Source organism: Mycobacterium sp. E1747 (assembly GCF_001667775.1).
Lineage (GTDB): Bacteria > Actinomycetota > Actinomycetes > Mycobacteriales > Mycobacteriaceae > Mycobacterium.
Map to the genome: position 1 here is coordinate 1 of NZ_LZJI01000213.1, position 50086 is coordinate 50086.

50 protein-coding genes, 1 pseudogene and 1 riboswitch are annotated in these 50086 nt (G+C 69.6%); of the genes and pseudogenes, 18 read left to right on the top strand and 33 right to left on the bottom strand.

Translation table 11 applies throughout. From position 1 onward, the window contains the following. The first annotated feature begins 362 nt into the window (after window positions 1–362). Complete coding sequence (locus A5695_RS22775) at window positions 363–1562, top strand: IS110 family transposase (protein ID WP_068087629.1); 1200 nt, start codon at window positions 363–365, stop codon at window positions 1560–1562. A 95-nt stretch (window positions 1563–1657) separates the two neighbouring features. On the opposite strand, the gene A5695_RS22780 is transcribed toward A5695_RS22775, so the two are convergent. From A5695_RS22780 to A5695_RS22795, 4 genes are read right to left on the bottom strand one after another with little or no spacing between them, the layout of a single operon-like run. Continuing rightward, window positions 1658–3130 carry a M28 family peptidase gene (locus tag A5695_RS22780; protein WP_068087632.1) on the bottom strand — a complete coding sequence of 491 codons (1473 nt, stop codon included), beginning with the start codon at window positions 3128–3130 and terminating at the stop codon, window positions 1658–1660. Next, the gene (locus A5695_RS22785) at window positions 3127–4629 is read right to left on the bottom strand and encodes a M28 family metallopeptidase (RefSeq protein WP_068087635.1); all 1503 of its coding nucleotides are present in this window, start codon (window positions 4627–4629) and stop codon (window positions 3127–3129) included. The genes A5695_RS22780 and A5695_RS22785 overlap by 4 nt, the downstream gene beginning before the upstream one ends. 53 nt (window positions 4630–4682) lie before the next feature. After that, window positions 4683–5108 (bottom strand): DUF2752 domain-containing protein, encoded by a 426-nt coding sequence (locus A5695_RS22790; RefSeq protein ID WP_068087638.1) that lies wholly within the window; start codon window positions 5106–5108, stop codon window positions 4683–4685. A 15-nt stretch (window positions 5109–5123) separates the two neighbouring features. Continuing rightward, window positions 5124–5459 carry a CD225/dispanin family protein gene (locus tag A5695_RS22795; RefSeq protein ID WP_067264203.1) on the bottom strand — a complete coding sequence of 112 codons (336 nt, stop codon included), beginning with the start codon at window positions 5457–5459 and terminating at the stop codon, window positions 5124–5126. A 392-nt stretch (window positions 5460–5851) separates the two neighbouring features. On the opposite strand from A5695_RS22795, the gene A5695_RS22800 reads away from it, so the two are divergent. Both A5695_RS22800 and A5695_RS22805 read left to right on the top strand, forming a co-directional pair. Then, on the top strand, window positions 5852–6376 hold the full coding sequence (locus A5695_RS22800; protein ID WP_068087641.1) for a serine/threonine protein kinase: 525 nt from the start codon (window positions 5852–5854) through the stop codon (window positions 6374–6376). Window positions 6377–6440: 64 nt separating this feature from the next. Continuing rightward, window positions 6441–6962 carry a serine/threonine protein kinase gene (locus A5695_RS22805; RefSeq protein ID WP_068087644.1) on the top strand — a complete coding sequence of 174 codons (522 nt, stop codon included), beginning with the start codon at window positions 6441–6443 and terminating at the stop codon, window positions 6960–6962. A gap of 4 nt (window positions 6963–6966) precedes the next feature. On the opposite strand, the gene A5695_RS22810 is transcribed toward A5695_RS22805, so the two are convergent. Genes A5695_RS22810 through thiO form a run of 4 tightly spaced genes read right to left on the bottom strand, consistent with a single transcriptional unit; the run spans window position 6967 to window position 9680 of the window. Then, complete coding sequence (locus A5695_RS22810) at window positions 6967–7725, bottom strand: SGNH/GDSL hydrolase family protein (protein WP_068087647.1); 759 nt, start codon at window positions 7723–7725, stop codon at window positions 6967–6969. Further along, window positions 7722–8480 carry a thiazole synthase gene (locus tag A5695_RS22815; protein WP_068087650.1) on the bottom strand — a complete coding sequence of 253 codons (759 nt, stop codon included), beginning with the start codon at window positions 8478–8480 and terminating at the stop codon, window positions 7722–7724. Before A5695_RS22815 ends, A5695_RS22810 begins: the two co-directional genes overlap by 4 nt. Then, window positions 8473–8670 carry a sulfur carrier protein ThiS gene (thiS, locus tag A5695_RS22820; protein ID WP_068087653.1) on the bottom strand — a complete coding sequence of 66 codons (198 nt, stop codon included), beginning with the start codon at window positions 8668–8670 and terminating at the stop codon, window positions 8473–8475. The genes A5695_RS22815 and thiS overlap by 8 nt, the downstream gene beginning before the upstream one ends. Next, on the bottom strand, window positions 8667–9680 hold the full coding sequence (thiO, locus tag A5695_RS22825; RefSeq protein ID WP_068087752.1) for a glycine oxidase ThiO: 1014 nt from the start codon (window positions 9678–9680) through the stop codon (window positions 8667–8669). Before thiO ends, thiS begins: the two co-directional genes overlap by 4 nt. Before the next feature lies 1 nt (window position 9681). Beyond that, window positions 9682–9790, bottom strand: a riboswitch (TPP riboswitch). Between the two features lie 36 nt (window positions 9791–9826). On the opposite strand from thiO, the gene thiE reads away from it, so the two are divergent. Further along, window positions 9827–10498, top strand: a complete 672-nt coding sequence (thiE, locus tag A5695_RS22830; protein WP_068087656.1) for a thiamine phosphate synthase — start codon at window positions 9827–9829, stop codon at window positions 10496–10498. Here thiE and A5695_RS22835 read toward each other — a convergent pair. Continuing rightward, on the bottom strand, window positions 10470–11096 hold the full coding sequence (locus A5695_RS22835) for an NUDIX hydrolase (protein WP_068087659.1): 627 nt from the start codon (window positions 11094–11096) through the stop codon (window positions 10470–10472). The genes thiE and A5695_RS22835 overlap by 29 nt on opposite strands. A 134-nt stretch (window positions 11097–11230) precedes the next feature. Here A5695_RS22835 and glnX point away from each other — a divergent pair, with 134 nt between their 5' ends. The 3 genes from glnX to A5695_RS22850 are packed head-to-tail and all read left to right on the top strand — an operon-like array spanning window position 11231 to window position 15785. After that, window positions 11231–12550: a protein kinase G-activating protein GlnX gene (gene glnX, locus A5695_RS22840; protein ID WP_068087661.1), complete on the top strand. Its 1320-nt coding sequence runs from the start codon at window positions 11231–11233 to the stop codon at window positions 12548–12550. Continuing rightward, the gene (locus A5695_RS22845) at window positions 12550–13521 is read left to right on the top strand and encodes a glutamate ABC transporter substrate-binding protein (RefSeq protein WP_156749812.1); all 972 of its coding nucleotides are present in this window, start codon (window positions 12550–12552) and stop codon (window positions 13519–13521) included. The genes glnX and A5695_RS22845 overlap by 1 nt, the downstream gene beginning before the upstream one ends. Continuing rightward, the gene (locus A5695_RS22850) at window positions 13521–15785 is read left to right on the top strand and encodes a serine/threonine-protein kinase PknG (RefSeq protein ID WP_068087664.1); all 2265 of its coding nucleotides are present in this window, start codon (window positions 13521–13523) and stop codon (window positions 15783–15785) included. The genes A5695_RS22845 and A5695_RS22850 overlap by 1 nt, the downstream gene beginning before the upstream one ends. A gap of 433 nt (window positions 15786–16218) precedes the next feature. Here the strand turns inward: A5695_RS22850 and A5695_RS22855 are convergent, their stop codons facing one another. The 4 genes from A5695_RS22855 to fgd all read right to left on the bottom strand — a co-directional run bounded on the left by A5695_RS22855 (window position 16219) and on the right by fgd (window position 21615). Beyond that, window positions 16219–17079 (bottom strand): hypothetical protein, encoded by an 861-nt coding sequence (locus A5695_RS22855; protein ID WP_068087667.1) that lies wholly within the window; start codon window positions 17077–17079, stop codon window positions 16219–16221. A gap of 304 nt (window positions 17080–17383) precedes the next feature. After that, entirely contained in the window at window positions 17384–18541 is a 1158-nt protein-coding gene (locus tag A5695_RS22865) for an acetate kinase (RefSeq protein WP_068087673.1), read from the bottom strand. Continuing rightward, a complete protein-coding gene (gene pta, locus A5695_RS22870) occupies window positions 18534–20612 on the bottom strand; it encodes a phosphate acetyltransferase (protein WP_068087676.1) in 2079 nt (692 codons plus the stop codon). Before pta ends, A5695_RS22865 begins: the two co-directional genes overlap by 8 nt. After that, window positions 20605–21615 (bottom strand): glucose-6-phosphate dehydrogenase (coenzyme-F420), encoded by a 1011-nt coding sequence (gene fgd / locus A5695_RS22875; protein ID WP_068087681.1) that lies wholly within the window; start codon window positions 21613–21615, stop codon window positions 20605–20607. The genes pta and fgd overlap by 8 nt, the downstream gene beginning before the upstream one ends. 34 nt (window positions 21616–21649) lie before the next feature. Between fgd and A5695_RS22880 the strand changes: the two genes are divergently transcribed. Next, a complete protein-coding gene (locus tag A5695_RS22880; RefSeq protein ID WP_068087683.1) occupies window positions 21650–22390 on the top strand; it encodes an MBL fold metallo-hydrolase in 741 nt (246 codons plus the stop codon). 19 nt (window positions 22391–22409) lie between these two features. On the opposite strand, the gene A5695_RS22885 is transcribed toward A5695_RS22880, so the two are convergent. The 3 genes from A5695_RS22885 to A5695_RS22895 are packed head-to-tail and all read right to left on the bottom strand — an operon-like array spanning window position 22410 to window position 24153. Next, entirely contained in the window at window positions 22410–22916 is a 507-nt protein-coding gene (locus A5695_RS22885; RefSeq protein WP_068087684.1) for a GNAT family N-acetyltransferase, read from the bottom strand. Window positions 22917–22923: 7 nt separating this feature from the next. Beyond that, window positions 22924–23787, bottom strand: a complete 864-nt coding sequence (locus A5695_RS22890; RefSeq protein WP_068087689.1) for an SAM-dependent methyltransferase — start codon at window positions 23785–23787, stop codon at window positions 22924–22926. Between the two features lie 3 nt (window positions 23788–23790). Then, window positions 23791–24153, bottom strand: a complete 363-nt coding sequence (locus A5695_RS22895) for a DUF3054 domain-containing protein (RefSeq protein ID WP_068087692.1) — start codon at window positions 24151–24153, stop codon at window positions 23791–23793. 68 nt (window positions 24154–24221) lie between these two features. Here A5695_RS22895 and A5695_RS22900 point away from each other — a divergent pair, with 68 nt between their 5' ends. From A5695_RS22900 to A5695_RS22910, 3 genes are read left to right on the top strand one after another with little or no spacing between them, the layout of a single operon-like run. Then, on the top strand, window positions 24222–25406 hold the full coding sequence (locus tag A5695_RS22900) for an acyl-CoA dehydrogenase (RefSeq protein ID WP_068087695.1): 1185 nt from the start codon (window positions 24222–24224) through the stop codon (window positions 25404–25406). A gap of 44 nt (window positions 25407–25450) precedes the next feature. Then, complete coding sequence (locus A5695_RS22905; RefSeq protein ID WP_068087760.1) at window positions 25451–26071, top strand: hypothetical protein; 621 nt, start codon at window positions 25451–25453, stop codon at window positions 26069–26071. A 39-nt stretch (window positions 26072–26110) separates the two neighbouring features. Further along, entirely contained in the window at window positions 26111–27490 is a 1380-nt protein-coding gene (locus tag A5695_RS22910) for an NAD(P)/FAD-dependent oxidoreductase (RefSeq protein ID WP_068087697.1), read from the top strand. On the opposite strand, the gene A5695_RS22915 is transcribed toward A5695_RS22910, so the two are convergent. From A5695_RS22915 to A5695_RS22940, 6 genes are all read right to left on the bottom strand, one after another. Continuing rightward, window positions 27487–28722 (bottom strand): O-succinylhomoserine sulfhydrylase, encoded by a 1236-nt coding sequence (locus tag A5695_RS22915; protein ID WP_068087699.1) that lies wholly within the window; start codon window positions 28720–28722, stop codon window positions 27487–27489. The two genes, A5695_RS22910 and A5695_RS22915, sit on opposite strands and share 4 nt — an antisense overlap. Beyond that, a complete protein-coding gene (locus tag A5695_RS22920; protein ID WP_068087705.1) occupies window positions 28719–29150 on the bottom strand; it encodes a rhodanese-like domain-containing protein in 432 nt (143 codons plus the stop codon). Before A5695_RS22920 ends, A5695_RS22915 begins: the two co-directional genes overlap by 4 nt. Continuing rightward, on the bottom strand, window positions 29147–30352 hold the full coding sequence (gene purT, locus A5695_RS22925) for a formate-dependent phosphoribosylglycinamide formyltransferase (protein ID WP_068087707.1): 1206 nt from the start codon (window positions 30350–30352) through the stop codon (window positions 29147–29149). The genes A5695_RS22920 and purT overlap by 4 nt, the downstream gene beginning before the upstream one ends. A gap of 29 nt (window positions 30353–30381) precedes the next feature. Continuing rightward, window positions 30382–31020 (bottom strand): PaaI family thioesterase, encoded by a 639-nt coding sequence (locus tag A5695_RS22930; RefSeq protein ID WP_068087715.1) that lies wholly within the window; start codon window positions 31018–31020, stop codon window positions 30382–30384. Beyond that, a complete protein-coding gene (locus A5695_RS22935) occupies window positions 31017–32315 on the bottom strand; it encodes an adenylosuccinate synthase (protein ID WP_068087718.1) in 1299 nt (432 codons plus the stop codon). The genes A5695_RS22930 and A5695_RS22935 overlap by 4 nt, the downstream gene beginning before the upstream one ends. Before the next feature lie 254 nt (window positions 32316–32569). Continuing rightward, window positions 32570–33448 (bottom strand): histidine phosphatase family protein, encoded by an 879-nt coding sequence (locus A5695_RS22940; protein ID WP_068087762.1) that lies wholly within the window; start codon window positions 33446–33448, stop codon window positions 32570–32572. Between the two features lie 289 nt (window positions 33449–33737). On the opposite strand from A5695_RS22940, the gene A5695_RS22945 reads away from it, so the two are divergent. Genes A5695_RS22945 through A5695_RS22955 form a run of 3 tightly spaced genes read left to right on the top strand, consistent with a single transcriptional unit; the run spans window position 33738 to window position 36087 of the window. Continuing rightward, window positions 33738–34367, top strand: coding sequence for a peptidase M50 (locus A5695_RS22945; RefSeq protein ID WP_068087720.1), 630 nt, complete (start codon window positions 33738–33740; stop codon window positions 34365–34367). Window positions 34368–34376: 9 nt separating this feature from the next. Beyond that, complete coding sequence (locus tag A5695_RS22950; protein WP_068087724.1) at window positions 34377–35150, top strand: site-2 protease family protein; 774 nt, start codon at window positions 34377–34379, stop codon at window positions 35148–35150. A 40-nt stretch (window positions 35151–35190) separates the two neighbouring features. Further along, window positions 35191–36087 (top strand): cation diffusion facilitator family transporter, encoded by an 897-nt coding sequence (locus tag A5695_RS22955; protein WP_068087726.1) that lies wholly within the window; start codon window positions 35191–35193, stop codon window positions 36085–36087. Window positions 36088–36098: 11 nt separating this feature from the next. On the opposite strand, the gene A5695_RS22960 is transcribed toward A5695_RS22955, so the two are convergent. After that, on the bottom strand, window positions 36099–36512 hold the full coding sequence (locus tag A5695_RS22960) for a DUF3151 domain-containing protein (RefSeq protein ID WP_068087767.1): 414 nt from the start codon (window positions 36510–36512) through the stop codon (window positions 36099–36101). A 123-nt stretch (window positions 36513–36635) separates the two neighbouring features. Between A5695_RS22960 and A5695_RS22965 the strand changes: the two genes are divergently transcribed. Next, window positions 36636–37466: a hypothetical protein gene (locus A5695_RS22965; protein WP_068087729.1), complete on the top strand. Its 831-nt coding sequence runs from the start codon at window positions 36636–36638 to the stop codon at window positions 37464–37466. Window positions 37467–37544: 78 nt separating this feature from the next. Here the strand turns inward: A5695_RS22965 and fbaA are convergent, their stop codons facing one another. Beyond that, window positions 37545–38579 carry a class II fructose-bisphosphate aldolase gene (gene fbaA, locus A5695_RS22970; protein WP_068087731.1) on the bottom strand — a complete coding sequence of 345 codons (1035 nt, stop codon included), beginning with the start codon at window positions 38577–38579 and terminating at the stop codon, window positions 37545–37547. 58 nt (window positions 38580–38637) lie between these two features. On the opposite strand from fbaA, the gene A5695_RS22975 reads away from it, so the two are divergent. Further along, a complete protein-coding gene (locus A5695_RS22975; RefSeq protein WP_068087733.1) occupies window positions 38638–39321 on the top strand; it encodes a DedA family protein in 684 nt (227 codons plus the stop codon). A 21-nt stretch (window positions 39322–39342) separates the two neighbouring features. Here A5695_RS22975 and A5695_RS30130 read toward each other — a convergent pair whose 3' ends face one another. Then, a complete protein-coding gene (locus A5695_RS30130; RefSeq protein ID WP_068087736.1) occupies window positions 39343–40695 on the bottom strand; it encodes a 3-oxoacid CoA-transferase in 1353 nt (450 codons plus the stop codon). Further along, the gene (locus tag A5695_RS22985; protein WP_068087738.1) at window positions 40692–41822 is read right to left on the bottom strand and encodes a glycoside hydrolase family 76 protein; all 1131 of its coding nucleotides are present in this window, start codon (window positions 41820–41822) and stop codon (window positions 40692–40694) included. The genes A5695_RS30130 and A5695_RS22985 overlap by 4 nt, the downstream gene beginning before the upstream one ends. Before the next feature lie 28 nt (window positions 41823–41850). Between A5695_RS22985 and A5695_RS22990 the strand changes: the two genes are divergently transcribed. Both A5695_RS22990 and eutC read left to right on the top strand, forming a co-directional pair. Continuing rightward, complete coding sequence (locus tag A5695_RS22990; protein WP_068087740.1) at window positions 41851–43257, top strand: ethanolamine ammonia-lyase subunit EutB; 1407 nt, start codon at window positions 41851–41853, stop codon at window positions 43255–43257. Continuing rightward, window positions 43257–44024: an ethanolamine ammonia-lyase subunit EutC gene (gene eutC / locus A5695_RS22995; protein ID WP_068087743.1), complete on the top strand. Its 768-nt coding sequence runs from the start codon at window positions 43257–43259 to the stop codon at window positions 44022–44024. The genes A5695_RS22990 and eutC overlap by 1 nt, the downstream gene beginning before the upstream one ends. 43 nt (window positions 44025–44067) lie before the next feature. Here the strand turns inward: eutC and A5695_RS27990 are convergent. From A5695_RS27990 to A5695_RS23030, 7 genes and pseudogenes are all read right to left on the bottom strand, one after another. Then, a pseudogene (locus A5695_RS27990) lies at window positions 44068–44957 on the bottom strand (XdhC family protein). A gap of 266 nt (window positions 44958–45223) precedes the next feature. After that, the gene (locus A5695_RS23005; protein ID WP_068087774.1) at window positions 45224–45874 is read right to left on the bottom strand and encodes an RNA methyltransferase; all 651 of its coding nucleotides are present in this window, start codon (window positions 45872–45874) and stop codon (window positions 45224–45226) included. Beyond that, window positions 45871–46752 carry a hypothetical protein gene (locus A5695_RS23010; protein WP_068087770.1) on the bottom strand — a complete coding sequence of 294 codons (882 nt, stop codon included), beginning with the start codon at window positions 46750–46752 and terminating at the stop codon, window positions 45871–45873. The genes A5695_RS23005 and A5695_RS23010 overlap by 4 nt, the downstream gene beginning before the upstream one ends. Window positions 46753–46782: 30 nt before the next feature. Then, the gene (pyrE, locus tag A5695_RS23015; protein WP_068087780.1) at window positions 46783–47316 is read right to left on the bottom strand and encodes an orotate phosphoribosyltransferase; all 534 of its coding nucleotides are present in this window, start codon (window positions 47314–47316) and stop codon (window positions 46783–46785) included. Between the two features lie 58 nt (window positions 47317–47374). Beyond that, a complete protein-coding gene (locus A5695_RS23020; protein ID WP_068087783.1) occupies window positions 47375–48148 on the bottom strand; it encodes an SDR family oxidoreductase in 774 nt (257 codons plus the stop codon). A 54-nt stretch (window positions 48149–48202) separates the two neighbouring features. Continuing rightward, window positions 48203–49066 carry a trehalose monomycolate transport factor TtfA gene (ttfA, locus tag A5695_RS23025; protein WP_068087748.1) on the bottom strand — a complete coding sequence of 288 codons (864 nt, stop codon included), beginning with the start codon at window positions 49064–49066 and terminating at the stop codon, window positions 48203–48205. A gap of 197 nt (window positions 49067–49263) precedes the next feature. Then, on the bottom strand, window positions 49264–50086 hold an 823-nt coding region (locus A5695_RS23030; protein WP_156749814.1), incomplete at its 5' end, for an AAA family ATPase.

Below are 50086 nucleotides of genomic sequence, written 5' to 3' on the forward strand. Positions count from 1 at the left end.
CCCCGCCTCACGCATCCGACCCAGCAGCGCCGACGATTCCGGCGTGCACCGCGAGGCCAAGGAATACTCGAACATGTATTCGATCATACCGAGACCCGCTGACATTGATTCTGTTAAAGCGGCCGGGCTAGATGGTCGTGGCAGCCGCTGCCGGTGGTGACTCTCGCACCGACTGACGCCCTGCTGGGTCGTCTTCCAATTGATCTGTCCCACCGGTGCGCGGACGCCGAAGAAAGAGCCCCGACTGAGCGGACATGACTTCATCAGGAGCCTGGCAGTTCCCTCATCAATGTCTTGTCTGCCCGCCCGGCCGGGGTGTCCACCGTTGCCAGTAGGAACCAGCACAAGGAGACCCCACCATCGTGACAGCTTCACGGCTTGTCGTCATCGGCGCCGACACTCATCTCGACACGCTTCACCTCGCGGCCCTGGACTCGACGGGAAAACCGTTGGGCGACGCCCAGTTTCCGACCCGTCCGGTCGGCTATTACGTCGCGGTCAAATGGGCCCAAAGCTTCGGCGCGGTGCACATCGCCGGAGTCGAAGGCACCAGCTCCTATGGCGCCGGGTTGACTCGCGCCTTGCAAGACGCCGGGATCGAGGTAGCCGAAGTGATCCGCGCCGACCGGGCAGCGCGGCGCCGCCAGGGAAAGTCTGATCCGCTGGATGCCTATGCTGCAGCCCGCGCCGCCCTGGCCGGCTACGGCTTAGCCGTGCCCAAAGACGAACACACCCATGCCCTGCGGGCGCTGCTCATCGCGCGTCGCGGCGCGGTCAAAGCCCGTACCGCCGCGAGCAACCAGATCAAAGCGATGCTGATCACCGCGCCTGCCGAGTTGCAGGAACGCTACCGCCGCCACACCCCCACCCTGCTGACCCGCGCCCTGGCGCGATGCCGGCCCACCACCCAAGACGACCCCACCGCCGTGGCCGTACTGAGCGGGTGCAAAGCCCTCGCCCAACGCATCGAGTTCCTCGACCGCCAAATCAAAGACCTCACCGCCGAACTCGACACCCTCGTCACCGCCATCAACCCCGGCCTGCGCGCGGCCTTCGGCGTAGGACCTGACACTGCGGCCCAACTCATGATCACCGCCGGCACCAACCCCCACCGGCTGCGCAACCAAGCTGCCTTCGCCATGCTGTGCGGCGCGGCACCCATCCCGGCCTCCTCGGGCAAAACCACCCGTCACCGGCTGTCTCGCGGCGGAGACCGGGCCGCCAACAACGCCTTGCACCGCATTGCGCTCGTGCGCATGTCCAACGACCCACGCACCCGCGCCTACGTCACCCGCCAACTGGCCAACGGCCGCTCCAAAAAAGACATCCTGCGCCTACTCAAACGCGCCATCGCCCGCGAAATGTTCAGACTGCTCACCCAGCAGTGCGACATCGACAGCTACAGCGACCTACGCCCCACCCGACAAACCAAAAACATCACCCTGACCGCCCTCGCCAACCATTTCGGCGTCTGGCCCACCGTCATCTCCCGACTCGAACACGGACTCCAACGCGACGACGCGCTCGCACACAACTACCGCCAATGGCTCAACACCGCCTAACCCTTGACACCAATAGGAGCATCACGCTGCCTCGTCAGAAATGCGCGCGTACGCCCAGTGGATGGGGTTGACGTTGGCAGAGCGCCGAGCAGCGCTTACGGCAGGCGAGTCCGATGCCGCTTGGCGTGCGGCGGCACGCCGTTGACGCCACCGATCGACTCCGCGTAGCTGCCCACGGCGTATCCGACGCCAGAACCCAAGATGCCCAACGCGTCTCGGTTGATGGCGTCGACGGTCTCACGGGGACCTTGATAGTTGGGGTCGAACGGGGCGCCCGCTTGCCCACCCCACAGCCGGGCCTGCACCGTGGTCTTTTGTTGCGACGCCCCGGCCGTCATGCCCCCGACCGGCACTCCCGCGACCATGAAGGGGTGGTAGTCGGCGAGCGTGTTCAGCGGCATGTCCGCGGGCCGCTTGCCCGCCAGGTTGAGATAGCCGGCGAGGGTGCGCTCGATGCCGGCCGACCCGTCGGGGACGTCCGCGTACGTCACCCCCGGTGACGGCGGACCGGACTGATCGCCGTCTTCAGTGAAGAAGCCGGCGTTGGGCGAACCCAGCGTGGTGAAGTTGAGGTACATCGCGACGTCGTTGAGCTGATCGCTGTTCATGCCGAACACGTAATCCATGACGCCGTTGAGCCCGTCCTCGTCGGCCCCCCAGAACGCGAACCGCACCGCGTTGTTCACCGGCGCCAGTGGGCCCAGCTGCAGCGCCGTCTCCAGCACCGCGGCCACCCCGGTTCCGTCGTCGTTGATGCCCGGCCCGCCGCGGGGGCTGTCGAGGTGGGCGCCCACCACGATCACGTCGTGTGGCGAACCGGTCTTGGTCTGCGCCAGCACGTTTCGCGACGTGATCTTGACGTTGTGGGCATCCAGCACCAGGCGGATGGGCGCGGTTGAGCCGGCGAGCGCGGTCACGGTGGAGGGGTTGGCGACCGCGACCGGCACGGTCAGCTGCTTGAAGTAACCGGGAGTGAACAGGGTGGGCGGGGCGCCCTGGCCCGCGGGCGCACTGAGCACGACGAGCGCCGCCGCACCCCTGGCCACCGCGCTGTTCTGCTTGTCGACCACCGAACAACGCGTGTCGTCGACGACGGCGATCGAACCCTTGGGCAGCGCGGAAGGATAATCGCCCGCCGCGCAGCCCGACGGTTGGGTGGGCCGGACCGGCTGCCCGGTCAGGCCGCCGGGCGGTGTCTGGACCAGCAGCGAGGCCTGGTCGACGGTGTAGGCGCGGCCGGCGACCGTCATCGACGGCCTGCCCGGGGAGACGGTGTAGAGCCGGTCGAACTGGGGAGTCAGCACCTCGAATCCCTTGTCGCGCAGGGCTTTAGCCACGTAGTCGACGCTGGCGTCGTAACCCGGTGTGCCGTCGGCCCGGTTTCCCTTGTTCGCGTTGGCGATGTTCTGCAGCGCGTGTAGGTGGGTGAGCATCGCCTCGGCGGTCACCTTGCCGGCCAGGCTGTGGGCCAGATCCGGTGCGGCGGTGGGGGATCCCGGCCGCGCCGACGTGCAGGACGCCAGCAGCATGGTCGCCAGCAGGATTGCCGCGCTCAGCTGGCGGGTCATGGCTTGGTTAGCACGTGTCGCGTGCGGTCCTCCATCGTGGGCACACCGTTGTGGCCGCCGAGGTCCTGCGCGTACAGGCCCACCGCGTAGGCGACGCCGCCGCCGTTGATGCCCAGTGCCATCCGGTCGATGTGGTCGAGGGTGTCCGTCTTCTGGTGATAGTTGGGGTCGAACGGTTGGTCCGCGTTCCCGCCCCACAGCTTGGCCTGATCCGCGGACATCTTCGCCTCGGCGCCGGAGAACAGGCCGCCGGAGGGAACGCCCGCCAGGGTGAACCCGTCGTAGTCGGAACGGCCGTCGAACGAGGTGTCCTGCGCGGTCTTTCCGGCGGATTTCAGGTAGGCGACCAGCGTGCGCTCGATGCCGGCCGACCCCTCCGGCACCACCGGCTGGCCACGAACGTCCGCCGGCAGCGACTGGTCCCCGTCATAGGTGAAGTACCCGGGGTTCGGCGACGCGAGCATGTCGAAGTTCAGGTACAGCGCAATGCTTTTGAGCGCGGTCAGGTCCAGCGACTCGACGTAGTTGCGCGATCCGATCAGCCCGAGTTCCTCCGCGCCCCAGAACCCGAACCGCACCGCGTTGCGCACCGGTGGCGAATTACCCAGCCGCAGAGCGGTTTCCAATATCGCGGCCACGCCCGAACCGTTGTCGTTGATTCCCGGGCCTTCGGGCACGCTGTCCAGGTGGGCGCCGGCCATCACGACGTTGGTGGTCGAGCCCGTCTTGGTCTGGGCGATCACGTTGCGGGCCTTGAAGCTCTGGACGCTCGCGTTCAGCTTGATGGTGACGGGCCCCGGCTGGGTACGCAATTGCACGCCGACCGACTTGGTCACGCTCACGACCGGGATCTTGACGTTGGTGTCCGGCCCCAACGTGCCACCCATCTGTTGCTCGTCGACGTTGTCGGCGACGATCATCGCGACCGCCCCGCGCTGCGCCGCGGCGTCTTCCTTCTGGGCGAAGGGGCAACCGCCGCGGTCCACCAGGACCACGGCGCCCTGCGCGGGCAGGCTGCCGTAATCCGCAGGAGCGCAGCCGGGGCCGGTGCTGGCGGGAACGGCCACCAACGGCCCGCTCACGCCGCCCGGCGGGGTGCCGAGGCTGAAGTCCAGGGCGTGCGCCTCCACCGGCTTACCGCCCACGGTCACCTCCGGCTTGTCTCCGTGGAACACGCGCGCCGAGAATTCGGGCGTTTGCACGTCGAAACCCCTGCCGCGCAATGTGTTTACCACGTAGTCGACGCTGGCTTCGTAACCCGGGGTGCCGACCGCCCGGGTGCCGTTGTTGGCGTTGGCAATGTCCTGGAGCTTTGCCAGGTGCGCCATCATCGCGTCGCTCGTCACGTTGTCGTGCAAGGCGCTGGCGAACCGGGCCGCCGCGGCGGGGTCGCCCGTCGCCTGTTGCGAGTCGGCCGACTTGTGCCAGCAGCCGGCCGAGAATGCGGACAGGGCGACCACGACGAGCGCCGCGGGGACCGTCGTGAATTTGTTCACCATCGCGCCCCAGGTTAGACCGCGGCGCGACCGGCCATGATCAGGACACGGCAGTATCAGACGTACAGGGCGCTGAACGGCGCAAAGGGGATGTTGCGCACCGCAAACCACGCCCCGACCAACACCATGGCCACCACGGCGGACCAACGAGTGTGTTGCCAGCTGCGGATCCGCCTGCCCGCGAGCCGCCCGTAGGTCCAGGCGAGGTACGCCCACACCAAGAGCACGACAGCCGCCAGGCCCAATGCGTTGTACCTGGCGGCCGCCGTGATGTTGCCGTGCATCAGGGAATACAGCATGCGCAAGCTGCCGCATCCCGGACAGTCGATACCCAACAGCGCCTTGGTGGGGCACACCGGCAGCGGACCGTTGGGAGTGGTCGGGTCACCCGCCCAGATGGCGGCGCACATCAGCGTCGTGGACGCGGCCACCAGCAGTGGCGCACCCAGACTCGACGACGCCGACCCTTGACGGGTCACCATGATCGCGAACCGGGCTTAGAACATCGCGGCAAGCGCCGCATTGGTGTTCGTGTTCAGCGCGCCGACCGCCATCAGGATGCCGTAGATGATGCCCACGACGACACCGATGACCGCCGACCAGATCACCCATTTCTTGGCGCTCTCGGCGGACGCCTGCGCCTCGGCATAGCGGCCCTGCGCCCAGAGCCCGTTGACCTGGCTGGATTTGACGATCGCCACGATCCCGAAGGGGAGACAGCAGAACAGGGTCACCAGGATGGACCACACCAAATAATTATTCGGCGCTTGCCCGGCGGGCTGCTGCGGCGGGTAACCAGGCGGCGGAGGGGGCGGTGCCGGTGGCTGTGTCATGGATTCTCCAGTCCCGAGAAGTTAGCTGGCGTGAAGCGGTGCTAACCATACCCGAGCACAGTCGCGGCGGCACTAGCAATTTGAAAATCCCCTTTTGGCCCACTGACGCGCGTCGTGGCGGTCGCACGGCGTTCAGCCTGCGTTCTCCGGCCTACTCCTGCGGCCCGGCAGCGCTGACGGCAAGTCGTGATCCGAAACGTTATGAAAGGCAGCCATTTTCAGATAGGCCAGGAAGCAGGCCTCTACGCTGCGTCGCCGAAAAGGATGCCCAGACAGACAATTGCCAGCGGAATGTGTTGCTTTGTCACGACATAGCCCTACGATCCCTACTTAGCGGAAGCATGTTTTTCCGGTGAGTGGCGCCGGTACGACAACCGCCGAGGAGTCATGGGATGCCCTATCTCAGCAACGCGTTGCGAACCGTCGCGGCCGCGGCGCTCGCGGGCGGCTCCGCCTTAGCCGGCACGGCCACCTCTGCCGCGGATCCCGCGAACACCGGTAACGCGTCGGACATCAATACGCTTGCGGCATCGCTGTCAAAGGGCTACGGACCGAACAATTGCACGGCCCAGAGCCTCGCCACCGGCGAACTGGCGTCGCTGGCCTGCGGGCAGAGCCCCGACCCGGGGGGCCCCGTCCAGGCCAAGTACATCCTGTTCAACAACGGCGAGAACTTGGTCGGCTCGTTCAAGGCCAGCATCAAGGACGACGTGCTGAGCACGTGCGGCGACAGCGGCCAGTCGCCCACCAGTTGGCATCAGGGCAGCAACGGCAATGCCGGTCAGGTGGCCTGCGGGACTTATCAGAACGCCGCCGAGATCATCTGGACCACCGATGCCAAGAACACCTTGAGCTATATCCGTGGGCCGAACAACGACGCCGCGGCGTTGTATCAGTGGTGGCGGGCCAACGGCTGACATCTCGTTGGGGGGCAAGGGATTTCTGCATCACCCATCCAACAACCGCAGGGAGGCAACGAAAATGTCACATCTCACCATCGCGCTGCGAGCCGCATCGGCCGCGGCTTTCACCGGATGTCTGGCTTTCGCGGGTAGCGCCATCGCGGTGGCGGAACCCAACACGGGCAGCGCCGCCGATATGAACACGCTGGCCGCCAACCTGTCGAAGGGCTACGGCCTCAACAACTGCAAGCCGCAGGAGCTGACCGAATCCGGCGAACTGGCCGAGCTCCTGTGCGGACAGAGCCCCGACCCCAGCGGACCGGGCTCGGGCGTTTACGCCCTCTTCTCCAACGGCACGAATCTGAGCGCCGCGTTCAGTTCCACCATCAAGGACGTGTCCCTGGCCGCTTGCGGTGATGCCGGGCAGTCACCGGGAACGTGGAAGCAGAACGGCCAGACGGGCGGCCAGATCGCCTGCGGCACCTACAAAAACTACGCGACGTTGACCTGGACCACCGACGCCAAGAACGTGTTGGGCCACCTCACCGCGGCCAACTCCGACGTCAACGCCCTTTATCAGTGGTGGCGCACGAACGGCTGACCTCTCAGCCCAGCGCGGACACCAGTTCGGCCACGGCGCGCATCCCGGCCGCGTTCGGGTGCAACGGCGCCACGCGGCCCGGCAGCGGCACACCGGGTCTCGTGGTCCACGGGTCGCCCGACCACGCGTGATGCTCGCGGCTGGCCGCGGCGGCCCCGACGATCTCGCAGCCGGTCGCCATCGCCGCGTCGGCCGTGAGTCGCTCCAGCGTCGCGGCCACGTGGCGGCCGAGATCGGCATCGGCTTGCGAAAGCGGGGCGGCCGGCGTGCCCGCCGGCGGCAGGACGGTCAGGTAGTCGACGAAGACGACCCGGGCCCGCGGTGCGCGCTCGCGCACCGCGTGGCCGACAGCGCACAACGATTCGAACACCGTGTCGAGCGCCTCGATCCGGGCGTCGCGGTCCAGTAGTTCGGCAATGCGCCCACCCAGCAGTGGCAGCCGGCGGGCAGGGCGCGGCACCGATGCGGCCATCAGCAGCGGGATGTAGCCGACGTCGTTGCCGCCGATGGTGATGGTCACCAGACTTTCAGAGCCGTTCAGGGCGGCGATCTGCGGTGGTGCACCGCGCTGGCGATCGGCGAGCACGTGGGCGGTGGTCGCACCGGAAAAGGTGACGTCTACCAGATCCAGGCCGCATCGCCGCGCGATGAGGTGCGGGTAGTTGCGCGCCGACCGGCCCGAGCCCCAGGGAGCCCCCGCGACGCGGGGCCGGATGCCCGGTCCCGCGGCCATCGAACTGCCCAGCGCCACATAACGTTTCATCGCTGGGGGCTGGACGCCTGCGCCCAGAAACGCTTGGGAATCCGCCCCGCACGGCGGGCCAGATAGCCGGCGGTGACCGCGGCGGCCATCGCGGCCGCCATCGTCGTCGGATCGGCGGCCCGGGTCACCGCGGTGGCCAAAAGCACCGCGTCGCAACCCAACTCCATCGCCAGCGCGGCGTCGCTCGCGGTGCCGATACCGGCGTCGAGCACCACCGGAACGCCGGCCCGGGCGACGATCATCTCGATGTTGTGCGGGTTGGTGATGCCCAGGCCGGTGCCGATGGGCGATCCCAGCGGCATGACCGCGGCACAGCCGGCGTCCTCGAGCCGCCGGGCCAACACCGGGTCGTCGTTCGTGTAGGGCAGCACGACGAAGCCCTCGTCGACCAACTGCTCCGCCGCCCGGACCAATTCGACCGCGTCGGGCAACAGCGTGCGCTCGTCGGCGATCACCTCCAGCTTGACCCAATTGGTGTTCAGCGCCTCGCGGGCCAGCTGCGCGGTGAGCACCGCCTCCGCCGCGCCGCGGCACCCCGCGGTGTTGGGCAGCGGCGTGATGCCGAGCCGGTTGAGCAGGTCGAGCAGGCCGGTCCCGCCCTCGGCGTCGACCCGCCGCATCGCGACAGTGGTCAGCTCGGTGCCCGACGCGACCAGCGCCTCTTCCAGCGCGGCCAGGCTGGTCGCTCCCCCGGTGCCCATGATGAGCCGCGAGGCGAAGCTGCGATCGCCGATGGTGAGTTTGGTTTCAGCCACCCTGCACCGCCGTCAGCACCTCGAGCCGAGCGCCGCCGGAAAGCGTTGCGCTCCAGCGTGATCGGGGCAGCACCGCGTCGTCGATCGCCACCGCGACGCCCCGGTCCGGGTAACCGAGCGACTCCAGCAGCGCGGCCACCGTGGTCCGCTCGTCGATCTCGACCTTCCGCTCGTTGACCACGACGATCATGACCGCGCTCCGACCGGGGCGAGTTGCGAAACGATCTGTTCCGCGGTCCACGGCGCCAGCAGGAAACCCGACCGACCGTGGCCGCCGGCCACCAGTGTTCGCTCGTCCAGGCGGTGCACCAGGGGCAGGTTGTCGGGCGTCATCGGGCGCAGCCCGGCGGCGGACTCGGCCAACTCGTATTCGCCCAGCGCCGGCAACACCGCGCAGGCGTCGTCGAGCAGGTCGCGCACCCCCGACACCACCGGGGCGGTGTCGCGGCCGTGTTCGTACTGGGTGGCGCCGACCACCACCCCGTCGGCGCGCGGAACGAGGTAGACCTGGCGCCCGTGGACGCGGGCGCGAATGACGCGCTGCGGCACCGGCATACACCCCCGCCGCCAGCGCAGCCGCAGCACCTCGCCCTTGACCGGGCGCACCGGCAGGCCCGGCCACAGCGCGGGGGCGTCGATGCCGTTGGCGATCACCACCGCGTCGCCGTCGACCGACAGGTCGCGCGCCGGCGGCGCCCAGCGCACCCCGAGCCGCTCGCACTCCGCCGCCAGGGCGTCCAGCACCGCGCGGTTGTCCACGGCCAGCTCGGTGGGCGCCCGAAAGCCGTGCCGGATGCCTTGCGCCAGCAGCGGTTCGGTGTCCCGGGCGGCCGACTCCCAGACCACCGGGTGACCCTGTGCGGACAACCAGTCGGCGACGGTGCGCAGATCCGCGACGTCGGCCCGGTCGACCGCCACCACCAGCGACTCCCGCGCGGTCACCACCTGCGGCGGCAGCCCGTCGAGGAAGCCGCCCTCGCGCCACAGCCGCAGCGACTCGAGGCCGAGCCGCAACAGCCGTTCCTCGCCGGGCCAGCCTTCGCTGTGCGGCGCCAGCATGCCCCCGGCGACCCACGACGCGCCCTTCTCGGCGGTGCGGTGCACCCGCACCGACCACCCTTCCTGCGCCGCGCGGCGCGCCACTGCCAGGCCGATGATGCCGCCACCGATGACGGCCAGCGAGCCGAGCTCCGATGACATCCCGTCCATTCCGGGGCCTCCCTTCGCCGGCATGACCCGGATCAGGTGTGACGGTAAGGGCGGCGCGCCCACTCTCAGACCCCGTTCCCGGGACTCCCGTGTCTGCACGTTCTTCGGCCTCCACGCTAGCGCGCTAGCGTCGCGGTGTGCATCAGCGAGTTACCCGCCTGGCGGCCGCGCGCCTATATCTGTGCACCGACGCGCGGCGCGAGCGCGGTGATTTGGCCCAGTTCGCCGACGCCGCCCTGGCCGGCGGGGTCGACATCATCCAGCTGCGCGACAAGGGATCGCCCGGTGAGCAACGGTTCGGGCCGTTGGAGGCGCGCGACGAGCTCGCCGCGTGCGAGGTCCTGGCCGACGCGGCCCGCCGCCACGGCGCCCTGTTCGCGGTCAACGACCGGGCCGACATCGCCCGCGCGGCCGGCGCCGACGTGCTGCACCTGGGGCAGGGCGACCTGCCGCTGCACGTGGCCCGGGAATTCGTCGGCCCGGACACGCTGCTTGGCCTGTCCAGCCACGACCCCGACCAGGCCGCGGAGGCCGCCGAGGGAGAGGCCGACTACTTCTGCGTCGGCCCGTGCTGGCCCACTCCGACCAAGCCGGGCCGCGAGGCCCCCGGCCTGGGGCTGGTGCGGGCGGCGGCCGAGCTCGGCGGGGACAAGCCGTGGTTCGCGATCGGCGGTATCGACGAGCAGCGGCTGCCTGCGGTGCTCTCCGCCGGCGCCCGGCGCATCGTGGTGGTGCGGGCGATCACCGCCGCCTCCGACCCGCGTGCGGCGGCGCGGCGGCTCAGCTCAGCGCTTGCAGCAGCGAGTTGATGCGGGGATGAAGCGGCGCCTCATCGGCCTCCCCCGGCATACACCACACGAAGACGCCGTCGTCGATCTCGATCGTGCGCGGCAGGTGCCGCCGTCGTTCGTCGCCCCGGCCCAGCGGCAGCAGCGCCGTGGCGGTGCGCAGTCGTTGCCAGCTCGCCGCGAAGCCCGGATGCAGCGGCAGCTCGACCACCTCGTCCTCGGCGACCCAGCGCATCTCGGCGCTCTCCCGGTTGGGCACGGTGTGCAGCTGCTCGGCCGCGTCGGCGACGACCGTGGTGTAGGTCCAGCGCGCGCCGCCGAGCCCGGCGACCTCGGCGGTGACCACCGTCGACCGCACGGTCAGCAGCTCGCCCAGCAGGCCGGCCTCCTCGTGCGCCTCGCGGACCGCGGTCTCCTCCGGCGTCTCGTGGCTGTCGCGCGCCCCGCCCGGCAGGCCCCAGGTGCCGCCCTGGTGGCTCCAGACCGCGCGGTGCTGCAGCAGCACCGCCGGGGTGCCGTCCGGCCGCGGGGCGCGAAGCAGCAGACCCGCCGCGCCGAAACGACCCCAATAGTGGGCGCCGCTGTCGGAAACCACCCAGCCGTCACCGTCGCCCTGCACGCGTTCAGGATATGCACGTGATCGGCTGGTCAATTGGTCTGCCTCCACCCATCCGCCGCAACATTCTCTTAGAATTCGCTTATAGAGTTTCGTGCAGCGTTCCAGTGGCCGCGAAAGATGAGGGCTGATTCGACGTGACGGTTGAGCTGGCGCACCCGTCGACGGAACCGCAGGGTTCGCGGTCGCCGGCGGAACCAGCCCACCCGCGCTGGTGGTTCATCTCCACCACGCCGGGTCGCATTCTGAGCATCGGAATCGTGCTGGCCGTGCTCGGCGGCATCTGCGCCTTCGCCACCTCCACCACGATCAACCATCGGCAGCAGGTGCTGACCACGGTGCTCAACCACACCGAGCCGCTGTCGTTCGCCGCCGGACGGCTCTACACCACCCTCTCGGTGGCCGACGCCGCGGCGGCCACCGCGTTCATCGCGGAAGCCGAGCCACCGCCCGTGCGGCAGCGCTACGAGCAGGCCATCACCGACGCGGCGGTGGCGGTCACCCGGGCGTCCAGCGGGCTCACCGACGAACCGCTGGTGCAGCTGCTGGGCCGGATCAACGCCGAGCTGGCCGTCTACACCGGCCTGATCGAAATCGCCCGGACCAACAACCGCGAGGGCAACCCGGTCGGGTCGTCGTACCTGTCGGAGGCATCGGGGCTGATGCAGTCGACGATCCTGCCCGACGCGGCACGGCTGTATCAGGCGACGTCGGAGCGGGTGGACGCGGAAACCACTGCGTCCACGCAGATTCCGGCGCCGGTCATCCTGGTGGTCACCGCGACCGCTGTCTTCGGCGCCTTCTCCCATCGGTGGCTGGCCCGGCGCACCCGCCGCCGGATCAACCCGGGGCTGGTCGTGGGCGGCCTCGCTATTCTCGTCATGGTGGTATGGGTCGGAACTGCGCTAACGATCTCCACGGCCGCCAGCCGTAGCGCCAAGAACACCGCCGCGGACTCGCTGCGGATCGTGACCAACGTCGCGATCACCGCCCAGCAGGCCCGCGCCGATGAGACGCTGTCGCTGATCCGCCGCGGGGACGAAGAGAAGCGCAAGCAGTCGTTCTATCAGCGCATCGACTCCATGCACTCCCAGCTCGATCAGTACATGGTCCGCAGCGACGCCGTCGACAAGCCCGACCTGGAGGGCGCCGACCAGCTGCTGCTGCGCTGGCGGCAGGCCAACGACCGGATCAACTCCTACATCTCGGTGGGTAACTACCGGGCGGCCACGCAGGTGGCCCTCGGCAGCAGCGAGGACGACTCCACCCCGGCGTTCGACAAGCTCGAGGACCAGTTGGTCAAGGCCATCAACCAGAGCCGCAACCACCTGCGCAACGACGTCCTGAGCGCGCGCACTGGGCTGTCCGGCGCCCAGGTGGGCGGCGTGGTGCTCAGCCTCGGCGCCGCCATCGCGGTGGCCCTGGGCCTGTGGCCAAGGCTGAGAGAGTACCGATAATGATGACGCGCGCGCTCGCTGCGCTCGCCGCGCTGGCAACGGCGGGCGTGCTGGCAGGGTGCTCGCACACCGAGTCGCTGACGGTCGCCAAGGTGCCGACGCTGCCGCCGCCCACCCCGGTCGGCATGCAGCAGCTGCCAACGGAGCCGCCGCTGCCGGCCGACGACCCCAGCCAGGGCTGCGACCTGACCGCGAGCCTGCGGCCCTTCCCGACCAAGGCCCAGGCGGACGCCGCCGTCGCCGACATCCGCGCCCGCGGCCGGCTGATCGTCGGGCTCGACATCGGCAGCAACCTGTTCAGCTTCCGCGACCCGATCACCGGCGAGATCACCGGTTTCGACGTCGACATCGCCGGGGAGATCGCCCGCGACATCTTCGGCGCCCCGTCGCACGTCGAATACCGCATCCTGTCGTCCGACGAGCGCGTCACCGCCCTGCAGCACTCCGAGGTCGACGTGGTGGTCAAGACCATGACCATCACCTGCGACCGGCGCAAGCAGGTCAACTTCTCGACGGTCTACCTCGACGCCAACCAGCGCATCCTGGCCCCGCGGGATTCCCCGATCGCCAAGGTGAGCGACCTGTCCGGCAAGCGGGTCTGCGTGGCCAAAGGCACGACGTCACTGCACCGGATCCGCCAGATCGACCCGCCGCCGGTCGTGGTGTCGGTGGTCAACTGGGCCGACTGCCTGGTGGCGATGCAGCAGCGCGAGATCGACGCCGTCAGCACCGACGACTCGATCCTGGCCGGGCTGGTCGAGGAGGACCCGTACCTGCACATCGTCGGGCCCAACATGGCCACCCAGCCCTACGGCATCGGGGTCAACCTCACCAACACCGGCCTGGTCCGGTTCGTCAACGGCACCCTGGAGCGCATCCGCCGGGACGGTACGTGGAACACCTTGTACCGCAAGTGGTTGACGGTGCTGGGGCCCGCGCCGGCCCCGCCCACGCCGAGGTATCTGGACTGATGGCCGAGTCGGAGAAGATCGAGCAGCCCGAAACCGCTGCCGACGAGAGCCCGGGCACCCAACCGCCGGACACGCAGGGCCCGGCGACCGGGCGCATCCAGGCCACCCAGGCGCTGTTCCGGCCTGACTTCGACGATGACGATGACGACTTTCCGCACATCTCGCTGGGCACGCTGGACAGCGAACCGCAGGTGAGCGTGGGGACGCGGGTGCTGCCACCGGTCAGGCAACTCGGTGGCGGCCTGGTCGAGATTCCGCGGGTGCGCGACATCGACCCGCTCGAGGCCCTGATGAGCAACCCGGTGGTGCCGGAGGGCAAGCGGTTCTGCTGGAACTGCGGGAAACCGGTCGGCCGGTCCGGCAAGGAGGGCAAGGGCAAGTCGGAGGGCTGGTGCCCCGCCTGCGGCAGCGCGTATTCGTTTCTGCCACAGCTGAATCCGGGTGACATCGTCGCCAACCAGTACGAGGTGAAGGGCTACATCGCGCACGGCGGCCTGGGCTGGGTCTACCTGGCGGTCGACCACAACGTCAACGATCGCCCGGTGGTGCTCAAGGGCTTGGTGCACTCCGGCGACGCCGAAGCGCAGGCGATCGCGATGGCCGAGCGGCAGTTCCTCGCCGAGGTCGTCCACCCGCAGATCGTGCAGATCTTCAACTTCGTCGAGCACAAGGACCGCGGCGGCAACCCGGTCGGCTACATCGTGATGGAGTACATCGGCGGGCAGCCGCTCAAGCACGGCAAGGACAAGAAGCTACCCGTCGCCGAGGCCATCGCCTACCTGCTGGAGATCCTGCCGGCACTGACCTATCTGCACTCGATCGGCTTGGTGTACAACGACCTCAAGCCGGAGAACATCATGCTCACCGAGGAGCAGCTGAAGCTGATCGACCTGGGCGCGGTGTCGCGGATCAACTCGTTCGGCTACCTCTACGGCACGCCCGGGTTCCAGGCGCCGGAGATCGTGCGGACCGGCCCGACGGTCGCGACCGACATCTACACCGTCGGACGCACCCTCGCGGCGCTGACGGTCAACCTGCCCACCCGCAACGGCCGCTACGTCGACGGCCTGCCCGAAGACGACTCCGTGCTGGAGACCTACGACTCGTACCGCCGGTTGCTGCGCCGCGCCACCGACCCCGACCCGCGGCGCCGGTTCGCCAGCACCGAGGAACTGTCCGCCCAGCTGATGGGCGTGCTGCGGGAGGTCGTCGCCCAGGACACCGGCGTGCCGCGGCCCGGTCTGTCGACCATCTTCAGCCCGAGCCGCTCGACGTTCGGGGTGGATCTGCTGGTCGCGCACACCGACGTCTACCTCGACGGCCAGGTGCACTCGGAGCGGCTGACGGCCCGCGAGATCGTCACGGCGCTGCAGGTGCCCCTCGTGGATCCGGCCGACGTCGCCGCCCCCGTGCTGCAGGCCACGGTGCTCTCCCAGCCGGTGCAGACTCTGGATTCGTTGCGGGCGGCCCGCCACGGCACGCTGGACGCCGACGGCGTCGAGGTGTCCGAGTCGATCGAGTTGCCGCTGATGGAGGTTCGCGCGCTGCTGGACCTTGGCGACGTGGCCAAGGCCACCCGCAAGCTGGACGACCTGGCCGAGCGGGTGGGCTGGCAGTGGCGGCTGGTCTGGTACAAGGCCGTCGCCGAGCTGCTCACCGGTGACTACGATTCCGCCACAACACATTTCACCGAGGTGCTGGACACCTTCCCCGGTGAGCTGGCGCCCAAACTGGCGTTGGCCGCCACCGCCGAGCTGGCCGGCAATGTCGACGAGCAGAAGCACTACCAGACGGTGTGGAAGACCAACGACGGCGTGATCTCGGCGGCTTTCGGGTTGGCCAGATGGCTGTCCGCCGAGGGCGATCGCGCCGGCGCGGTGCGCACGCTGGACGAGGTGCCGCCCACCTCAAGGCATTTCACCACCGCGCGGCTGACGAGTGCGGTGACCCTGCTGTCCGGGCGGTCGAAGAGCGAGATCACCGAGGAGGACATCCGCGACGCCGCTCGGCGCGTGGAGGCGCTGCCCCCCACCGAACCGCGTGTGCTGCAGATCCGCGCGCTGGTGCTGGGCTGCGCGATGGACTGGCTGGAGGACAACAAGGCCAGCACTAATCACATCCTGGGCTTCCCGTTCACCGAGCACGGGCTGCGGCTGGGCGTCGAGGCCGCGCTGCGCAACCTGGCCCGGGTCGCGCCCACCCAACGCCACCGCTATGCGCTGGTGGACATGGCGAACCGGGTGCGGCCGACGAGCACGTTCTAGGTTGCGCCCGTTGCTCTATCGCGGTCTTCGCCCAGGGCTTCGCGGGTGCATTCAGGGCGTTGACTGTGCAGCCAGGGCGGCGACACGCCGGGCGGCCCCGCCCTCAATGCACAGTGAAAGCCATCAGAGCACACCCGACGCCATCAGAGCCGCGAGTGTGCGGCCGTGGCGCCGAGTGTGCGGCCCTGGCGCCAAGTGTGCGGCCGTGGCGCCGAGTGTGCGGTCCTGGCATCGAGTGTGCGGCCAAGGCGCAGAGTGTGCGGCCGTGGCGGCGAGTGTGCGGCCGTGGCGGCGAGTGTGCGGCCGTGGCGGCGACACGCCGAAAAGCTCCACCCTCAACGCACAGCCAACACCCTCAGAGCACAGCCAACACCCTCAGAGCACAGCCAACGCCCTCGAAGCACACTCGATGGCCCACACCGAAGACAACGCCTCAGAGCACCGTCGACTGGCGCGCGGCCAGCGCGGCTCGCACCCGGTCGATGATTCCGGCGGGTCGGTCCTCCGCGACAACCCGAATGATGATCCAGCCCATCTCCTCCAACGTCTCGATGCGCCGGATGTCCTTGACGTATTGGCGACGGTCGGTCCGGTGTTGGTCGCCGTCGTATTCGACGGCGACCATCTGTTCAGGCCAACCCAGGTCGAGATAGGCGAACGGGATGCCGTCATCTCCGACCACCGGTATCTGCGTGTGCGGGCGGGGAACGCCCGCGTCGATGAGGAGCAGACGCAGGTAGCTTTCCCTCGGCGAAGCCGCCCCCGAGTCGACGAATTCCAGCGCCGTCTCGAGCCGGCGCAGTCCCGGCGAGCCCGGATGGGATTGTGCGACCTTCAGCACATCGTCGACCTTGAGTCCCGTTGCGCGAGCGAGAGCGTCGAGGCGCACCACCGCCGAGCGGATCGCGCCGCGCCGGCCGATGTCGAAGGCGGTGCGCTCAGGGGTGGTCACGAGCATCCCGCGCGCAACCTGCGTCTCGCCATCGATCAACGCGTAGCGCCTCGTCAGCACACCATGCGGTGCGCGAGACCGGTTGAAGGCCAACTCGATGGGAACGTCGTCCGGGATCCACCGTGATCCGTGCAACGACGCGGCGGCGGCCCCGGTGATGACGGCCCGGCGACCCGACCACAGCCATGCGGCGGCGATGCGCCCGTCGAGCGTCGGCATGACGTCATTCGGCAAGTACACGTTCGGAAACACCGCGCGGAAGCGCGTGCGCAATTGATGACGGCTGACGACGCCCATCGCCAGTGCCTCGCTGCCGACGAACGGTTCTCCCACGGGAAGCATCCGTGGACGATGGCACACCGCTCAGAATGCGCACCGACGCTTATCCACAGTGAAAACTTAAGTTCGTACCGCACAGTTGGTGCATGCCAGGGCAGTCCGCCGCGTGGGTCGCCACCGCCCGCGTGCTCCGCCGCGCCGGCTTCGGGGCGGTTTCTACGGCGACGAACCCAGCCTGACCGACCTCGATAACGGGGACTTGAAGTACACCACCGACTTTCGCGACATATACCACGAGCTGCTCGCGGGGACCGTGGGGACGGATCCCGCGCCGTCGGTGGGTGCCGGACGGAAGAGCCTCGGCTTCCTAACCGGTTAGCGCGCTCACGCAGTCACGGGCGATGGCCAGTTCCTCGTTGGTCGGGATCACCAGCACGGCGATCGGGGATTCCTCGGCGGAGATCTGCCGGGCGTCCTTGCCGCCGCCGAGGTTGCGGCGCTCGTCGAGCATGATGCCCAATTCCTCCATACCGGCCACCGCGTCGCGGCGCACCGCCGCGTCGTTCTCCCCGATGCCGGCGGTGAAGGTGATGACGTCGGTGTGCCCCAGCACCGCCAGGTAGGCACCGATGTACTTGCGCAGCCGATGGGTGAACACGCTGTAGGCCAATTGCGCTGCCGCATCGCCGGATTCGATCATCGTGCGCAGCCTCCGGAAGTCGCGCTCCCCCGACAGCCCGACCACCCCGGACCGCTGGTTGAGCATCGACTCCACGTCGTCGACGCGCATCTTCGCGGTGTGGCACAGGTAGCTGACGATGCTTGGATCGATGTCGCCGCTGCGGGTACCCATCACCAAACCCTCCAGCGGCGTCAGGCCCATCGACGTGTCGAGGGGCCGGCTGCCGGCGATCGCCGACGCCGAGCATCCGTTACCCAGGTGCAGCACAATCTGTTTCAGGCCGTCCAGCGGCCGGTCCAGGAAGGCGGCGGCCTGCTGGCTCACATAGCGGTGCGACGTGCCGTGGAACCCGTAACGGCGGATCTTCCAGCGTTCGGCCACGCCGCGGTCGATCGCATAGGTCGCGGCCGCGGGCGGCATGTCGTGGAAGAACGCGGTGTCGAAGACCGCGATGTGCGGGACGTCCGGCAGCAGCTTGCGGGCCACCTCGATTCCCTTGATCGCGGGCGGGTTGTGCAGCGGCGCCAGTTCCGACAATTCGTCGAGCTTGCGGATCACCGCGTCGTCCACCGGTGTGGGCCGATAGAAGGTGTTGCCGCCGTGGACGACCCGGTGCCCGACCGCCACCAGGCCGCAATCCCCCAGGTCGATGCCGTGCTCCGACAACATATCGAACGCTTGGCGCAGGGCCGCGTCGTGGTCGCGAACCGTCGACGAGCCCTCCCCGATCCGTTCGACGTTGCCGGTCGCGCGGGCCACGCCCGAGTCCGGTTCGAGCAACTGGTATTTCAGCGACGACGAGCCGGAGTTGATCACCAGTACGGCCCGGTCCGCGCTAGTCACGGACGTCCTGCGCCTGGATCGCGGTGATCGCAACGGTATTCACGATGTCCTCGACCAGCGCCCCGCGGGACAGGTCGTTCACCGGCTTGCGCAGGCCCTGCAACACCGGCCCGATGGCGATCGCCCCGGCGCTGCGCTGCACGGCCTTATAGGTGTTGTTGCCGGTGTTCAGGTCGGGGAAGACCAGCACGGTGGCGCGGCCGGCCACCGGCGAGCCGCGCAGCTTGGTGGCCGCGACGGACGGCTCGATCGCGGCATCGTATTGGATGGGGCCCTCGACCGGCAGCTGCGGCTCTCTCTTGCGCACCAATTCCGTTGCGGTCCTGACCTTGTCGACGTCGGCACCGGTGCCCGACTCGCCGGTCGAATACGACAGCATCGCGACCCGCGGCTCGATGCCGAACTGCGCCGCGGTGCGCGCGGACGAGATCGCGATGTCGGCCAGCTGCTCCGGTGTCGGGTTCGGGATGATCGCGCAGTCGCCGTAGGCCAGCACCCGATCCGGCAGGCACATCAGGAAAATGCTGGACACCGTGGACACGTCGGGCACGGTCTTGATGATCTCGAAGGCCGGGCGAACCGTGTGCGCCGTGGTGTGGGCGGCGCCCGACACCATGCCGTCGACCATGCCGTTGTAGACCATCATCGTGCCGAAATACGTGGCGTCAAGCATGATCTCGCGGGCGTGCTCGGCGGTGACACCCTTGGCCTTGCGTAGTTCGGCGTACTGGTCGGCGAACCCGGAGCGGAGCTCGCTGGTGCGCGGGTCGATCACCTGCGCGCCGTCGAGGTCCACCCCGAGCTCCCCCGCACGCTGCCGGATCTGCGCCTCGTCGCCGAGCACGGTGAGGTCGGCGACGCGGCGCTGCAGCACCCGGCCGGCAGATTTGAGGATGCGGTCGTCGTCCCCCTCGGGCAGCACGATGTGCTTGCGGTCCGCCCGCGCCTGCAGCGTGAGCCGGTGGATGAACATCTGCGGCGTGGTCACGGTGGGTATCGGAATAGCAAGCTGCTCAAGCAGATCCGGGACGTCGACGTAACGGTCCATCAGCTCCAGCGCGGTGTCGATCTTGCGCTGCGAATTCGCCGTGACGCGGCCGCGGGCCGCGGCGGCCGCGCTGGCGGCGTCGTAGGTGCCCAGCGCGGTGGCGACGATCGGCAGCCGCAGCCGCAGCCCGGCGACCAGGGCCGCGATGGACGGGTGCAGCTGGAAGCCACCGTTGAGGACGATGCAGGACAGCGACGGAAAGCCCTCGGCCCCATGGGCGCTCGCCACGGCCAGCACTACGTCCGACCGGTCCCCGGGGGTGATCACCGCCATGCCGTCGCTCAGGCGTTCCAGCACGTGGTCGGCGGTCATGCCGGCGACCAGCACATCGGTGACCTCGCGGTCGCGCAGCGACGCCTCACCGCTGACCGGCGTTCCGCCGACCGCCTTTTCGAGTTCGGCCACCGTCGGGGCCGACAGCAGCGGCTCTTCGGGCAGCACGTAGCTGCGTTGGGTGAAGGCCTCCAGCGCCTCGGCGACCTCGTCCAGCTGAGCTGGTTCGCAGCGGTTGGCGACCACCGCGGCGGCGTGGGCGCGCTGCATGGCCAGCTCGGCCAGGCACACCTCGACGACGCGGGCCACCTCGTCGGGGGTGCGGCCGCGGCCGCTGACCGTGAGCAGCACCGGCGCGCCGAGGTTGACGGCGATCCGGGCGTTGACCGAAAGCTCGGCCGGCCGCGCGACGTCGGTGTAGTCGCTGCCCACGATCACCACCGCGTCGCAGTCGTCGGCCATCGCGTGATAGGCGTCGACGATGGTGGCGATCGCGGTGTCGGTGTCGGCGTGCAGCTGTTGGTACGTGACGCCGACGCACTGCTCGTAGGGCACGCCCGCGGTGGTGTGCTGCAGCAGCAGGTCGAGGATGTAGTCGCGGTCCTTGTCGTCGGGAACGCGCGTGATGGGCCGGAACACGCCGACCTTGGCGACTGTCGCGGTCAGCCGGTGCAGCAGCCCGAGCGCGAGCGTCGACTTGCCGGTCTCCGGTTCCGGAGCGGCGATGTAGATGGCCGAGGGTTCAGCCAAGTCGCCGCAGCCTGGGTGCCAGGTCTTTCTCGAAGAGCTCGAGGAACCGGCGCTGGTCGTGGCCGGGGGCGTGGAACACCAGGTGGTTGAGCCCCCAGTCGACGTAGTCCTTGACCTTTGCCACGGCCTCGTCGGGGTCGGACGCGACGATCCAGCGCTTGGCGACCTGCTCGATCGGCAGGGCGTCGGCGGCCTTCTCCATCTCGATCGGGTCGTCGATGCTGTGCTTCTGCTCGGCGGTCAGCGACAGCGGGGCCCAGAACCGGGTGTTCTCCAGCGCCAGCTCGGGGTCCGGGTCGTAGGAGATCTTGATCTCGATCATCTTGTCGATGTCGTCGACGTTGCGGTCGTTGGCCGCCGCCCCCTCCTTGACGGCCGGGATCAGCTTGTCCTTGTACAGCTCCTCGCCCTTGCCGGAGGTGCAGATGAAGCCGTCGCCGGCCCGCCCGGCGTATTTCGCCACGGCCGGGCCGCCGGCGGCGACGTAGATCGGGACGCCACCCTCGGGCACGTCGTAGATCGAGGCGCCCTTCAGGCGGTAGTACTCGCCGTCGAAATCGACGCGGTCGCCGCGCCACAGTTCGCGCATCAGGCGCACGGATTCGCGCAGCCGGGCGAATCGCTCCTTGAACTCCGGCCAGTCGCCTTCGTATCCGGTGGCGATCTCGTTCAGCGCCTCGCCGGTGCCCACACCGAGGAAGATGCGGTCCGGGTACAGGCACGCCATGGTGGCGAATGCCTGGGCGATGACGGCGGGGTTGTAGCGAAAGGTCGGGGTGAGCACCGAGGTGCCCAGCACGATGCGCTTGGTGCGTTCGCCGACGGCGGTCATCCAGGCCAGCGAGAAGGGGGCATGCCCGCCCTCGTGCCGCCACGGCTGGAAATGGTCACTGACGGTAGCGCTGTCCATGCCGTGACCTTCGGCGGCGACAGCGAGTTCGACGAGCTCGCGCGGTGCGAATTGTTCGGCGGATGCCTTGTATCCAAGTTTCAGTTCAGCCACGGGTCATTTCTACTCCCCGCATACACTCGCGGGCATGGCGGAGCTAGTTCAGGTCACCGACCGGGTGCACCTCGCCCGGGGCGACGCGGTCAACTGGACGCTGGTCACCGACGACACCGGCGTGATGCTGATCGACGCCGGCTATCCCGGCGACCGCCAGGACGTGCTGGGCTCACTGTCCGCGCTGGGCTACGGCCCCCACGACGTGCGCGCCATCGTGTTGACGCACGCGCACATCGACCACCTGGGCACCGCCATCTGGTTCGCCGACGCGCACGGCATCCCGGTGTACTGCCATGCCGACGAGGTGGGCCACGCGAAGCGTGAGTACCTCGAGCAGGTGTCCATAGTCGATGTCGCGCTGCGGATTTGGCGCCCCCGGTGGGCCAAGTGGACGGCCCACGTGGTCCGCAGCGGCGGCCTGATCCGCGACGGCATCCCGACGGCCCAGCCGCTGACCGCGGAGCTGGCCGCGAGCCTGCCCGGCCAACCGGCGCCGGTTTTCAGTCCCGGGCACACCAACGGGCACTGCTCGTATCTGGTCGACGGCGTGCTGGTCAGCGGCGACGCCCTGATCACCGGGCACCCGCTGCTGCGCCGGAGCGGGCCGCAGCTGCTGCCGGCGATCTTCAGCTACAGCCAGCAGGACTGCATTCGCACCCTGTCCGCGCTGGCGCTGCTCGACACCGAGGTACTGCTGCCGGGGCACGGCGACGTATGGCGCGGACCGATCCGGGAGGCGACGGCGGCGGCCCTCGCGCTGGCCGAAAGCTGAGCGGCGGAATCGCCGGCGTTCACCGGCCGTCGGGAACCAGCCACTTCTCGAACGCGATCGGCACGAACGGCCCCCACGACGGCAGCGGGTCGGCGGGCACCCGGGTGTAGCCGGTCGCGTCGTACAGCGCCTCGGCCTCGGGTTGCCGGTTGCCGGTGATCAGGTAGAGCCGCCGGTACCCGCGCGCGGCGGTCTCGGCCTCCAGGGCGGCGAGCAGGATCCGGGCGTACCCGCGGCGCCGGTACGCGCGGTCGGTCCAGATCCGCTTGAGCTCGGCCGTCTCGGCGTCGTAACGCCGGAACGCGCCGCCGGTGACGGGCGCCCCGGCCAGCACGCCGATCAACAGGCCGCCGTCCGGCGGCGCCAGCTCGGCCTGCGGCACCGGCAGCCAGGACAGGTGCGTGCTGGGCGTACCGCCGTAGCGCTGCGCGTACTCCTCGGCCAGCTCGGCCAGCAGCGGCCGCGCCAGCGGGTCGTCGTGCGTGGCCGACACGAACCGCAGCGCTGGTTCGTTGGGACCGGACATGAAACGTCTAAACCCGTGTGGCGGTCAGGTATTCCGGGACGAACTCGCTCTCGCCCCGCGGCCGATCGGGCAGCCCCACCGCGCCCAGCAGATCGGTGACGTTCCGCTGCATCGTCGCCCAGCCGGTGGCGGCCAGATACTCGGGAACGTAATGGTATTGGCCCGCATGGGTCAGGCTGGCCAGGTCCACATCCAGGCCGTGCCGGCGCCAGCCGTCGACGAACGACCGCTCCGCCTCCAGCTGCAACGGGGTCCAGGTCGGCAGGTGATCGGCGGCCAACCGGCTGTCGACCGCGCTCATCGCGGTGACCGCCTGCAGCAGGCGGTCCTGGGCGGCCGGCGTCAGGTACCCGATCAGCAACTGCTCGGCGACCCACACCGTGGGGGCGGCGGCGTCGAAACCGACCCGCCGCAGCGCGGCCGGCCAATCCTGCTGCAGGTCGGCGCCGACCGCGCGCCGGCTTGCCCGCAGGTCGGCGCCCAGCCCGCGCAGCACGTCGGCCTTGAGGTCGAGCACCTCGGGCCGATCGATCTCGAAAACCGTTGTGCCGGGCGGCCACCACAGCCGGTACGGCCGGGTGTCCAGCCCGGACGCCAGGACCACCACCTGGCGCAGGCCGGCGCGCCCGGCCGCGGCGAGAAACTCGTCGACGAAGCGGGTGTGCGCCGCGCAGATCTCCAAGAACCGGGGGCCACCGCCGTCGTCCGCGGCGAACCGGGCGTCGTCGATGACGTGGACCAAGTGGTCGACCCCGGCGGCGCGCACCAACGGCTCGGCGAACGGATCGTTCAGCAGCCCCGCGTTGGTGGCGACGGCCCGGGCGGCGGCGCCGAACGCCGCGGTCACCGCCACGCCCGCAGTCGCCGCCATGGCCTACGCGCGGGCCCGGCGCCGCAGCATCAGCGCGACGACCGCCCGCCAGCCGAGCAACAACACCGCGGTGACCGACGCCGCCACCACCACGAAACTGGCCGCCACACCGGCGGAACTGGCCTTGCGCAAGACCATGCCGACGACGACGGTGCACAGCCAGACCACCACCCCGGTCGGCGCCACCGCGGTGGGGCGTCGCCAGGCGCGGGAGGCCAGCCAGCCGACGACCGTTCCGCTGAGGAACGGCCAGGCGGTCGTGGCGACGCCGGTGATGTTGAGGCCCTCGTCGTGGCTGCGACGCCCGACGGCGCAGAAGAGCAGCACACCGATGACGTCCAGGCCCAGCCACACCAGCCGCCGCATGCCGCGAGACTACCGGGGCCGGCCGCCGAGGTGGCCGGCGCCGTATCGGCTAGTGGCAGGCTGAGACCATGAGCACCCGCAAACCTCCCGCCTTCGACCGGTACGACCCCCTGGGCCTGGACGCGTCCCTGTCCAGCGACGAGCTCGCGGTGCGCGACACCGTCAGGCAGTTCTGCGCCGAGCACGTCCTGCCCCACATCGCGGAGTGGTTCGAGATCGGCGACCTGCCGGTGCGCGAACTCGCCAAGGGGTTCGGCCAGCTCGGCCTGCTCGGCATGCATCTGGAGGGCTACGGGTGTGGCGGGGCCTCGGCCGTGCACTACGGGCTGGCCTGTACCGAACTGGAGGCCGCCGACTCCGGGATCCGGTCGATGGTCTCGGTGCAGGGGTCGCTGGCAATGTTCGCGATCTGGAACTTCGGCTCCGAGGAGCAGAAGCAGGAGTGGCTGCCCGCGATGGCCTCGGGTGAACTGCTGGGGTGTTTCGGGCTGACCGAGCCCGACGTGGGGTCCGATCCCGCCGCGATGAAAACCCGCGCCCGGCGCGACGGTTCGGATTGGGTGCTGAGCGGCCGCAAACTGTGGATCACCAACGGCTCGGTCGCCGACGTCGCGATCGTGTGGGCCGCCACCGACGACGGCGTCCGCGGGTTCGTGGTGCCCACCAAGACACCGGGCTTCTCGGCCAACACCATCCACCACAAACTGTCGCTGCGGGCCTCGATCACCAGCGAGCTGGTGCTCGACGACGTGCGGCTGCCCACCGACGCGATGCTGCCCGGGGCCACCGGCCTGCGCGGGCCGCTGTCGTGTCTGTCCGAGGCGCGCTACGGCATCATCTGGGGTTCGATGGGCGCCGCGCGCTCGGCGTGGCAGGCCGCACTCGACTATGCGACGCAGCGCACCCAATTCGGCCGCCCGATCGCCGGATTCCAGCTGACCCAGGCGAAACTGGTCGACATGGCGGTCGAGTTGCACAAGGGCCAGCTGCTGTCGCTGCACCTGGGCCGCCTCAAGGACGGGCCCGGCCTGCGTCCCGAGCAGGTCAGCTTCGGCAAGTTGAACAACACCCGCGAGGCGCTGCAGATCTGCCGGACCGCGCGAACCATCCTGGGCGGCAACGGCATATCGCTGGAATACCCCGTCATCCGGCACATGGTCAACCTGGAGTCGGTGCTGACCTACGAGGGCACGCCCGAGATGCACCAGCTGGTGCTCGGCCAGGCGTTCACCGGCAGCGACGCCTTCCGGTGAGGTGACCGTCGCGCCGGCTACGCACACGTGCTGGAATGAAGGGCATGAACGGCACCGCGCTCCGCAGCCTGGCCGCGACGCTCGCGCTGGCCGTCACCGCCGGCATCCCGCCCGCCGGCGCCGATCCCGCCGCGCTGCCCCCGATGACGTCGAGCGGCGGCGGGCCGATCATCGGCGGCGGCAGCAACGCCGGGATCGCGGCGCAGCTGTTCAGCTTCGGCACGCCCAACGTGCAGGAGGTCGACGGCTCGGACGCGGCGCAATTCATCACGGCCGCCGCGGCGAGCCCCAATTCCCAACTGGCGGCGCCCTTCTCGCTGATGCGACGCGCGCTGGCGTGTCAGACGAACAATGCCGGTTCTGGGGCCGGTTTCGGGGCGCGCGCCTTCCGGCGCAACGACGGCCAATGGGGAGGCGCGATGGTGGTCGCGGCCAAGAGCGCGACACCCAACGTCGACGCCCTGGCCGGCTGCGCCAAGACGAACTGGCGCCGCGCCACGGCAGGCACGCAGACCTCGCTGTGCAACAGCGGCTGGAGCACCCCCAACACCTACGAGAGTCGCCGCGGCGAGACCTACTACGTGCTGCTGGCCGGCACCGCCGACGACTTCTGCACCGCGGTCAACGGCAAATTCAAGGACAACTCCAACGGGTGGCCGTTCTAGCCGGGCCCAGCGGCGGGGTCGTACGGTAAGGGGGTGAGCATGTCGCGCCATCGCGTCGTCATCATCGGAAGCGGATTCGGTGGTCTCAACGCGGCCAAGGCACTCAAGCGGGCCGACGTCGACGTCACCCTGATCTCGAAGACCACGACTCACCTGTTCCAGCCATTGCTGTACCAGGTGGCCACCGGCATCCTGTCCGAGGGCGACATCGCCCCGACCACCCGGCTGATCCTGCGCCGGCAGAAGAACGTCCGGGTGCTGTGGGGCGACGTCAGCGGCATCGACCTGACGGCCAAAACGGTGACCTCGCACCTGATGGGCATGGAGACGGTGACCCCCTTCGACAGCCTCATCGTCGCCGCCGGTGCGCAGCAGTCCTACTTCGGCCACGACGAGTACGCCGCCTTCGCGCCGGGCATGAAGAGCGTCGACGACGCCCTTGAGCTGCGGGCCCGCATCCTGGGCGCGTTCGAGGCGGCCGAGGTCGCCACCGATCCGGCGGAGCGGCAGCGCCGCCTGACGTTCGTGGTGGTGGGCGCCGGCCCGACCGGGGTCGAGTTGGCCGGCGAGATCGTGCAACTCGCCGAGCGCACGTTGGCCGGGGCGTTCCGGACGATCACGCCCAGCGAATGCCGGGTCATCCTGCTCGACGCCGCGCCCGCGGTGTTGCCGCCGATGGGTGAGAACCTGGGCCTCAAGGCCAAACGGCGGCTGCAGAAGATGGACGTCGACGTGCAGCTGAACGCCATGGTGACCTCGGTGGACTACATGGGCATCACCGTCAAGGAGTCCGACGGCACCGAGCGGCGCATCGAATGCGCGTGCAAGGTGTGGGCCGCGGGCGTGCAGGCCAGCGAGCTGGGCGCGATGGTCGCCGAGCAGTCCGATGGAACCGAGACCGACCGCGCCGGGCGGGTGATCGTCGAGCCCGACCTCACGGTCAAGGGGCATCCGTACGTGTTCGTCATCGGCGACCTGATGTCGGTGCCCGGCGTCCCCGGGATGGCCCAGGGCGCCATCCAGGGGGCCCACTACGTCACGAAGCTGATCAAGCACGCGGTGAAGGGCGACGACGACCCGGCCACCCGCAAGCCGTTCAGTTACTTCGACAAGGGCAGCATGGCGCTCATCTCCCGGTACAGCGCGGTGGCGAAGGTCGGCAAGCTCGAGTTCGGCGGCTTCATCGCCTGGCTGGCCTGGCTGCTGCTGCACCTGCTGTACCTGGTTGGCTTCCGCAACCGCCTCGCCGCCATGTTCTCCTGGGGCATCTCCTTCCTGGGCCGCACCCGCGGCCAGATGGCGATCACCAGCCAGATGATGTACGCCCGGCCGGTGGTCGACTGGGTGGAGCGGCAGGCGCAGGAGGGCACGCTGGCCGCGGCCGAACGTATCGAGGCGGCCGAGAAGCAGGCCGGTTAGCTCAGGGCCTGGTCGATATCGGCGATCAGGTCGTCGGTGCCCTCGAGCCCGACGGAGATCCGCACCACGCCGTCACCGAGGCCGATCGCCGCTCGGCCCTCCGGGCCCATCGCCCGGTGGGTGGTCGTGGCCGGATGGGTGACAAGGGATTTCGCGTCGCCCAGGTTGTTGGAGATGTCGATCAGCCGCAACTTGTCCAGCACCTCGAACGCCCGCTGCTTGGCCTTGTCGTCGGAGCAGTCCAGCGCGAAGGTGATCACCGTCCCCCCGCCCGACATCTGGCGCTTGGCCAGATCGTACTGCGGGTGCGACGGCAGGAACGGGTAGCGCACCCAGCTCACCGCTGGGTGGGTCTCGAGGAACTCCGCGATCCGGTGCGCCGAGTTGTTGCTGTGCTCCACTCGGACCGCCAGTGTCTCAAGGCCTTTCACCAGCACCCAGGCGTTGAACGCGCTCAGCGCCGGCCCGGTGTGCCGCATCAGCTTCTGCACCGGGCCGTCGATGTACTCCTTGTCGCCCAGGATCGCGCCGCCCAGCACCCGGCCCTGACCGTCGATGTGCTTGGTGCCCGAGTACACCACCACGTCGACACCCAGCGGAATGCCCTGCTGCAGCAGAGGCGTGGCGAAGACGTTGTCCAACACCACTTTTGCACCCGCGGCGTGCGCCAGCTCGACCACCGCGGCGATGTCCACCAGCGACTGCATCGGGTTCGACGGCGTCTCGAAGAACACTGCTCGGGTGGGCTTAGAGGAGTCAGCCAGCGCCTCCTCCCACTGCGCCAGGTCGTCACCGTCGACGAAGACGGTCTCCACGCCCCAGCGCGGCAGGATCTCGTTGCACACCACGAAACACGACCCGAACAGGCTGCGCGACGCGACCAGCCGGTCCCCGGCGGCCAGCAGCGCACCCAGCGACGTGAACACGGCGGCCATGCCGCTCGCGGTGGCGAATGCCGCCGGCGCACCCTCGATCAGGCGCAACCGCTCCTCGAACATCGTCACGGTCGGGTTGCCGTACCGCGAGTACACGAAGTGGTCCAGCTCACCGGTGAACGAGCGCTCGGCGACGGCCGCGGAATCGTAGACATAGCCGGACGTCAGGAACATCGCCTCGGCGGTCTCGTCGAACTCCGACCGCAGCAGGCCGCCGCGCACGCCGATGGTGGCCTGGCTGACGCCGTCGGGCAACGCCTTGGGCACCCGGACCGAATCCCCCGGCGGGGAACTCATAGCTGCTTCCAGGGCAATCCGATTGCGCGCCAACCTGATTCACCGCGATGCCCCTGCGCGTTCAGCTGACCCTCGAACCCGTCCAACACGTTGTAGGCCGGGGTGATGCCAGCGCGGGTGGCGACCTCGGCGGCACCGATGGAGCGGTTGCCCGAGCGACACAGGAAGACCACCGGCCGTTCGGCCTCGGTCTCGGGCACCCGTTCGCGCAGTTCGTCGGCGAAGTTGGCGTTGAAGGTGCCGTCGGAGGTGTTCCACTCGATGAAGACCGCCTCGCGGCCCAGGCTGGACAGGTCGGGCACCCCGACGAACCGCCATTCGGCGTCGGTGCGCACGTCGACCAGAACGGCGTCGGGGTTGTCGCTGAGCAGCTTCCAGGCCTGAAGCGGCGTGATGTCTCCGGCGTAGGAACCGCGCTCTGTGCTCATGACCTCGGATCGTATCGAGCGTGCTGGGTCAGCCGGTTCGCGACCTCGCGGACGCGGTCGCGCGCCGCCGACACCTCCGGCGCCGTGGCCAGCGCCTGAAACCCCCGCCCGAGCGCGCGAACGTCGCTTTCCGGGACGGCCAGCGCCGCGGCCAGCGCGGCGGGCGCCGGATCGGCGCGTTCCGCCCGGTGGGCCGCGCCCGGCGAGACCATCATGGTGTCCACCGGCAGGCCGAGGATGGTGCGGGCCTGCAGCTCGAAGGCCGACAGCCGCTGGCTGCACACGGTGGCCCAGGCGCTGTCTGCGGGGCGGGGCGTGGCGTCGACGAAGTAGACCTCGTCGCCGTTGATCATCAGCTCGACGCCGAAGACGCCGCGCCCGCCGAGCGCCTTGACGATGCGCGCGGCAATCGATCGGGCTGCGTCCAACGCCGCGGTGCTCAGCTGCTGGGGTTGCCAGGACTCCAGCACGGCTGGGGTGGGCTCGCGGTGGCCGACGGGCGAGCAGAAGTCGATCCGCGGCCCGTGCGGACCGTCGGTGCGCACCGCCAGCAGGGTGACGTAGAACTCGACATCCACCACGGTCTCGGCCAGCACCCGCTGCTGCTCGCCGCGGCCCCCGGTCGCGCGCTGCCAGGCCGGCCCGATGTCGTCAGGCCCCGACGCCACCGACTGTCCCCGCCCGCCGCCCGCGAGCACCGGCTTCACCAGCAGCGGGTAGCCGGCGTGGGCGCCCACCGCCTCGAGTTCACCGACCGAGCCGACGAACCAGAACGGCGCGGTGGGCAGGCCCAACTCGTCGGCGGCCAGCCGGCGCAGGCCCTCCCGGTCGGCGCCGAGCCGGACGGCGCGCGCGCTGGGCACCAGCTCCGGGCCCTCGAGCCCCTCGAGGGCGTGGACCGCGACCGCGTCGGTGGTGGTGACCACGAAGTCGGGCTGCAGCCCGCGGATCGCCTTGGTCAGCTCGTCGGCGTCGGTCATCGGGACCACCAGCGCCTGCTCGGCCACGGAGTGCGCGGGCGCGTCCGCGCGCTCGTCGACGGCGATCACCCGCGCGCCGAGGCGTCCCAGCGCGACCGCCAGTTCCCGGGCCAGTTCACCGGAACCCAGCAACGCCACCCGCGGCCGGACGTCGGCCACCGCCGTCGGCGCTTGCGAGGGCACGGCGAGCACGCTCGTCTTGTCGTCTGGTCCGTCGGTCACCGCTCAAGGATAGGTGCGCGGCCGAAGAGTCAAGGCTGACCGGGACGCAGCCGCACCATCAGCCCGTGGGCCTCGGCCAGCACCGCGCCCTCGGCGTCGAGGAGTTCGGCGACGACGAACGCCTTGCGGCCCTCGGTGCTCGTCACGCGGCCGCGCAAGGTCAGCGGCACATCGATCGGGGTGATCTTGCGGTAGTCGACGTGCAGGAAGGCGGTGCGGCTGATCGGCTGCCCCGCGGCGTGCGACATCATGCCGAACATCTGGTCGAACAGCAGCGGCAGCACACCGCCGTGCACCGCGTGGTTGCCGCCGACGTGGAACCGGCTGAAGTAGCCGGTCATCTCGACCCCGTCCGGCGCGAACTTGGTCAGCGTCCAGGGCGGCAGCAGCAGGCTGCCCGCACCGGGTAGGTCGGGCGTGCGGCCGGCAGGCGACTTGCCCTCCTCGGCCCGGAACGGGCCCAGCAACTCCACCAGGGCCTCGGCGCGGTCGGCCGCGTCGTCCCACACGTCGTCGCTGGGGTCGGCGGACACGGCCAAGTCCTGCAGCGCGCGCATGGCCGCGACGAACCGTCGGAACCCCGGGCCCGGGCTGGCCGGGCCGTATTCGGGAAAGCCGCCGTGGTGTTCGTAGTCGGGGTCGAGTCCTTTCGGGTCGGCTGCCGTCACGGGCGCGCCGCCAGCACGTCGCGGCGCACGATCGTCTGTTCCCGGCCCGGACCGACACCGATGCACGAAATATGGGCCCCGGCAAGCTCTTCCAGCCGCAGCACGTAGTCACGCGCCTTGGCGGGCAGGTCGTCGAATTCGCGTGCGTCGGAGATGTCCTCCCACCAGCCGGGCAGCTCCTCGTAGATCGGCTCGGCGCGGGCCAGGTCGCTCTGCGTCATCGGCATGTCGTTGGTGCGGTCACCGTCGATGCGATAACCGACGCAGATCGGGACCGTCTCCAGGCTCGAGAGCACGTCGAGCTTGGTCAGGAAGAAGTCGGTGATGCCGTTGACCCGCGTGGCGTAACGCGCGATCACGGCGTCGAACCAGCCGCAGCGCCGCCGCCGCCCGGTGGTGACGCCGAATTCGCCGCCCGTCTTGGACAGGTATTCGCCGTTCTCGTCGAACAGCTCGGTGGGGAACGGCCCTGACCCCACGCGGGTGGTGTAGGCCTTGAGGATCCCGAGCACGGTGGTGATGCGGGTGGGGCCGATGCCCGACCCGACGGCCGCGCCGCCGGCGGTCGGATTCGAGGACGTCACATAGGGATACGTGCCGTGGTCGACGTCGAGCAGGGTGCCCTGGGAGCCCTCCAACAGCACGGTCTCGCCCGTCTCGAGCGCGGTGTTGAGCAGCCGGCGGGTGTCGCGGATGCGGTGCCGGAAGCCCTCGGCCTGGTCCAGCAAGGCGTCGACGACCTGGTGCGGGTCCAGCGCCTTGCGGTTGTAGATCTTGACCAGGATCTGGTTCTTCAGTTCCAGCGCGGCCTCGATCTTGTGCGTCAACTGGTCGGGGTCGAGCACGTCGGCGACGCGGATGCCCTGGCGCGCGATCTTGTCCTGGTAGCACGGGCCGATGCCACGGCCGGTGGTGCCGATCTTCTTGTTGCCCATGTAGCGCTCGGTGACCTTGTCGATGGCCACGTGGTAGGGCAACAGCAGGTGCGCGTCGGCGGAGATCAGCAGCTTGGTGGTGTCCACGCCGCGGTCCTCGAGGCCCTTGAGCTCGTCGAGCAGCACACCGGGGTCGACCACCACGCCGTTGCCGATGACGTTGGTGACGCCGGGAGTGAGCACGCCCGAGGGGATCAGGTGCAGCGCGAAATTCTCGCCGCTGGGCAGGACGACGGTGTGCCCGGCGTTGTTGCCCCCCTGATAGCGCACCACCCACTGCACGCGCCCACCGAGCAGGTCAGTGGCCTTACCTTTGCCCTCGTCGCCCCATTGGGCGCCGATGAGGACGATTGCCGGCATGACTTGCTCCCGCCTGCTTACTGTGGTTCGACTGGCAGCGCACCGTATCTCGCAGCGCTGCAACGGCTTGCGGCATCACCCGGTGGCTCGAGCTGCCGGCCCGCACCAGGGTCTCGGTTGATCGCCCCGGGACCGTGCGCGTAGCTGGAGGCATCTTTGCTTGACGCGCTCACGTGGCGATCCTAATCGTCGGGGAGCGCCGTACCCGCGCCAAGGGCCGGTTGATCGCGACTCGTGTCCCCCACGGCCGCGGCTTACGGCGTCATGCCCGGTTTGGCAGCGCATACCCCGCCGGCGGTGGGTGCGTCCAGCATCAGGCATAGCGGCTGCTTGGGGTCGCGATCGGTCCTCTTGGCCGCCCAACCGTGCCACACGGGTTTCCCGTTCCAACTGACCAGCGTCCAGCCGTCGTGCGGGCTGCCTTGGATCTCGACCACGCCGGCGTTGGGCAGCGGATCGAAGAGCAACAGCAGCACATCGGGGTTCTTGACGCTCATCATCGTCCCGACGCCGATGGCAAACTCGCTGGAGAACGCCACTTCGGTGATCTTGCCGCCCGCGGTCCGGACCGGGTTGGCCATGGCGTCGCCGTAGATCGTTTGCAGGGAGTCGTTGAAGCGGCCCGCGTCGGCCGCCGCGTTGCCGTACATGGTCTGCAGCGCGCCGTTGAAGCGGTTGTGGAATTCGAACCCGTTGGCGTCGCTGGAGCCCGGAGCCAGCATCGGCACGATGCGCAGGCCCAACAACCACGCCACCGGACCGAGTAGGTACGCCAGCCCCGCAAGGCTGAGCTGCGGTTGCCCGTTGAACGCGCCGGCGTCGATCTCGTTGAGCCCGGGCAGTACCTGGACAGTCATCCCCGACGCGGCCGCCAACGGCACCGCGGTCTGTTGCGTCCTGGTCAGCTGCGACGCGAAGATCCCCGCGAACGGACCCTGTGCGGCCAGCGCGTTGGCGATGTTCTGCGCCTGTTGCTGGCCGAGCGCGGTGAGCACCGTTCCCGGCACCGCGGTGTCGATCACGCGCGCCGCATTGCCCTCCGACTGGCCATGCCGCACCAAGTCGATCACGATCGATTCGTCGGCCGACGCCGTCGCCGGTTCGACGCACAGCAGGACAGCCGAAACCGCCAGAGCGCCAACACGGCAGAGTTGCCGCGCCAGCGACGGACGCGGGTGGCCGGCGCGGTTCACGCGGTTGAGAAGTGGGCGGTGAGTCGGCGAATGGCAGTTCTCCATTCTCTTGGCCACCCATTCGTTGACCCCGTGGCAGGAGTAAAGTATCCGGTTGCTACCAGGCGGTGGCGCAACAACTTTCGCAGTCCGGAATCATGTTGTGACTGTGTCGTTATGGCGAGATCTTCCGGACCCCAGCCGGTCTGGCCGTCCCGCGAACGAGAAGTATTGGAAGACAAGGTTGTTGGTGACACAAGGGGATGGCGCTGTAGCGGTGTTGCTGTTCGGCGATCGCCGCGTGCCCCGCTCGCTGATCGGCCTGCCGGTCCACACGGCCGATTCTGACGCCGCGATCGGCCCGTACCGGCGGCTGGTGGTCCTCGGCGCCGACGCCGACCTGGCCGCTGTGCTGACCCGGCTGCTGCGCGCCGGCCGGCTCGACGTCGAGGTGGCCTACGTGCCGCGCCGGCGCACCCGTGCCACCCGGACCTACCGCCTGCCCGCCGGGCGGCGGGCGGCGCGGCAGGCCCGGCGCGGGACCGCTCGGCGGGTGACCCTGGTGCGCGACGAGACCGGGTCGGTGGTCGTCGGGCGGGCGCGCTGGGTGCCGCCCGACCACGCGCCGTTCATCCGCGGCGAGGCGGTCGTCGACGACACGGTGTTGTTCGACGGCGACGTTCCGGCGGTGTCGATCGAGCCGACCGCCGCCCCACCCGGCTTGCGGGCCAAGGTGGGCCGGCGCCGCTGGGTCGCCGGCCGCGCGGTCCAGCTGGGCAGCACCGGCGTCACGGTGGTGCGCGACGGCGTGCCCGCACCGCGCCCGGCGCGCCGGTCGACGTTCTACCGCAACGTCGAAGGCTGGCTGGCGGTCCGATAGTTTCGACCGGTGAACCTGCCCGCCCGGCGCGAATCGGTGCGACCCAGTCCCCTCTTCTTGGCTTTGCTGGCCGTGACGGCGGCCGGCGGCGCGCTGGCCTGGCTGGCCGGCACGAGCGTGCGGCCGCTGGCGTACGTCGGGGTATTCACCTTCGTCATCGCCGGCTGGTTGGTGTCGCTGTGCCTGCACGAATTCGGGCACGCGGTCACCGCCTGGCGATTCGGCGACCACGACGCCGCCGTGCGCGGCTACCTGACGCTGGACCCGCGGCGCTACAGCCATCCCGCGCTGTCGCTACTGCTGCCGATGGTGGTGATCGCCCTGGGCGGCATCGGGCTGCCGGGCGCCGCCGTGTACCTGCGGACGTGGTTCATGACGCCCAACCGCCGCACCCTCGTCAGCCTCGCGGGTCCGGCGGCCAACCTGGTGCTGGCGGTGCTGCTGCTCACGCTCACGCGGTTGTGCTACGACCCGGCGCACGCGGTGCTCTGGGCCGGGGTGGCCTTCCTGGGCTTCCTGCAGCTCACCGCGGTCGTGCTGAACGTGCTGCCCATCCCGGGCCTGGACGGCTACGACGCGCTCGAACCGCACCTGAGCCCCGAGACCCAGCGCGCGGTGGCACCGGCCAAGCAGTGGGGCCTGTTCATCCTGCTGTTCCTGCTGCTCCCGGCGGGCCACTGGTTCTTCGGGGCGGTGCTCTGGCTGTTCGAGTTCTCCGGGGTGCCGACGTGGCTGGTGTCGGCGGGCAACCTGCTGACGCGGTTCTGGAGCCGCTGGTTCTGACCCTTGCCATATATGCGTGAATCCGCATAGATTGCTCGCCATGGGCGCCGGCCACAACCACAGTCCCGCCGAGACCGATGGGTCCCGGCTGATCCCCCGCATGCTCGTCGCCGCCGGAATCCTGGCGGCGTTCTTCGTGATCGAGCTGACCACCTCGCTGCTGATCAACTCCATCGCGCTGCTGGCCGACGCGGGTCACATGCTGACCGACGTCGTCGCCGTCTTCATGGGCCTGGCCGCCGTCACGCTGGCCCGCCGCGGCAGCTCGTCCCCGTCGCGAACCTACGGCTGGCACCGTGCCGAGGTGTTCACCGCGGTCGCCAACGCCGGGCTGCTGATGGGGGTCGCCTTGTTCATCCTCTGGGAGGCGATCCAGCGGCTCCGGGAGACGCCGTCGATCCCCGGCGTGCCGATGATCGTGGTCGCGTTGGCCGGCCTGCTCGCCAACCTCGTGGTCGCTTTGCTGCTGCGGTCACACTCCGGGCAGAGCCTGGCCGTCAAGGGCGCCTACATGGAGGTGGTCGCCGACAGCGTCGGCAGCCTGGGCGTGCTGATCGCCGGCATCGTCACCGTCACGACGCGCTGGCCGTACGCCGACGTGGTGGTGGCCGTGCTGGTCGCGCTGTGGGTCCTGCCGCGGGCGATCTCGCTGGCGCGCGACGCGTTGCGGATCCTATCCGAATCGTCGCCGACCCACATCGACGTGGAGGAGCTGCGATCGGCGCTGGGCGCCGTTGACGGCGTGACCGAGGTGCACGACCTGCACGTGTGGACGCTGTCGCCCGGCAAGGACATGTGCACCGCACACCTGCGCAGCACCGGCGACTCCGCCCGGGTGCTGCACGACGCCCGTACCGTGCTGTCGGCGCGCGGGCTGGAGCACGCGACCGTGCAGATCGAAGGGCCCGGCGAAGCGGAGTGTTCGGAAAGCTTCTAGGGCTCCGGCTTTTAGAGCCCGAGCGCCGGCCGCGCCTCGGGGTCGCAATCGTCGAGCAGGTCCAGACAGCGCAGGTACTCGTCGGGTTCGCCGATCGTGTCGGCGGCCTTGGCCAGCGCCGCCACGCAGCGCAGGAACCCGCGGTTGGGCTCGTGCGAATACGGCACCGGGCCGAAGCCCTTCCAACCGTTGCGGCGCAGCTGGTCCAGCCCGCGGTGATAGCCGGTTCTGGCGTAGGCGTACGCCGTGATGGCCTGCTCGTCGGCCAGCGCCTGCTCGGCCAACGCCGCCCAGGCCACCGACGCAGACGGGTGCGCGGCGGCGACGATCGCGGGCTTCTCGCCGGCGAGCAGTTCCGCCTCGGCGTCGGGATCGCCCGGCAACAGGGTCGGGTCGGGTCCGAGGAGGTCTCGTGGCGATGTCATGGGTCCCATTCTGCAGCTGCCGCATCTTGCCGGGACGGCGGACCTCGACCATCACCCCATGGAGGGTGGCGGGTCGCTAAGCTCTCCAACTACCCCACCCGATAGCGGAGGACAGCAGTACTCATGCCCCAGCCACCCGAGCCCGACCGCGGCGGCACGCCGAACGCGCCTGGGCACGAATGGGCCGCGCAATCAGGCGACGACGCGACCGAGAGCGTCCCGCTGGTACCGAGCGACGCCGAGACCGAGACCGTCGTGATCCGGCCCGATTCGGGCGGCGGGCCGGGTGGTCCCGGCGACGACGCCGACGCCCAGCAGCGTGAACGCCGCTTCACCGCGCCCGGGTTCGACGCCAAAGAGACCACGGTGATCGCCACCACCCCGGAGCCCGCCACCGAGGTCTTCTCGACACCTCCCGAAGGTCAGACCGCGCAGTTCGGAACACCCCCCAAACCCGCTGTGCCGCAATCGATCCCGCCCCGGCTTGGCGGAAAGCTGCGCACCTCCCGGCAGATCAACTGGGGCTGGGTGCTGGCGCTGGTGGTGATCGTGCTGGCGCTGGCCGCGATCGCGATCCTGGGCACCGTGTTGCTCACCCGCGGCAAGCACACGAAGGTGTCCCAGGAGGACATGGTCCGCACGACGATCCAAAGCTTCGACACCGCGATCCAAAAGGGCGACCTGACGACGCTGCGCACCATCACCTGCGGCACCACCCGCGACGGCTACGCCGACTACGACGAGCACGGGTGGGACGAGACCTACCGCCGGGTCTCGGCGGCCAGGCAGTATCCGGTGATCGCCAGCATCGACCAGGTGGTGGTCAACGGCCAGCACGCCGAGGCCAACGTCACCACGTTCATGGCCTACGACCCACAGGTCCGCTCCACCCGCAGCCTGGATCTGCAGTACCGCGACGACCAGTGGAAGATCTGCCAGTCCCCCAGCGGCTAGAGCACATTTCATGGCCCGAGTGCCCGGCCAGCGGGGCGTTCGGTGCCGAGTGCCCGGCCAGCCGGGCACTCGCCGGGATCAGGCCCCGACGGACTTCCCGGCGCAGTGCAGGTCCTCGCAGGCCTCCACCACACGCTCGCTCATCGAGGCCTCGCCCTTCTTGAGGTAGGTGCGCGGGTCGTAGGCCTTCTTGACGCCCACCTCGCCGTCGACCTTGAGCACGCCGTCGTAGTTGGTGAACATGTGCGCGGCCAGCGGCCGGGTGAATGCGTACTGGGTGTCGGTGTCGACGTTCATCTTCACCACGCCATAGCGCAGGGACTCCTCGATCTCGGACTTCAGCGAGCCCGATCCGCCGTGGAAGACGAAGTCGAACGGTTTAGACCCGTCGGACAACCCCAGCTTGGCCGCGGCGACCTGCTGGCCCTGGGCCAGGATGTCGGGGCGCAGCTTGACGTTGCCGGGCTTGTAGACGCCGTGCACGTTGCCGAACGTCGCGGCCAGCAGGTACTTGCCGTGCTCGCCGTGGCCCAGCGCCTCGATGGTCTTCTCGAAGTCCTCCGGCGTGGTGTACAGCTTGTCGTTGATCTCGTGGGCGACGCCGTCCTCCTCGCCGCCGACGACGCCGATCTCGATCTCCAGGATGATCTTGGCGGCCGCGGCCTCCTTGAGCAGTTCCTGTGCGATCGTCAGGTTCTCGTCGATCGGCACCGCCGAGCCGTCCCACATGTGCGACTGGAACAGGGGATCGGCGCCCGCGCTCACCCGTTCGGCCGAGATCGCCAGCAGCGGGCGCACATAGCTGTCCAGCTTGTCCTTGGGGCAATGGTCGGTGTGCAGCGCGACGTTGATCGGGTACCTGGCCGCGATCACCCGGGTGAACTCGGCCAGCGCGACGGCACCGGTCACCATGTCCTTGACCCCCAGGCCCGATGCGAACTCCGCACCGCCGGTGGAGAACTGGATGATGCCGTCGCTGCCGGCGTCGGCGAAGCCCTTGATCGCGGCGTTGACCGTCTCCGAGGACGTGCAGTTGATGGCCGGAAAGGCGTACGAATTTTCCTTGGCGCGGCCCAGCATCTCGGCGTACACCTCGGGCGTGGCAATGGGCATGGGCTCCTCCTGGCGACTAGGCCCATCCAGTATCGCAACACCGGTATGTTGAAGCATCGTGAGCACCACCGTGACGGCCCTGCCCCACATCTTCGATCCGATGTACTGGTTGGGTGCCGACGGCGTCTTCGGCTCCGCGGTGCTGCCCGGGATCCTGGTCATCGTCTTCATCGAGACCGGGCTGCTGTTTCCGCTGCTGCCCGGCGAATCGCTGCTGTTCACCGGCGGACTGCTGGCCGCGCACCCGAATCCGCCGGCGAACATCTGGGTGCTGGCCCCCGCCGTCGCCCTGGTGGCGATCCTGGGCGATCAGACCGGCTATTTCATCGGCCGGCGGATCGGACCGGCCCTGTTCAAGAAGGAAGATTCCCGGTTTTTCAAGAAGCACTACGTGACCGAGTCGCACGCGTTCTTCGAGAAATACGGGCCGTGGGCGATCATCCTGGCCCGGTTCGCGCCGTTCGTGCGGACGTTCGTCCCGCCGGTCGCCGGGGTGTCCTACATGCGCTATCCGGTGTTCCTGGGCTTCGACATCGTGGGCGGCATCCTGTGGGCCGGCGGCGTGACGCTGGCGGGCTACTTCCTGGGCAACGTGCCGTTCGTGCACCACAACCTGCAGAAGATCCTGCTGGTCATCCTCGTCGTGTCGCTGATGCCGGCGTTCATCGCGGCCGCGCGAAGCTACCGGGGCCGGCGGCGGCCGGCCACTCGGGAGCCTGAGCGGCTGACGACACCCGAGTAGCCGACGGCGTTCGGGAGGTCCTCAAACCGCGACGTTGAAGTCACAGCCGGTCTTGGAGCGCACCTCGTCGAGTGTCACTCCGGGATGCAGCTCGGTGAGCGTCAAGCCGCGTCCCGGCTCGACGTCGAACACGCACAGGTTGGTGATGATCATGTCGACCACGGCCTTGCCGGTGAGGGGCAGCGAGCATTGCTGACGGATTTTCGGGCTGCCGTCTTTCGCGGTGTGGTCCATGAGCACGATCACCCGCTTGACACCTGACACCAGATCCATCGCGCCGCCCGGACCCTTGACCATCTTGCCCGGCACCATCCAGTTGGCCAGGTCGCCGTTCTCGGCCACCTCCAAGGCGCCGAGGATGGACAAATCGATGTGGCCACCGCGGATCATTGCGAAGGAGTCGGCGCTGCTGAAGAAGCTGGACCCGGGCAGGGCGGTGACGGTCTGCTTGCCGGCGTTGACGAGATCGGGGTCGACGGCGTCTTCGCTCGGGTACGTCCCGATGCCCAGCAAGCCGTTCTCCGATTGCAGCGTGACGCTGATGTTGTCGGGAATGAAGTTGGCCACCAACGTCGGAATCCCGATACCCAGGTTGACGTAATAGCCGTCGCGCAACTCCTGGGCGGCGCGCTGGGCCATCCGCTCCCGAAGGGGGCTGTGCTGCTGGAGCGCGGCCCCGCCGCTCGTGGTGCGGAACTCGATGCGCTTCTCGTAGCCGGACCCCTCGATGATGCGGTCCACGTAGATGCCAGGGGTATGGATCAGGTCCGGATCCAGGTCTCCGACCTCGACCAGCTCTTCCACCTCGGCGATCGTCACGGCGCCGCAGGTGGCGATCATCGGGTTGAAATTGCGCGCGGTCTTTCGATAAATGAGGTTGCCGGCCTTGTCGCCCTTCCACGCCTTGACGATCGCCACGTCGGCCCGGATGCCTTCTTCCAGTACGTATTCCGTGCCGTCGAAGACGCGGGTGTCTTTGCCTTCCGCGAGGATGGTTCCGTACGCCGTGCGGGTGTAGAAACCGGGAATGCCGGCGCCGCCGGCACGCAACTTCTCCGCCAGCGTGCCCTGGGGAACGAGCGTGAGGTCAAGCTCGCCGGCCAACACCTGGCGCTCGAACTCCTTGTTCTCGCCGACATAGGAGGCGATCACCTTCTTCACCCGCCTGCCGTTGAGCAGCAGACCCATGCCGAAATCGTCCACACCGGCGTTGTTTCCGACAATGGTGAGGTCCTGAATGCCACTGTCGACGAGCGTCTGGATCAGCTTCTCCGGGATGCCGCAAAGACCGAAGCCACCGGCCGCGATCGTGATGCCATCCTGCAGCAAACCTTGCAGAGCCGACTCGGCGTCGGGGTGGACTTTATTACTCACTGAGCGCTCCCGTTCTGATACGACGATTCGGCCGTGACGTTACAGGCAGCCTCCATCAGCATCCAGCCCGACAGCTGCACCGACAGGTCTCGCTCGGCGACCTCGGAACTGTTCACCGCCCCCTCGACGAACTCTGCCTCCCCACCCTCGGCGCCGGGCAGGCGCGCGTCGCGGTCCCAGAACGGGCCGAACAGCGGCAACCCGTCGACCGTTTGCCGGTAGTCCCACGCCGACTTCGCGCTCGCCAGCACGATGCGCCGGGCGGTGTCGCGGGCCACGGCGTCGTCGGCCGAGTTCCCCGGCAGGGTGGTGGCGACCAGCGCCAGGTAGCGGGCGGTGATGCCGGAGAACAGGCCGCCGTCCCCGCCACCGGCGCCGGTCAGCACGCCCGTCGGGGCCATGTGGTCGGCGACGGCCGCGACCAGCCGATGCACCCGCGGGGCGTGCCGATCGTCATGAGTGCGTGCCGCGAGCTCCGTTTCCAGGCCGAGCACCACGCCCTGGCAATAGGTGTACTGGGCGCGCACCAGGGACCCGGCCTTGATGCCGTCGAACACCAGGTGCGTCTCCGGGTCGATCAGGGTCTCGTCGATCCAGTCGGCCATCTGCTGGGCGCGCCGCATCTTCTCGCCGCAGCGGGCCAAGAAGATTCCCGCCGGGCCGTTCGCGGGGGCGTTGAAGAACTGGTCCTGCTTGCGCCACGGGATGCCGCCGCCGTCCTCGGGCACCCACGCCGTCAGGAATTGATCGGCGAGCTTGGGCAGTGCGCGATGACGCTCGACCCCGGCGATCCGGGCGGCCCGTTCCAGCGCCAGCGCCAGCCAGGCCATGTCGTCGTAGTAGCTGTTGGTCCAACGAAAGTTGTTGCGCAGCCGGTGCGAACGGACCTGGCGGTTGATTCTGGTGTGCCGCTGGTGCTGCGGGTCGCGCAGCTGCGCGTCGACCAGACAATCCAGCAGGTGGGCCTGCCACCAGTAGTGCCAGGTGCCGAACATCCGGTCCCGCCGCGTCGACGGCCACGCCACCACGCCCAGCTGCGTCCCGGGTAACCCCCAGAGGCGTTTGAGGTGCCGTCGCGTCACGGCGGCCTCGGAGCTGGCCGCCCGGTTGACCCACAGCTGATCCATACTCCCCGATCCTGCCTCATACTGATATATGCGCTACCGGCAAACCATTTCGGGGACCACGCACACCTTTGACGGGCTGGTCGACGTGCTGGCCAAGGCGACGCCGCCGCGCTCCGGCGACCAGCTGGCGGGGTGCGCCGCCGGATCCGACGCCGAACGGGCCGCGGCCGCGTGGGTGCTGGCCGACATCCCGCTGGCGACGTTCCTCACCGACGTGGTGGTGCCGTACGAGACCGACGAGGTCACCCGGCTCATCATCGACGGCCACGACCGCGACGCGTTCGGCCCGATCGCCGACCTGACCGTGGGCGGCTTCCGCGACTGGCTGCTGGACGCGGCGTCCCGCGGCGACGCCGCCGCGCGGATCGCGGCGGTCTCCCCGGGGCTGACGCCGGAAATGGTTGCCGCGGTGTCAAAGATCATGCGCAATCAGGACCTGATCCTGGTCGCCGCCGCGGCGACGGCGACCGCCGCCTTCCGGACCACGATCGGGTTGCCGGGCACGCTCGCGACCCGGCTGCAGCCCAACCACCCCACCGACGACCCGCGCGGGATCGCCGCGGCGCTGCTCGACGGACTGCTGATGGGCTGCGGCGACGCGGTGATCGGCATCAACCCGGCGACCGACTCGCCGCACGCGGCGTCCGACCTGCTGCACCTGCTCGACGACATCCGGCAGCGGTTCGCGATCCCGGTCCAGTCGTGCGTGCTCTGCCACGTCACGACCACGATGGAGCTGATCGAGCGGGGCGCGCCCGTCGACCTGGTGTTCCAGTCGATCGCCGGCACCGAGGGCGCCAACGCCTCGTTCGGCACGTCGATTCCGATGCTGCTGGAGGCCGACGAGGCCGCGCGGTCGCTGAACCGCGGGACCGTCGGCGACAACGTCATGTACCTGGAGACGGGGCAGGGTGCGGCGCTGTCGGCGGGGGCCCACCTTGGCGTGGGTAACCGGCCGGTCGATCAGCAGACGCTGGAGGCGCGGGCGTACGGGGTGGCCCGGGCGCTGCGGCCGCTGCTAATCGACACCGTGGTCGGCTTCATCGGGCCGGAGTACCTCTACGACGGTAAGCAGATCATCCGCGCCGGGCTGGAGGACAACTTCTGCGGGAAACTGCTCGGGCTGCCGATGGGCGTCGACGTCTGCTACACCAACCACGCCGAGGCCGACCAGGACGACATGGACACGCTGCTCACCCTGCTCGGCGTGGCGGGCACCGCGTTCGTCATCACCGTTCCCGGCGCCGACGACATCATGCTCGGCTATCAGAGCCTGTCCTTTCACGACGCGCTGTACGTGCGAAAGGCGTTGGGGCTGCGGCCCGCTCCCGAATTCGAGGCGTGGCTGACCGGCCTGGGCATGGCCGACGCCGACGGCCGGATCCTGCCCGTCGACCCCGCAACGTCGCCGCTGCGCGCGCTGGCTGCCGGCTGATGACCGACCCGGAACCCGCGGACGCCTGGGCTCCGCTGCGGGCGACCACGCAGGCGCGGATCGGGCTCGGGCGGGCGGGAGACTCGCTGCCGACCCGGCGCGTCCTGGAATTCCAGGCCGCGCACGCCGCGGCGCGCGATGCTGTCCATGAACCGCTCGACGTCGACGGCCTGATCGCGCAACTGCACTTCGGCGAACCGCTGCGGGTGTCCAGCCGGGCGACTTCGCGCGGCGAGTATCTGCGGCGGCCCGACCTCGGCCGCACCCCCGCGGACCTGTCGGGTTTGCCAAAGACCAACGCGGACATCGGTATTGTGCTGGCCGACGGGTTATCGCCCCGGGCGCTGACCGACCACGCCGCGGGAATGCTCGAAGCCCTGGTGCGCGAATTCGACGGCCGGTACACGATCGCCCCGGTAGTCGTCGCGACCCAGGCGCGCGTCGCGCTGGGTGACCACATCGGCCAATCGCTCTGTGTAACAACGGTTCTCGTGCTCATAGGCGAACGGCCGGGGCTGTCGGTCGCCGACAGCCTGGGCATCTATCTGACACACCGGCCGACGCCGGGACGCACCGACGCCGACCGCAACTGCGTCTCCAACATCCATCCGCCCGACGGCCTGGACTACGCGACGGCCGCGGCGGTCACCGCCGCGTTGGTCGCCGGGGCGCGCCAACTCGGCCGCTCGGGGGTCGCCCTCAAAGACACAACGCGAGCAGCAATCGGCAGTTCTAGCGTCTCCGGCCTAGACGGTATGCGTACTTGAGCTGGTCGCCACCGGCGACGCCGAGCACAGCCTAGGGGCGGCACTACGGAAGGAGAGTGGGATCTCGCGCGTCATGGTGGATCCGACCCCCGATCTGGGCCAGCGGGCGGCGCAATTCGGCGGCGCTCAGCCCGGCTGCCTGGAGCCGGGTCATCCGGTCATCGTGCGTGCGGCGCGATCCCATCGCCCCGATGTATCCGACCTCGGGCAGGCGCAGCGCCGCCTCGAGCACCGGCACATCGAACTTTGGGTCGTGGGTGAGCACGCAGATCACCGTGTGCCGATCGATGGCGCCCGCCTCCGCCTGGGCGATGAGGTAGCGATGGGGCCAGTCGACGACGACCTCGTCGGCCGTCGGGAACCGGACCAGCGTGGCGAACACCGGGCGGGCGTCGCACACGGTGACGCGGTAGCCGAGAAAAGAGCCCTGCCGCGCGAGCGCGGCGGCGAAGTCGATCGCGCCGAAGATCAACGTCTGCGGCGTCGGCGCGCGCCGAACCCAGCGAACCCACCGTGCCGTCGGGCCGGATGACGATCCGACGGCCTATCCGGGCCGGGTCGGGGTGGGCGATCACGGTCCCGGTCGCCACCGCGCGCCCGCCGATGTCATCGGCCACCGCGCCGAGCTCAGGAAACGACGCGCGGGACACCGGTTCGACGAACACGTCGATCACGCCGCGAACGCGTCGTCGTCGCTGACTCCGTAACGCTCCAGCCGCGGCGCACCAGGTTTCACCGCCTCGGCGGCGAGGTCGTAGACCGCCCCTTACACGCAGCCACCCGACACCGACCCTTGACCGAGCCGTCCGGCGCGACCACCATTGCCGCTCCGGGCGGCCGCGGCGTGGACCGCACGGTGCGCACGACCGTGCCCAGCCCCGCGGTGTCACCGGCGCGCCAGATCGACATCAGTTCGGCCAGCACGTCACGCACACTCTCAACGTAGGCGGACGGTCACGACCCCGCTCGGCTTCGGGTCCATTCGCCCCCTCGATCGCTGCCGGACCGAGGGGTTTGAGGATCACATGTCACAGAGGCACCTGATTCCGGACCTGCACGTTGCCGGCGGATTTGATATCGCCCGCGATATCAAATTGCGCAGCGCGCGCATGGCGTTCAGCGGGCGCCCCGGGCGGCGACACGGCGAGAATCCCTGCCCTGAGCGCACATTCGACGCGGAGCGCGCAAAAGCGACGCGGCTACCACGCGTCCGACAGGTCCGCGTGCTGCCGGATCCAGGCGTGCATGGCGATGCCGGCGGCGACGCCGGCGTTGATGCTGCGGGTGGACCCGAATTGGGCGATCGACACCGCCATCGCGGCGCCCGCGCGGATGTCGTCGGTGATACCCGGGCCCTCCTGACCGAACACCAGCAGGCACTCCCGCGGTAGCGCGGTCTCCTCGAGCCGCGTGGCCCCCGGAACGTTGTCCACCGCCACCACCGTCAGCCCGGCATCGGCGGCGAAGCCCAGCAGTTCTCCCGTGCTGTCGTGATGGCACAGCCGCTGATAGCGGTCGGTCACCATGGCGCCGCGGCGATTCCACCGCCTTCGGCCCACGATGTGCACGGTGTGCACCGCGAAGGCGTTGGCGGTGCGCACCACCGAGCCGATGTTGGCGTCGTGACCGAAGTTCTCGATCGCGACGTGCAGCGAATGCCGGCGCCGATCGATGTCGGCGATGATCGCCTCCCGCGTCCAGTACCGGTAGGCGTCGACGACGTTGCGAGTGTCGCCCTCGCGCAACAGGACCGGGTCATACCGCGGGTCGTCGGGCGGCTCACCCGGCCAGGGGCCCACCCCGGCGGCGGGTGCGGCCCATTCGGTCGGCCCAGGCCCCGGTTCGCTCATCGCGGCGTCCACACCCCGGCATGCGTGCCGTCGACCGCGACGGTCGCGTAGAGCAGCGCCTGGTTGATTTCTCCCTGCGTGCACAGTGACGCGCTGACATGCACCGCGTCCAGCGAGGCGTCGGGCAGGATCAGCACCGACGACCCGTACGCCGAGCAGGCCGGGTTGAGCCCGGCGCCGGGCAGCGTCGGGGACGCGAGCAGCATCAGCGGGCCGCCGCGGTTGGCCGACTCGTCGCGATACCGGGCGGCGAGCCCGTCGGCTTCCAGGCCCAGCAGCATGTAGCCGTTGCCGTTGAACGCCGCGGGATCGCCGAGCTGCGCCTTGGTCATCGGGGCCCCGTCGGCGCGCCAGGCCGACAGGCTGACGGTCTTCACCGACAGGCCGGTGTCGTTTCCGTTGGTGGGCATCAGCCCCACCGGGAACGCGGCCGGGTAGGCCGCCGAGCTGTTCGGGATCCGGTCGCGCGGCGAGTAGGTGTAGACGCCGCGGACCTGGCTGCGATCCTTAAGCGGCCCAAGGCAAACCGTCCCGGCGAGCCGGTCGCCGGAAGCCGACAGCGGTGAGTGGATGTCGGGCGCCTTGCCCGTCGGGCGCTCGCAACTGCCCAGCCCGTTGGACTCCATCGGATGCGACAGCGCGCCGTAGAGCCCGAACCGGATGTCCTCGGGTTTGGCGTGCGGCGCCTGCGGGTTGGCCGCGGAGGCGTCAACGTCGATCAGCACATAATCGCCGTCCCAGCGCAGGTTCGACACCGCCATGTTCCAGCCCAGCAGCGACAGCGATTCCCCGAACCGCGCGCCCTGGGCGCCGTAAGGCCGGACCGGATGGCTAGAGCCCGAGCACCCCGTCAGGCAAGCCAGCAGGCAGGCCGCCATCGCGAGAAAGGTGCGCACAGCGATGGCGGCCTAGCCCAACCCGAGATCGGCGAGGCCCAGCACGCTGCGGTAGGGCAGGCCCTCGGCTTCGATGGCCTCGGCGGCGCCGGTGGAGCGGTCCACGACGGTGGCCACACCGACCACGTGTCCGCCGGCCTCTTGGACGGCGCGCACCGCGGTGAGCGCCGACGCGCCCGTGGTGCTGGTGTCCTCGACGACCAACACGCGCTTACCGGCAACCTCGGAGCCCTCGATAAGGCGTTGCAGCCCATGGGTTTTCGCGGACTTACGCACCACGAACGCGTCGATCGGGCGTCCCGGCGCGTGCATGACGGCCGTGGCGACCGGGTCGGCGCCCAGGGTAAGGCCCCCAACCACCGCGTAATCCCAGTCGCGGGTGAGGTCGCGCATCAGCGTGCCGATCAGGGCCGAGGCCCGGTGGTGCAGGGTGGCGCGGCGCAGGTCGACGTAGTAGTCGGCCTCCTTGCCGGACGACAGCGTCACCTTGCCGTGCACCACCGACAGCCGGCGCACCAGGTCGGCCAGCTCCGCGCGTAGGTCAATGTGCGCGGCTCCTCCTCCCGCCGCTGCGCGCCCGGCATCGTCGCCGCGCAGCGACTCCTCAGGTTCGGCCACGGCCACCGCCGATGCGCTTGGTCACGGCCCGCATCAGGGTCCGCGGGATCATCCGCTCCGCGGCGATGATCGCCTTGTACTGCAGGCCGGGGATGCTGATCACCTTGCCGCGCGCGACGTCGGCCAGGCTCTGGTTCACCACGTCGTCCACCTCCAGCCACATGAACGACGGCGACTTGGCCATGTCGATCCCCGCTCGGGCGTGAAACTCGGTGTGCACGTACCCCGGACACACGGCGTGCACCCCGACGCCGGTGCCTTGCAGGCCGACGGACAGGCCCTCGCTGAACGAGATCACCCACGCCTTGGACGCGGAGTAGGTGGATCCGCGCCCGGGCACCAGCCCGGCCACGCTGGCGATGTTGATGACGGTGCCGGCGCCGGCGTCGAGCATGGCCGGCAGGGCCGCCCGGGTGAGGTGCATGACGGCGGTGACGTTGACGTCGAGCTGGGACTGCAGCAATGCGGGGTCGGTCGCCCAGAAGTCGCCGGAGGTGGCGAAGCCGGCGTTGTTCACCAATACGCGCACCCCGCGGGACAGGCGTTCGCAGACCCGGTCGCGGCCGGTGGCGTCGGCCAGGTCGGCGGGCAGCACCTCGATGTTGCCGGCCCGGCCCTGCAGTTCGCCGGCGAGATCCGTCAGCCGGTCGGCGTCGCGGGCGACCAGGACCAGGTCGTAGCCGTCGTTGGCATAGCGTCGCGCGTAGCCGGCGCCGATCCCGGAGGTGGGCCCGGTGATCAGGGCTACGGGACGAGGCATGAGCGACATCCTAATGACGGCGGCCGCGCCGCCAACCCGGCGCCCGGCGCGCCGTCAGTGCTGATAGTTGCTGGCCTGGTGGCCGTTGCGTCCCGCCGGCGGCGGCCGGCGAACGGCGTCCGGGCCGTGCTGCTCGCGGCGGATCGGCTCGGCCGGCCGGCGCGTGGACGCGTCACCCAGCAGCCCGGCCACGTCTTGCTGCGGGCGCCGGGGCGGCAACTCGGCCCTGCCGGCAGGCGCCAGCGGACGGCTCGGCGCCGCGCTGCGCAGCCCCGCGGGCGCGCCGCCGGCCTCCTGCTGGGTCTCCTCCGGCAGCGGCGGCAGCACCCGCAACAGGTCGTTGAACTGGCGCACGGTGCGCAAGCCCTCGTCCCACTGGGTGCGGGTGCTGGTGATGGGCAGGGCAACCAGCGTCCAGTTCTGCTCGTTCCACATGATCTCGGCGGAGTCCGGCGCGGTGTGCGCGAAGGTGACCATGCGGCGGTCGCACGCCCGTCGGGCGGCGTCCAGGTTGGTGGAGTACACCATCCGCGGGCCGATCGCGCCCAGCAGCCAAATGTCGCTCTCCCGTGGCTCTTTGAGGCCCTTGAGGCGCAGGTCCACCACGACGTTGGTGCCCACCTTGCGGTGCAGCGCGATCACGGTGGCGACTTCCTCGAGATCGAAAATGTACACCGCCTCACCGCGGATCTGGCCCAGCACGACGTTCTCGGCGGCGATGTCGCCCACCGTCGAGATCACCCCGCGCTTCCAGCGCTTGAGAATGTCGGTCGATTCCCGCTCGTAGTCGAACCCGTGCGACCGCGCCCACGATTTGCGGCGCCTGCTGCGGCCGCGGCGTCGATCGAGGTCGACGTACAGCAACACGCCCGCGCCGACGAAGCACAGCGCGGAGAGCGTGAACCAAAGGGGGACCATCCCACACAGGGTATCTGCATTTGCTCCGGAATAAAGAAGTCCGGTCGGTCACAACCCAATCACAGCGTGGCGATCGCGAGCGCGGCGTAGCCGGGCGACGGGGGGTCGCCACCAAGTAACACCCCTCTCGCGCCGAACGTCGACTTGTTGGGCGATTTCGGATGAAATGCCGACAACAAGTCGACGTTCGAGCCGCCTCAGCCCAGGATCAGCGAATCGCCGTCCGGGCTGACATTCACCGGCACGGTGTCGCCGTCGTGCACGTCACCGGCCAGCAGCAGCTTGGCGAGCTGGTCGCCGATGGCCTGCTGCACCAAACGGCGCAGCGGCCGCGCGCCGTAGACCGGGTCGAATCCGCGCTGCGCCAGCCACTGCTTGGCCGGCAGCGACACCTCGAGCGTGAGGCGGCGCTGCGCCAGCCGCTTCTGCAGCTGGGCCAGCTGGATGTCGACGATCGACACCAGCTCGCCGGGCTCGAGGCCGTCGAAGATGATCACGTCGTCGAGCCGGTTGATGAACTCCGGCTTGAACGCCGAGCGCACCGCGGCCATCACTTGTTCCTCGCTGCCGCCCGACCCCAGGTTGGACGTCAGGATGAGGATGGTGTTGCGGAAGTCGACCGTGCGGCCCTGCCCGTCGGTGAGCCGGCCCTCGTCGAGCACCTGCAGCAGCACGTCGAATACGTCCGGGTGCGCCTTTTCGATCTCGTCGAACAGGATCACCGTGTACGGACGCCGCCGCACCGCCTCGGTCAGCTGGCCGCCCTGGTCGTAACCGATGTAACCGGGCGGGGCGCCGACGAGCCGGGCGACCGAGTGCTTCTCGCCGTACTCGCTCATGTCGATGCGGACCATCGCGCGCTCGTCGTCGAACAAAAACTCCGCCAGCGCCTTGGCCAGCTCGGTCTTACCGACACCAGTCGGGCCGAGGAACATGAAGGACCCGGTCGGCCGGTTGGGGTCGGCGACCCCGGCCCGGCTGCGACGCACCGCGTCGGACACCGCGGTCACCGCACGCTTC

Excerpts from the sequence above, each read along its gene's own strand:
- A5695_RS22780 (WP_068087632.1), bottom strand. The coding sequence starts at position 3,130 with ATGACCCGCCAGCTGAGCGCGGCAATCCTGCTGGCGACCATGCTGCTG.
- A5695_RS22785 (WP_068087635.1), bottom strand. The coding sequence starts at position 4,629 with ATGGTGAACAAATTCACGACGGTCCCCGCGGCGCTCGTCGTGGTCGCC.
- A5695_RS22790 (WP_068087638.1), bottom strand. The coding sequence starts at position 5,108 with ATGGTGACCCGTCAAGGGTCGGCGTCGTCGAGTCTGGGTGCGCCACTG.
- A5695_RS22795 (WP_067264203.1), bottom strand. The coding sequence starts at position 5,459 with ATGACACAGCCACCGGCACCGCCCCCTCCGCCGCCTGGTTACCCGCCG.
- A5695_RS22800 (WP_068087641.1), top strand. The coding sequence starts at position 5,852 with ATGCCCTATCTCAGCAACGCGTTGCGAACCGTCGCGGCCGCGGCGCTC.
- A5695_RS22805 (WP_068087644.1), top strand. The coding sequence starts at position 6,441 with ATGTCACATCTCACCATCGCGCTGCGAGCCGCATCGGCCGCGGCTTTC.
- A5695_RS22810 (WP_068087647.1), bottom strand. The coding sequence starts at position 7,725 with ATGAAACGTTATGTGGCGCTGGGCAGTTCGATGGCCGCGGGACCGGGC.
- thiS (WP_068087653.1), bottom strand. The coding sequence starts at position 8,670 with ATGATCGTCGTGGTCAACGAGCGGAAGGTCGAGATCGACGAGCGGACC.
- thiO (WP_068087752.1), bottom strand. The coding sequence starts at position 9,680 with ATGTCATCGGAGCTCGGCTCGCTGGCCGTCATCGGTGGCGGCATCATC.
- A5695_RS22845 (WP_156749812.1), top strand. The coding sequence starts at position 12,550 with ATGATGACGCGCGCGCTCGCTGCGCTCGCCGCGCTGGCAACGGCGGGC.
- A5695_RS22850 (WP_068087664.1), top strand. The coding sequence starts at position 13,521 with ATGGCCGAGTCGGAGAAGATCGAGCAGCCCGAAACCGCTGCCGACGAG.
- A5695_RS22855 (WP_068087667.1), bottom strand. The coding sequence starts at position 17,079 with ATGCTTCCCGTGGGAGAACCGTTCGTCGGCAGCGAGGCACTGGCGATG.
- A5695_RS22880 (WP_068087683.1), top strand. The coding sequence starts at position 21,650 with ATGGCGGAGCTAGTTCAGGTCACCGACCGGGTGCACCTCGCCCGGGGC.
- A5695_RS22885 (WP_068087684.1), bottom strand. The coding sequence starts at position 22,916 with ATGTCCGGTCCCAACGAACCAGCGCTGCGGTTCGTGTCGGCCACGCAC.
- A5695_RS22890 (WP_068087689.1), bottom strand. The coding sequence starts at position 23,787 with ATGGCGGCGACTGCGGGCGTGGCGGTGACCGCGGCGTTCGGCGCCGCC.
- A5695_RS22895 (WP_068087692.1), bottom strand. The coding sequence starts at position 24,153 with ATGCGGCGGCTGGTGTGGCTGGGCCTGGACGTCATCGGTGTGCTGCTC.
- A5695_RS22900 (WP_068087695.1), top strand. The coding sequence starts at position 24,222 with ATGAGCACCCGCAAACCTCCCGCCTTCGACCGGTACGACCCCCTGGGC.
- A5695_RS22905 (WP_068087760.1), top strand. The coding sequence starts at position 25,451 with ATGAACGGCACCGCGCTCCGCAGCCTGGCCGCGACGCTCGCGCTGGCC.
- A5695_RS22910 (WP_068087697.1), top strand. The coding sequence starts at position 26,111 with ATGTCGCGCCATCGCGTCGTCATCATCGGAAGCGGATTCGGTGGTCTC.
- A5695_RS22915 (WP_068087699.1), bottom strand. The coding sequence starts at position 28,722 with ATGAGTTCCCCGCCGGGGGATTCGGTCCGGGTGCCCAAGGCGTTGCCC.
- A5695_RS22920 (WP_068087705.1), bottom strand. The coding sequence starts at position 29,150 with ATGAGCACAGAGCGCGGTTCCTACGCCGGAGACATCACGCCGCTTCAG.
- A5695_RS22935 (WP_068087718.1), bottom strand. The coding sequence starts at position 32,315 with ATGCCGGCAATCGTCCTCATCGGCGCCCAATGGGGCGACGAGGGCAAA.
- A5695_RS22955 (WP_068087726.1), top strand. The coding sequence starts at position 35,191 with ATGGGCGCCGGCCACAACCACAGTCCCGCCGAGACCGATGGGTCCCGG.
- A5695_RS22960 (WP_068087767.1), bottom strand. The coding sequence starts at position 36,512 with ATGACATCGCCACGAGACCTCCTCGGACCCGACCCGACCCTGTTGCCG.
- A5695_RS22965 (WP_068087729.1), top strand. The coding sequence starts at position 36,636 with ATGCCCCAGCCACCCGAGCCCGACCGCGGCGGCACGCCGAACGCGCCT.
- fbaA (WP_068087731.1), bottom strand. The coding sequence starts at position 38,579 with ATGCCCATTGCCACGCCCGAGGTGTACGCCGAGATGCTGGGCCGCGCC.
- A5695_RS22985 (WP_068087738.1), bottom strand. The coding sequence starts at position 41,822 with ATGGATCAGCTGTGGGTCAACCGGGCGGCCAGCTCCGAGGCCGCCGTG.
- A5695_RS22990 (WP_068087740.1), top strand. The coding sequence starts at position 41,851 with ATGCGCTACCGGCAAACCATTTCGGGGACCACGCACACCTTTGACGGG.
- eutC (WP_068087743.1), top strand. The coding sequence starts at position 43,257 with ATGACCGACCCGGAACCCGCGGACGCCTGGGCTCCGCTGCGGGCGACC.
- A5695_RS23005 (WP_068087774.1), bottom strand. The coding sequence starts at position 45,874 with ATGAGCGAACCGGGGCCTGGGCCGACCGAATGGGCCGCACCCGCCGCC.
- A5695_RS23010 (WP_068087770.1), bottom strand. The coding sequence starts at position 46,752 with ATGGCGGCCTGCCTGCTGGCTTGCCTGACGGGGTGCTCGGGCTCTAGC.
- A5695_RS23020 (WP_068087783.1), bottom strand. The coding sequence starts at position 48,148 with ATGCCTCGTCCCGTAGCCCTGATCACCGGGCCCACCTCCGGGATCGGC.
- ttfA (WP_068087748.1), bottom strand. The coding sequence starts at position 49,066 with ATGGTCCCCCTTTGGTTCACGCTCTCCGCGCTGTGCTTCGTCGGCGCG.